We start from the raw sequence: 57,671 nt of genomic DNA on the forward strand, positions 1-57,671 counted from the left end.
GGTGGGGGGGGCGCGGGGGGGGGGGGGGGGGGGGGGGGGGGGGGGGGGGGGGCGGGGGGGGGGGGGGGGGGGGGGGGGGGGGGGGGGGGGGGGGGGGGGCCCCCCCCCCCCCCCCCCCGGCCGGGACCTCTAGTGGAACTGCTCCTCCTCCGTCGACCCCGTCAGCGCCGTGGTCGAGGAGGCGGGGTTGATGGCGGTGGAGACCTGGTCGAAGTAGCCGGTGCCGACCTCGCGCTGGTGCTTGACGGCGGTGAAGCCCTGCGCCTGGGCGGCGAACTCCCGCTCCTGGAGGTCGACGTAGGCGGTCATGCCCTGCTCGGCGTAGCCGCGCGCCAGGTCGAACATGGCGTGGTTGAGGGAGTGGAAGCCGGCCAGGGTGATGAACTGGAAGCGGTAGCCCATCGCGCCCAGCTCGCGCTGGAACTTGGCGATCTGGTCGTCGTCCAGCGCGGCTCGCCAGTTGAAGGACGGCGAGCAGTTGTACGCGAGCATCTGATCCGGGTGCTCGGCGTGGATGGCCTCGGCGAACTCGCGGGCCTGCGCGAGGTCCGGGGTGCCGGTCTCGACCCAGATGAGGTCGGCGTACGGAGCGTAGGCGAGGCCGCGCGAGATGACCGGCGCCATGCCGTTCCGGACACGGTGGAAGCCTTCGGCGGTCCGCTCGCCCGTGACGAACTGGGCGTCGCGCTCGTCCACGTCGCTGGTGATGAGGTTGGCGGCGAGCGCGTCGGTGCGGGCCACGATCAGGGTCGGGACGTCCGCGATGTCGGCGGCGAGGCGGGCCGCGTTGAGGGTGCGGACGTGCTGGGCGGTGGGGACGAGGACCTTGCCGCCGAGGTGGCCGCACTTCTTCTCGGAGGCGAGCTGGTCCTCGTAGTGGATACCGGCCGCACCGGCCTCGATCATCGCCTTGGTCAGCTCGAAGGCGTTCAGCGGTCCGCCGAAGCCGGCTTCGGCGTCGGCGACGATCGGGGCCAGGTAGTCGGTGGTGTCGCCGACGTCCTCCGCGGTGGCGATCTGGTCGGCGCGCAGCAGGGCGTTGTTGATCCGGCGGACCACGCTCGGCACCGAGTTGGCCGGGTAGAGGCTCTGGTCGGGGTAGGTGTGGCCGGCCAGGTTGGCGTCGGCGGCGACCTGCCAGCCGGAGAGGTAGATGGCCTGGAGGCCGGCCTTGACCTGCTGGACGGCCTGGCCGCCGGTCAGGGCGCCGAGCGCGTGGATGTAGTCCTGCTCGTGCAACTGGCGCCAGAGCCGCTCGGCGCCGCGCCGGGCGAGGGTGTGCTCCTCGCGGACGCTGCCGGAGAGCCGGACCACGTCCTCGGCGCTGTAGGTGCGCTCGATGCCCTTCCAGCGGGGGTCGCTCGCCCACCGCCGCGCCAGCTCTTCCGCCGTCGTCCTTGCCTGCGCCATGGCGTTACTCCCGAAGTCGTGTGGGTCGATCGTGTGGGTCGATTGTGTGAAGGGTGCGAAGCCCGCGTCACCGAGTGACGCGACTTCTGGATGCGGCCCACCGGACCTCCGAGGTGGAACGGTAAGCAATGCGCCCGGCGGATCGGTCCGGGATGCCGAGGAGTACGACGTCAGGGCGTGAAATCGCGCTCGGTACCCCGGTCCGGAGCCGGTGTCCGGTGGGCCGCAGGAACAACTCTGACAGTGGCACTGAGTGCCATCAACCGGGGACGTATGCCAAGTTCTGCGAATCTTCCCGCGCACTTTGCCAAGGTTGCGAAGGTCCCCGGCAGCATCATCGCGGCTAGGGTTGTCGACATGTGGACCATGGCGGGAAGGGCTCCGAGGTGAGCAAGACGTATGCGGGCGCGCGGCTGCGCAGGCTGCGTGAGGAGCGCGGGCTGAGCCAGGCGGAGCTGGCCCGGATGCTGGCGATCTCGCCCAGCTATCTCAACCAGATGGAGCACGATTCGCGCCCCCTCACGGTCCCGGTGCTGCTGCGGCTGACCGAGGCGTTCGGGGTGGACCCCGGCTTCTTCTCGGAGCGGGATACCACCCGGGTCCTGGCGGACCTGCGGGAGGCGCTCGCCGACGAGGTCGGCGCGGCGCGCGTCTCGGCCACCGAGCTGGCCGAGCTCGCCTCCCGGCTCCCGGGGGTCGCCTCCGTCCTCCTCGACCTGGGGCGGCGCAACCAGGCGCTGGCGGGACGGCTCGCGGAGGCCGCCGAGCTGCGGGGCGGCGGCGGGCCCGACCTGCCGCGCTCCCCGCACGAGGAGATCCGCGAGTTCTTCTACCGGCGGCAGAACTACCTGCACGACGCGGACCTGGCGGCGGAAGGGCTGGCGGCGGAGATCGGGGTGCGCCCCGGCGAGGTCGTCACCGCGCTCTCGGCCCGGCTCACCGAACGGCACGGCATCCGGCTCGCCACCGCCGACGACCGGCGGGGCCGGGCCGCAGGCGCGTCGGGCGGTACGTCGGGGGGCCGCCGTCCGGCGCGGCACGGCGGCGACGAGAGCAGCAGGGAGACGGACACCGGCCGGCTGCACCACTACGACCCGGACGCGCGGGTGCTGTACCTCTCCAGCCGGCTCCGGCCCGGCCAGCAGGCGTTCCGGATGGCGACCCAACTCGCCCTGCTCGAATACGGCGGCGAGATCGCGCGGCTGGCCTCCGAGGACTACGACGAGGGGTCGGCGGTCTGGCCGCTGGCCCGCATCGGGGTCGCCAACTACGTGGCGGGCGCGCTGATCCTCCCGTACCGCGCCTTCCACACGGCGGCGGAGGAGGTCCGGTACGACATCGAGCGCCTCACCGACCACTTCGGGCTCGGCTACGAGACGGTCTGCCACCGGCTCTCCACGCTCCAGCGGCCCCGGCTCCGCGGGGTCCCGTTCTCCTTCGTCCGGGTCGACCGGGCCGGGAACATGTCGAAGCGGCAGTCCGCGACCGGGTTCCACTTCTCCCGCGCGGGCGGCACCTGCCCGCTGTGGAACGTGTACGAGGCGTTCGCCGCCCCGGGCCGCATCCACGTACAGATCGCGTCCATGCCCGACGGGCAGCGCTATCTGTGGACCGCGCGGGCCGTGACGCGCCACCGGGGCGGCTGGGGCGAGCCGGGCAAGACGTTCGCGATCGGTCTCGGCTGCGAGATCCGGCACGCGGGACGGCTCGTCTACTCCGACGGCCTCGACCTGGACAACGCCTCGGCGGCGACACCGATCGGGATGGGGTGCCGGATCTGCGAGCGGCTGGACTGCCCGCAGCGGGCGGTGCCGCCGCTGGGGCAGCCGCTGGCCATCGACGAGAACAGCAGCACGTTCGTGCCGTACCCGGTGAAGGGGGCGCCGCCCGCGTAGGCGGCAGGCGGTAGGTGCCCCCTTCACCGGACCGGGTCAGGAGTAGCGCAGCGCGATCGTGTCGCCGACGCCGATCACCTTGTTACGGGTGGCCCCGGCGAACGCCGAGCCGTCGGTGGACACCTTCCACGTCGCCGAGCCGGTGTTGGCCTTGCCGTTGACGGACGTGATGGTGCCCGTCCCGGAGGCGGGGACCACGGAGGTGACGCAGCCGGCCGGGGTGGAGGCGGTCGACGCGGCGGCCAGGACGGTGCCGAGGTCGGTCGTGGTGCCCGTGGGGGTGAAGGCGACGTTGCAGACCTTCAGGGTGCCGGTGCCGTCGTCCACGGTGAGCGCCAGCTTCGTCGCCGTACCGGAGGTGAAGCCGGCCGCCGCGACCCACTTGGGCGCGCCCACGGTGACCGGGGTGGGCGGTGCGGCGGTGAAGCCGCCCCCGGCGACGGCGCGCAGGGCGTCGGTGGAGGAGTAGGCGGACGGGGAGGTGTCCGAGGGCTGGTACTTGAAGCCGCCGGCCGGGTTGAACTGGTTGGCGATCAGGAAGTCGATCGGCGTCTTGCCCGCCGGGGTGAGGAAGTCGCCGGTCTGCGGGTTGATGCCGCAGGCGTTGAGGCCGGAGACCGCCCAGCCGTTGGAGCTGGTGTTGATGCCGTACAGGGCGTTGAACGCGCCGGAGCCGTTGACGAGCTTGCTCTTGAGGAACGCCTTGGCCTGGACGATGTCGGGGTCGGTGTTGGGCACGCCGGAGGCGCAGAGCGCGGCCATCGAGGCGCCCGTCATGTCGATGTCGCCCGGCTTGGCCAGCTCGGTCGCGTTGCCCTCGGCCTTGGCGTAGGTCCAGCCGCCGTCGTTGTGCTGGTTGGCCCGGACCCGGGTGACGATCTTGTCGACGAGCGCCTGCGGTACGCGCTGGGCGCCCGCCTGGGTTCTGGCGCCGCCCAGCGCGAGGGCGGCGAAGACCGTGCCGTTGTAGTTGGCGGACGGGCCGAAGTAGCCGGCCTCGGCGTTCTGCCAGTAGCCGTAGATGTCGGCGATCAGGTTGCGCGAGGCGGAGACCCGGGCGGGGTCGATCCCGGCGGCGTACGCGTTGAGCGTGCCGCGCTGGTAGTCGGTGACGACGGGGGTGGCGGAGGGCCAGCCGGGGGTGGAGAGCAGATTGCGGTAGACGGTCCGGGCGTTCTTCGTCGCGTCGCCGCCGGGCGTCACGTCCACGGCGGCCGTTCCGGCGGCGGCGAACGCGCTGAAGGCCCACTCGTTGGAGAGCCCGGAGCCCGCGTACGAACCGTCCGCGGCCTGGAGGGTCTTGAGATACGCCACACCGTTGGTCTTCGAGGTGGCGATCTGGGCGGGGGTGGAGGTCGCGGCGGCGGGCAGCGCCGTGAGGACGAACGCCCCGAGCGCGGCGGGCACCACGAGGGCGACGCGGCGAGGCGTACGAGAGGAACGTGAGGTGTGGGACGTACGGGACGTGGCAGAACGGGGCATGTGCCTGCTCCTGGAATGAGGGGCGCACGGCACCGCACGCCCCCGGATTCGCCCGGGGCAGAGGTGGGTGGCCGGCGCCCGGACGCGTGGGTACGGCTTGGCTGGTACGGCTGCCAGCAGGGCATTCGGGCTCGGGACCGGCCCCCTGCCGTCCCACACCGCTGCGCGTCAGCCCCGGATTCGCACCGGGTTCCCCCTTGTGGCAGGCCAGGACGCTACCCGAGGCGGCAGGGGCGCGCCAGGGACGGCCGGGGGCGCACGGGAGGCGCGAAAGCAACGAGACGTAGACCACCTTGACGGTCTCTTCGAGAGCGTGTTCCAATCCGCCTGATAAGCACTCAGCCTCAGGGGAAGCCGGTCGGAATCCGGCGCTGACCCGCAACCGTAGGCCCGCCACCGCGCGGGCGAGCCGGAATGCCTGGGGCCTGGAATTTCAGCGAGAAGCGCCGTCGCGGACTACGGCGTGGTTCGAACAGCTCCCTGCGCGCGGCCCCTTCACGGCCGTGTCTCCGGGGAGCCGTCTGCCACGCATGACCCGCTCGGACGACACGAGGGGCCGTGGTGAGGACCGCACAGCAAGATGACCGGCGCACAGCCGGCAGGAGACTCCTCTCGCTGTTCTCGGCAGCAGTGGTGACCTTCGCGGCGGGCGTGGCCTTCGTCACCGGCGCCGCTCCGGCGGCCGCCGATCCGATCGAGCGGTGCACGTCCACCGTCGGCGCCGTCGTGGCCGTGGACTTCGGCCCGTTCGGCGGCGGTGTGGTGCGCGGCTGCGACACCACCCCGACCACCGGGTTCGAGCTCCTCCGCGACGGCGGGTTCACCACCGAGGGCACCCAGCACGACGGGCCCGGCTTCATCTGCCGCATCGGCAACAGTGCCTTCAACGCCGGTAAGCAGTACCCGACCCCGGCCAAGGAAGCCTGCGTGCTCACCCCGCAGGCAAGCGCCTACTGGTCGTACTGGATCGCCTCGCCCGGCCAGGCGAGCTGGTCCTACAGCCCGCTCGGTGCCATGAGCCGCACGCCGAAGGCGGGCGACGTGGACGCCTGGGTGTTCGGCGCCACGAGCGACGGCGGCGCCACTGGCCGGCCCACCTTCACCCCCGACGACGTCCGCGCGAAGGGGGGCACGGACCCGACGGAGACCCCGACGGACGGCCCGAGCGTGCCGGTCGGGAAGATCGACGTACCGGCCGCCGCCCGCTGGGTGACCCAGCGGCTGCACGACGGCAGCCATGTGGTGGACGAGGGCGCCGAGACCCCGAACTACTTCCTGACCACCGAGGCCGCGTACGCGCTCGCCGCAGCAGGCGGCAAGAGCCCCACGCTGGACAAGGTGGTGGCCCGCCTCGCCGCCGGAACCACGGAGTACGCCTACGCGGCGGGCCCGAAGGAGGCGCCCGACGCCACGGCGGCGGCCCGGCTGGCGCTGGTCGCGGCAGTCACCGAGAGGGACCCGCGCGACTTCGGCGGGCACGACCTGCTCGGTGACCTGAAGAAGAACGTCTGCGCGTCGGGACCCGCCCCGGGGTGCACCGCCAAGGGCGACTTCACGGGTGTCTCGTACGGTGACGGCCAGGCGCTGGCCGTGCTGGCGCTGCTGCGCGGCGGGGTGGTACCGCCCGCCGACACCGTGACCCGGCTGACCCAACTGGTCTGCGAGAACGGCTCGGTGACCAGCATCCTCATCGGCCCCGGTGAGAACTGCGACGGCGACCCGATGACCACCGGCCTGGTGGCGCTGGTGCTGGACGAGGTGGGCGGCCACGACGCCACCGTCGCCAAGTCCGTCGCCTATCTGAAGAAGGCACAACTGCGGAGCGGTGCGTTCGCCGCGTTCAACGGGTCCACCGTCGGCTCCGTCCCGGCCACCGCCTACGCGGCGCAGGCGCTCCGCGCGCTGGGTGAGGTCCGTGCGGCCGATACGGCCATCTGGTGGCTGTCACGGGAGCAACTCGCCGACGGCGGCTTCGGTTCCGACGAGGGGGCCGAGGAGGCCGGGCTCTACGCGACGGCCCCCGCCGTGCTGGCGGGCAGCTCCACCGACCTGGTCACCCTGACCACGAAGGTGCCCGAGCCGACCAAGCCGCCGACCACTCCCCCGACGAAGCCGCCCACCACCACACCTCCTCCGGCCAGTGACGGCCCGGACCTCAGGAAGGGCGTCGCCTACATCACCAGCCCTGCCAACCTCCGCCAGGGCCGGTTCTATCTGGCGGACGGGTCCACCACCCGGGCCGACTTCGGCCTCACCATCGACGGCGCCTTCGCGCTGGCGGCGACCGGCCACGACAACAACGCGCTCCGTACGGTCGTCGACTTCCTGGACCGGGGCGGCAAGGACCTCGAAGCCCGTACGCTGCACGACTGGACCAACGCCGGCTCCGCGCACGCCATGGGCGGTTCGATGGGCAAGGCGGCGGTGCTCGCGCAGGTCATCGAGCGCGACCCGCGCGACTTCGGCGGCAAGGACCTGATCGCCGGTCTCGCCGAAGCGGTCTGCACCGCCAAGATCCCCCTGCCGGACCGCAGTTGTGCGGCCAAGGGTTCTTATGCCTACGCGATGTCCGTCTTCGGCCAGTCCCTCGGCGTCATCGCCCAGGTGCGGGCGGGCGAGACGAAGGCCGCCGAGGCCCCGATCGGCTATCTGGCCGGTCTCCAGCACCCCTCGTCGGGCGCCTGGCCGAGCCTGATCCCGCCGACGGGGGACGCGGACGTCGACTCCACCGCGATGGCGGCGATGGCCCTGGACCTGGTCCCCGGCGACGCCCACGCGGCGGCCGTGGACAAGGCGCTGGCCTGGATCGCCTCGCAGCAGCTCAAGGGCGGCGGTTTCCCCGGCGCGTCGGGCACCTCGGTGAACTCGGCGGCGCTCGCCGTGCAGGGCCTCTCCCTGGACGCCGGGAAGTACGGCGAGCAGATCGCGAAGGCCCGGAAGTTCCTCGCCTCGCAGCAGAACGCGGACGGCGGCTTCAACGTGGCCGAGAAGGGGCAGCGGGGCTCCAATGTGCGCGCCTCGACGCAGGCGGTGGGCGGCGCGACGGGCATCTCGTTCGGCGTGCTGACCCGCAGTCTGGACGGTACGACACCGAACCCGCTGCCGTCCTCCTCCACCGCCCCGGTCATCGTCACCCCCGGGGACACCACGGGCGGCGTGGGCGGCGGGGGCATCGTGAACGCGGACGGTCCGGGCGGCGGGGGCAGCCTCGCCTCGACCGGCAGCCAGGCGCTCGGCCTCGCGGGAGCGGCCGCCGCGCTCGTCCTGGCGGGCTGGGGCGCGGTCGTGGCCGCCCGCCACCGGCGTACGGCCGTGGGCGGTGACCTGTGAGATCCCGTCTCCGCCGGGCCGTCGGCCACGCCCTGGCCGTACTCGGCCTGACGGGCGCGGCGCTCCTCGCGCCCGCCTCCCCGGCGGCGGCCGGCCCGCAGCCGATCGGCCGGTGCACGACCTCGTCGGGCGTCGTCCTGGCCGTCGACTTCAGCCACTGGGGCGGCCCCGTCTACCGCTCGTGCGGTACGACGCCGACCACGGGCTACGAGCTGCTCAACCAGGGTGGCTGGCAGACCACCGGCACCGGGCACGACGGGCCGGCGTTCATCTGCCGGATCGGCTACAGCGGCCACCAGGGCGGCAGGCAGTACCCGACGCCCCAGCAGGAGGACTGCGTCCTCACCCCGCCCGCCTCCGCCTACTGGTCGTACTGGCACGCGAACCCCGGGGAGAACACCTGGGAGTACAGCCAGCTCGGCGCCATGAGCTACCGGCCCCGGCCGGGCAGCGTGGACCTGTGGATCTTCGGCGGAACGGACATCGGGGGCACGAAGGGCCGTCCGACGATCACGCCGAACCAGCTTCGCGCCCACAACTCCCGCCCCACGGGCGGTGATCCGGCGCCCAGGCCGAAGCCGAAGCCCGATCCCGTACGGACGGATCCGCAGCAGCCGGGCGGCGGCGTCCCGGCCCCGCCACCGCCCGCCGCCGCCCCGTCGGAGAAGGCGGCGTCCCCTTCACCGTCTCCCTCCGCGAGCGCGTCCCCGTCCGTCTCTCCGTCCCCCTCCCCCAGCGCGTCCGCCTCCGCATCCGCCTCGCCGGGTGCGGTGGCGGCGGCACCGAGCGGCGCGGCGAAGGTGGTGGACGCGGCCCCGGCTGCGGAGGCGGAACATGACTCCGGCTCGATGGTGCCCATCGCGGCGACGGCCGGTCTCGTGGCGCTGATCGGCGGCGCGGCCGTGTTCGCCGCGAAGCGCCGCCGCCGTGCGGAGTAGCGCCCGCGTGACCCGTACCGCTGTCGCGCGACCTGGTACGCCGGTGTCCGCCGCCCCCGGGGCGGGCACCGGCGGACGACGGCTCCCGCGCACCCTGCATCCGCTCGCCTGGTGGATCTGGGCGCTCGCGCTGGCCACCGCCGTGAGCCGGACCAACAACCCGCTGCTGCTCTTCCTGGTGCTGGCGGTGCTCGGTTACGTCATCACGATGCGGCGCACCGAGGCCCCGTGGGCGCGCGGCTTCAAGTACTACCTCTATCTGGCGCTGACGGTCGTGGCGATCAGGGTGGTCTTCCGGGCGGTCTTCGCCACCGGGATGCGGCCGACCGACCACCACCTCTTCTCGCTCCCGCACATCCCGACCCCCGACTGGTACGCGGGCATCCAGCTCGGCGGCCCGGTCTCCCTGGAGGCGCTGCTGTCGGCCGCCACGGACGGGCTCCGGCTGGCCTGCATGCTGTGCTGCATCGGCGCGGCGAACACCCTCGCCAACCCGAAGCGGGCGCTGCGCGTGCTGCCGGGCGCGCTGTACGAACTCGGCGTCGCCGTAACGGTGTCGATCAGCGTGGCCCCGCAACTGGTGCAGAGCGTCCAGCGGGTGGCGCGCGCCCGCCGTCTGCGGGCCGGGCGCAACAAGGGGTTGAAGGCGCTGCGGGGCATCGTCGTGCCGGTACTGGAGGACGCGTTGGAGCGGTCGCTGCGGCTGGCCGCGGCGATGGATTCGCGCGGTTACGGTCGGGCGGGTTCGGCGACGCGTGGCTCGCGCCGTCTGACCGGGGCGCTGATGCTCCTTGGCATGTGCGGTCTCTGCGCCGGGGCGTACGGGCTCCTCGACCCGACCGCGCCCACGCTGCTCGGGCTGCCCGCGCTGGCGGCCGGTTCGGTGCTCTGCCTGGCCGGGCTGCGGCTCGGCGGGCGCCGGGTGACGCGGACGACGTACCGGCCCGATCCGTGGCGGTTCGCCGAGTGGGCGGTGGCGTCGTGCGGGGTGCTGTCGGCGGTGCTGCTGTTCGTCAACGTGGGGTACGACCCAGCGGCGTTGAACCCGTCCATCTATCCGCTGACCTGGCCGACGCTGCCGCTCGTCCCGGCCGCCGCCATCCTGCTCGCCGGGGCGGCCGGGTTCCTGGCCCCGCCGCCGAGCGCGCCCGCCCCGTACGTCTCCGCACCGCACGCAAGCACAAGCTCACGCACCGAGGAAGCCGCATGATCACCTTCGACCAGGTCACCGTCGAGTACGACGGGGCCGCCGAGCCGGTCCTGCGGGAGGTGAACCTGGAGGTCGAGGAGGGCGAGCTCTGCCTCGTGGTGGGCCATACGGGTGTCGGCAAGTCGACACTGCTGGGCGCGGTCAACGGGCTCGTGCCGCACTTCACCGGCGGCACGCTGTACGGCACGGTCACGGTGGACGGGCGCTCCACCGCCGACCACCCGCCCCGCGAACTCGCCGATGTCGTCGGCGTGGTCGGCCAGGACCCGCTCGACGGTTTCGTCACGGACACGGTCGAGGAGGAACTCGCTTACGCGATGGAGCAGTTGGCGATCTCCCCGGCGGTGATGCGCAAGCGGGTGGAGGAGACCCTCGATCTGCTCGGGCTCGCCGATCTCCGTCACCGGGCGCTGTACGAACTCTCCGGCGGCCAGCAGCAGCGGGTGGCCATCGGCTCCGTCCTCACCGCGCACCCGCGCGTCCTGGTGCTGGACGAGCCGACCTCCGCGCTCGACCCGACGGCGGCGGAGGAGGTCCTGGCCGCGGTGACCCGCCTGGTCCACGACCTGGGGGTCACGGTGCTGCTGGCCGAGCACCGTCTGGAGCGGGTGGTGCAGTACGCGGACCGGGTCATCCACCTTCCGGGCGACGGCCGCGTGGTCTCGGGCGCACCGGCGGACATCTTCAGCACGTCGTCGATCGCGCCGCCGATCGTGGAGCTGGGCCGCGCCGCGCGCTGGTCACCGCTGCCGCTGTCGGTCCGGGACGCCCGCCGGGCCGCCGCCCCGCTGCGCACCGCCCTGGCGGCCACCCCGCCCCCGCCGGTCCGCCCGGTGCCCAAGGAGCCGGGCCCGGCCCTGCTCACGGCGCGCGGGGTCACGGTGGCGTACCGGGGGGTCGCGGCGGTCCGCGAGGTGGACCTCGACCTGCGGGGCGGCGAGACCATCGCGCTGATGGGCCGCAACGGCTCCGGCAAGTCGTCGCTCCTGTGGGCGCTCCAGGGCTCGGGCCCGCGCAAGTCCGGTACCGTACGCGTCGATCGGGGACCGGCAGAGAGCCGGCGCGACCCCAAGTCGCTCTCCGCCGCCGAGGCCCGACAGCTCGTCGGTCTCGTCCCGCAGACCCCGACCGACCTCCTCTACCTGGAGAGCGTCAAGCAGGAACTCGACCAGGCGGACACCGAGTCGGCGGTACGGGAGGGCCACGGGCTCTCCGCCCGCGCCATCCTGGACCGGTTGGCCCCCGGCATCGACGGCGCCACCCACCCGCGCGACCTCTCCGAGGGCCAGAAGCTGGCGCTGGTCCTCGCCATCCAACTGACGGCGGCGCCCGGAGCCCTGCTGCTGGACGAGCCCACGCGCGGCCTGGACTACCGGGCGAAGACCCAGCTCATCGCCATGGTCGACGAACTGGCCGCCGAGGGGAGGTCGGTGGTGATCTCGACTCACGACGTCGAGTTCGCGGCCCGCGCGGCGGACCGGGTGGTCGTGATGGCCGAAGGCGACATCGTCGCGGACGGCCCGACCACCGAAGTGATCGTCGCCTCACCGGTCTTCGCCCCGCAGGTGGCGAAGATCCTGTCGCCACTGCCGTACCTGACGGTCGGTCAAGTGGCTGCCGTACTCCCGGCCGGGGAGGCGGACGCATGACGGAACTTCCGCCGCTCACCGACCGCTCGGCCGGCGCCATCCGCATCGGCCCGCGCGCCGGAATCGTCATCGCGCTGGCCGCCTTCCTCGGCCTGGCCGCCTTCTTCTGGCCGTTCCTGGTCGCACCGGGGCGCCTGGGGGCAAACTACGCCCCGCCGCTGATCTTCGGCGTCCTGCTGGTCCTCGTCCTGTGCGTGGTGATCTCCGAGATCGCCGAGGGCGGGATCAACTCCAAGGCGCTGGCGATGCTCGGGGTGCTCTCCGCCGTCAACGCGGCGCTGCGGCCGCTCGGGGCGGGTACGGCGGGCATCGAGACGGTGTTCTTCGTCCTGGTCCTGGCCGGCCGGGTCTACGGTCCCGGCTTCGGCTTCACCCTGGGCTGCACGTCCCTCTTCGCCTCCGCGCTGATCACCGGCGGGGTCGGCCCGTGGATGCCGTACCAGATGTTCGGCTGCGCGTTCGTCGGCATGCTCGCGGGCCTGCTGCCCCGCGCCACGGGCCGCCGCGAGGTGATGATGCTCGCGGTCTACGGATCGCTCTCCGGCTATCTCTTCGGCTTTCTGCTGAACCTGTCCTTCTGGCCGTTCTCGGTGGACCCGAACAGCTCCATCGCCTACCTGCCCGGCCTGCCCTTCACCGAACAGTGGCAGCGTTACCTCGCCTTCGACGTGGCGACGTCGCTGGGCTGGGACACCGGACGGGCGGTCACGAACTTCCTCTGCATCACCCTGGCCGGTCCCGCGGTCCTCACCACGTTCCGCCGGGCGGCCCGCAAGGCCCGCTTCCGCGCGCCTGTGCGGTTCGCGGGGCCGAAGGGCTGAGGAGCCGCGGTGGCGGCGGCGGGCCCGGCCGCTGAGCCCCTCAGCCCCTCAGCCCCTTGTGGTGGTCAGCTCGTGCGGTTGTAGATGGCTGTGCCGGGGCAGGCCGTGACGCCGAGCCGGGTGCCGCAGCCGGAGTACTGGCCGGAACCGTTCCACCAGGCCCAGCCGCCGATCGTGCGACCGTTCAGCCAGGTGTACTGGCCGTTGTAGTTGGCGTCGTAGGTGCGCAGGCTCCAGTGCACATGCGCACCGGTCGCGGCGCCGCCGGCGCAGGTATCGGTGCCGATGGTGCCGAGCAGCGCGCTCCGGGCGATCGACGTCCCGTTGTAGTAGGTCGTATTGCGCATGTGGTAGTAGTCCGTGGAGAAACCTCCCGGGTGGATGACCCGGGTCCAGCCGCCCCCGGCACCGCACATCGAGGTCGCCGTGCCCTCGCGGGAGGACCGGACCAGTCCGCTCGCGTTACCCCCGGCGAAGTCGAGGGCGCTCCAGTAGCCGGACCCGCCGTCGTGGGCGTGCGGGCCGCCGGTGAGAGTCATGTAGTGGTCGGGCATCCAGGGCAGCAGCAGGCCGTTGGTGTTGGCCAGGGCTCCCACCTCACCCGCCCCGGCCTGCGGCTCGGTCCTGCGCTCCGCGTACGCCGTCATGTTCCGCCGTTCCGCCTTACCGACCAGCGGGGACCGGGCCACGTACGCGGCGAACTCGCGGTCGCCCTCCAGGCCCGCGATCCAGCGCCCGTTCTGCCGGTGCGCGATGTACAGCCAGCCTTCCGGCTCACCGTGGTGCGCGCGGGACGCCTCGACATAGGCGACGCCCCGAGCCCAGCCGTCCGCGGCGGTCCGTACGTCCACGACAACTTTGCGGCCCTCGTCGGCCATTTCGGCGACGGCCGCATCGGAGGCGAGGCCGCCGCTGTCCTGGGACCGTGCGAGGACGTCCGCCGAGACGGCGTCGACCAGATTCCCGCGGTCGGTGCCGAGACGGCCCTCGACGGCGGCAGGCACCTTCACGACGATGTCGGCGGCGGAGGTCGTGGAGGCGGCCGCCGGGAGCGCTGCGGAGCCGTGGGACGTCGCGGGCGCCGACGGGGCGACAGCGAGCAGCCCGGTGACGGCGAGAACGACGGCGGCGGTTCTCAGGGACAGTCGGGAGAACACGGGCGGTATTCCTTTCGCGTGGGAGGAGCCTGCCCGGCCGGGATGGTGAGGCGGAGGCCGGATGAGGACGGCTGCAGGTGGCACCGGGCTTTGACCCCTTCTCCGATTTGACGTGCCCCTGTCAAGATGGCGCCCCGGTCAACGCGCGTCAACCACGGAGAACAGGCCACCACCGGGCGATCCGGCCAGGTCGGTCGCACAGGCGGCCGGACCGGCCCCGGGGCCGGTCCGGCCGGGATCCCTCGCAGACCGCCCCGAAGCCCACACGGCGCCCGCCCCGAAGCCGATCAGCCGACGGCCCCACCGCTCACCCGCTACCCGGCTCCGACCGGGGAACCGTCGCGTCCCCGGCGTGGAAGGTCAGTCCGGAGATGTCGTGCCCCTGGATCACCTGGCCGTAATAGGTGCCCCCGTTGGTGGTGTTGTTGACCGTGACGGTGGGTCCTGGCGCCTGGTGGGGGGCCAGTTCCTCCAGCAGGTCCCTGAGCTCCCCCGCTGCCTCCGGGTTGTCGCGCAGGGCCCTGCGGAGCCTGACCCGCCAGGCGGCCGCGATGTCCTCGGCGCTGTCCTCGTCGCCGCTGCGGCGGGCCGCGACCAGTTCCTCGCGGGACTCCTCCAGCTCGGCGTCGATCGCCTCGCTTTCCTCGCCCCGCCCCAGGAACCGGGCCAGCCGCCCGCGCACCTGCGACCAGGCCTCGGTCGCCATCAGCCCCACGAACGTCGTCGCACCCGATGCCGCCAGTGCCGTCAACTCGGCTTCCATCGGCCCCCTCCGTTTCACCGGTCACCGTACGGGCACGTAACCCGCCACTGGTGCAACCGTAGAGAGCGAACACTCCCATCGGAAGCGGAATCAGGGGCGCGGCGCGGTGCAGTTCCAGCCATGTCCGGTTGCTCTGTCATTCCGTGAACACAGGGAGTGACCGCTTGCTCCGTCGATGAAACCGATGAACCCGCCCCGATGCCTGGCGCAACCATGAACCGGCCGGACGCGTGATGATGGATGAGGGGCAGCGACGCGGCAGCGCTCCGCCGGGACGGCCGGACGGTGCCCCGGAAGGGCGGTCGCCATGTCCGTAGCCCGAACGAAGGCATCAGCCCGCTCGAAAACGTCCGTCGCAGCGCTGCTCACCGCGCTCCTCCTGGTCCTCCTCGCGGCCGGCTGCACGGGCGGCGACGGTTCGGCGCCCGAGAGCCGGAGCAGCAGCCCGTCCGGCACGGGGGCGGACGCGCAAGTGCTCGCCGTGAAGATCGACAACGTGGCGCCGGCCCGGCCGCAGACCGGTCTGGAGCAGGCGGACATCGTCTACGTCGAGCAGGTGGAGGCCGGGCTCAGCCGTCTCCTCGCGGTCTACTCCTCCGACGTGCCGCCGGTCGTCGGCCCGGTCCGCAGCGCCCGGGAGACCGATCTGGAGCTGCTGCGCCAGTTCGACCGGCCGGTGCTCGCCTTCTCCGGGGCGCAGAGCAGGCTCCTGCCGGTCATCGACCGGGCGCCGCTCGACGCCGTACCGCCGTCGGACGCGCCCGGGGCGTACTTCCGGGGTGCTGAGCGGCCGGCGCCGCACAATCTGTATCTGCGGCCGGAGCGGATCCCGTACAGCGCTTCCGGGACCGAGGCAGTCGAGGCGCTGGGGCTGAGGTTCGGCCCGGCGCCGCCCGGCGGGAGCGCCGAGGACAGCCGTACGGTCCGCTTCCCGTCCGCGCGGACCACTTTCACCTGGTCCGCCGAGCGCGAGCGGTGGCTGGTCGCCATGGACGGCGCCCCGGCCCGGATGAGCGAGGGGGAGCAGCTCGGAGCCGCCACGGTGATCGTGCAGGAGGTGACCGTACGTCCGTCGTCGTTCGGCGACCGGTCCGGGAACAACACCCCGTTCACCGAGACCGTGGGCTCGGGCACCGCGCACGTCCTGCGGGACGGCAAGGCGTACGAGGCCCGGTGGGCGCGGACCGCGGCGGACGCGGACACCCGGTTCACGACGCCGGACGGTGAGCGGATCGACCTGGCCGAGGGGCCGCTCTGGATCGTGTACGAAGCTCGCTGAGGGTCCGACGAGGGACGGGCCGAGGCTCCGGCGGGGGACGGACCAGGCCGTCCCCCGCCGGAGTGGGGGTTACTGCCAGACCTTGACGTAGTCGACGCTCAACTTCTGCGGGAAGCGGCTGGTGCTGTCCGGCGGACCCGGCCAGTCACCCCCGACCGCGTTGTTGAGGATCAGGAAGAAGTCGTGGTCGAACACCCAGGGTCCGCGGGTGCGCTCCAGCTCCTCCCGGTCGACCCGGAACGAGACCTGGCCGTCGACCCGGAACGTCATGCCCTTGCTGTTCCAGTCCACCGAGAAGGTGTGGAAGTCGTCGGCGTAGTTCGCGCCGCCGGGCAGGGAGTGGGGGCCTCCGTAGCCGGCCGCGCCGTTGTAGGCGGGTGCGTGCAGGGTGGAGTAGGCGGTCTTCGGCTCCTTGCCGACGTGCTCCATGATGTCGATCTCACCGGTGTAGGGCCACGGGCGCCCCTTGTCGAAGTAGTCCGCGCCCAGCATCCAGAACGCGGGCCAGAGGCCTTGCGTGCCGGAGACCTTGATGCGTGCCTCGACCCGGCCGTAGGTGAACTTGAACTTCCCGTAGGTGTTGAGCCGCGCCGAGGTGTACTGGCAGGTGGTGCTGCCGCTCAGCGGGTCGCGCGGGCAGGACGAGCCGGGCGTCGCCTCGCGGCGGGCCTCCAGGACGAGGCTGCCGTTGCCGTCCTGGGCGGCGTTCTTGTTGTTCGTGTAGTACTCCAGCTCGTTGTTGGGCCCGGTGCCCGTCTCCGGTACCCACTTGGCCGGGTCGGGTGCGGCGCCGGCGGGGCCGTTGAACTCGTCGCTGAAGACCAGGCGGTCGTAGGCGGGCTCCGGCGGCAGCGGCGGCGCGGGGATCGGCGCGCCACCCGTGCCCCAGACCTGGAACTCCCAGAGCGAGTAGCCGTACTGGCCGCTGCGCTGGGTGGCGTACAGGCGTACGTGACGGCCGGTGCCGGTGACGTTCAGGGTCTCCTTGAAGCCGGTGCCGGTGGTGGTCTGGTGGATGGTGCGCCAGTCGGTTCCGTTGTCGGAGACCTCGATGCGGTAGGCGCGGGCGTAGGCCGGGTCCCACTGGAGGACCACCCGGCGGATCTCGGCGCGGGCGCCGAGGTCGACCGCGATCCAGCCGGGGTCGGTCCAGCCGCCCTCGGGGCTGGTGGCCCAGCGGCTCGCGGGGTCGCGGTCGAAGGCCTTGTCCGGGCCGCACTCCCAGCAGGTGCCGTCGTGCTGGGAGGTGGAGGCGGAGCCGGTCCTGCCGTACGAGAGCAGGACGTCGCCGCCGGGTTCGTTGCCGCCGGTGGTGGAGTAGACCTGGAACTCGTGGAGGGAGTAGCCCCACGGGGTGGCGCGCTGGGTGCCGACGAGCCGGACGTAGCGGCCGGTGCCCGCGACGGTGAGGGTCTCGACGCCTCCGGCGCCGGTGGTGGTGGAGTGGACCGTCGTCCAGTCGGTGCCGTTGGCGGAGAGCTCGATCCGGTAGCCCTTGGCGTACGCGGCCTCCCAGTCGAGAACGACCTGGCCGACCGCTGTGCTCGTCCCCAGGTCGATGCGGATCCACTGGTTGTCGCTGAACTCGCTGGACCAGCGGGTACCGCGGTTGCCGTCCACGGCGTTGGGGGCGGCGAAGGGCCCCTCGGCGCTGGAGGCGGTGGCCGGTTTCCCCTGGGAGACGAGGACGGGGGCGGCGACGGCCCGTTCGGGGGCGAGGGCCACCGAGAGGGTGAACAGGAGCGCCACCGCGGCCATGACGGCCAGAGCGCCTCGAAGCCGTGGTGTTCCACGGGCATTCATGTGAACTCCTTGCTCTGTAGCGGGTTTGGGCCGAGAGAGCGCTCCCCCCGCAGTGCGGAGCGTGGCGGCAGCGGCGCCAACCGTCAAGGGCCTGCGGGGCAGTTGACGCAATCGCCGACGGAACCCCACCGGACGTGTCACCCCACTCCCCCACCAACTCCCGTTGCGCTTTCAGGAGATGAAACATCAGGCGCCCCTGGAGGCCGATCACGGCGATCCTGTGCACAACTCTTGACGTGGCCGAAACGCGGGAGAATCATTCGCGTACCGAGAGAGCGCTCTCTCCCTTCGGAGGGAGCCTGTGCCCGCCCCCGCCTCCACCCCCGCGCACATGACACTCAGGAGCTCAGGACATGTCTGTTGCCCTCGTCAGACCCTCGCGGCCCCCGCTGGCCGCACTCCACCGATGGCGCGCCCTCGGCTTCGCGCTGGTGACCGCCCTGGTCGCGACCCTGCTCGGCGTGGTGCAGGCCGCTCCGGCGCAGGCCGCGCCCGTCCTGCTCTCCCAGGGCAGCCCGGCGACGGCCTCCAGCACCGAAGGCCCCTTCGCCGCCTCCGGCGCGGTGGACGGCAACCCCGGCACCCGCTGGTCCAGCGCGTTCTCGGACCCGCAGTGGATACGGATCGACCTCGGCTCCCCGGCCGCCCTCAGCCGGGTCGAGCTCGCCTGGGAGGCCGCGTACGCGAAGAGCTACCGGATCGAGCTCTCCACCAACGGCACCACCTGGACCAACGCGTACAGCACCACCACCGGCCAGGGCGGCAACGAGACGCTCACCGTCTCCGGTGAGGCCCGCTACGTACGCCTCACCGGCACTCAGCGTGCCACCGGATACGGCTACTCCCTCTGGGAGTTCAAGGTCTTCGGTACGCGGGACGGGGGCGGCGGCCCGCAGATTCCCGGCGGCGGTGACCTCGGCCCGAACGTCCACGTCTTCGACCCGTCCACGCCGAACATCCAGGGCAAGGTCGACGAGATCTTCCGGCAGCAGGAGTCCGCGCAGTTCGGCTCCGGCCGGCACGCGCTGCTCTTCAAGCCCGGTACGTACAACAACATCAACGCGCAGATCGGTTTCTACACCCAGATCGCCGGTCTCGGCCTCAACCCCAACTCCACCACCTTCAACGGTGATGTGACCGTGGACGCGGGCTGGTTCAACGGGAACGCCACCCAGAACTTCTGGCGCTCGGCGGAGAACCTCACCCTCAACCCGGTCAACGGCACCAACCGGTGGGCGGTCTCCCAGGCCGCGCCGTTCCGCCGCATGCACATCAAGGGCGGACTCAACCTGGCACCCGACGGGTACGGCTGGGCCAGCGGCGGCTACATCGCCGACAGCAAGATCGACGGCACCGTGGGCCCGTACTCCCAGCAGCAGTGGTACACCCGCGACAGCTCGGTCGGCGGCTGGACCAACGCGGTCTGGAACATGACCTTCTCCGGTGTGCAGGGCGCGCCCGCGTCCAGCTACCCGAACCCGCCGTACACCACGCTGGACACGACCCCGATCTCGCGCGAGAAGCCGTTCCTGTACCTCGACGGCAACGAGTACAAGGTGTTCGTCCCCGCGAAGCGGGTCAACGCGCGCGGCGTCTCGTGGGACGGCGGGAACCAGCAGGGTGAGTCCATCCCGCTGAACCGCTTCTACGTCGTCAAGCAGGGCGCCACCGCGGCGACCATCAACGCGGCGCTCGCCCAGGGCCTCAACCTGCTCTTCACGCCCGGGGTTTACCACATCGACCAGACCATCAACGTGAACCGCGCCAACACCGTCGTCCTCGGTCTCGGCCTCGCCACGATCATTCCGGACAACGGGGTGACCGCGATGAAGGTCGCCGATGTCGACGGCGTGAAGCTGGCCGGCTTCCTCATCGACGCCGGTCCGGTCAACTCGCCCACGCTGCTGGAGGTCGGTCCGCAGGGCGCCTCCGCCGACCACTCGGTCAACCCCACCACCGTGCAGGACGTGTTCATCCGCATCGGTGGCGCGGGCCCCGGCAAGGCGACCACCAGCATGGTGGTCAACAGCGACGACGTGATCATCGACCACACCTGGGTGTGGCGCGCCGACCACGGCGAGGGCTGGGGCTGGGAGACCAACCGGGCCGACTACGGCGTCCGCGTCAACGGCGACGACGTGCTGGCGACCGGCCTGTTCGTCGAACACTTCAACAAGTACGACGTCGAGTGGTACGGCGAACGCGGCCGCACGATCTTCTTCCAGAACGAGAAGGCGTACGACGCCCCCAACCAGGCGGCCATCCAGAACGGCACCACCAAGGGCTACGCGGCCTACCGGGTCGACGACTCGGTGAACCAGCACGAGGGCTGGGGACTGGGCAGCTACTGCTACTACAACGTCGACCCGACGATCATCCAGGAGCACGGCTTCAAGGCACCGGTCAAGCCGGGCGTGAAGTTCCACAACCTGCTGGTCGTCTCCCTCGGCGGCAACGGGCAGTACCAGCACGTGATCAACAACATCGGCTCCCCGACCTCGGGAACGTCGACGATCCCTTCGACGGTCGTCAACTTCCCCTGATCCGCACGGTGTGAGGCCGGTGAGCCGGTCCGGTGTCCGGGCAGCCCGGACCGGCTCGCCCTGCGACCGTGAGCGCCCTCCGGCGGACGTGACCGTCCGCCGGAGGGCTTTCCCCCGCGCTCCTTTCGCGCGCGGCCGCGAACGTTCGGCCGGGATGCGAAGTTGAGGGAATCATGATCACAGGAGTGGACCACGTCGTCCTCGCGCAAGGACCGGCCGCCGCCGTGGTGGACCGGTGTCTCACGTCATGGCTCAGCCGCTGGCCCGAGCTCCGGTGCGCCTCAGGCGAAGACGACTCAGACGGCGCCTCCTCACCGTGGGTTCCCGGTGGAACCGGGACGTGCAACGGTCGCGGGGCCCTCCTCATCGCTCGCGACGAGGAGATGGAGGCGAGCTGGGACACGTCCGGCTACGCCCTGGACGAGCACGGGGACGGTCCGCTGGCCCTCTTCTACGAAGCGGCGGGCCGGCGATCGCTCTCGATGACTCCGCAGCGGGATCCGTACGACCGCGCAGGCTTCCCCTACGAGCCGTACGACATCACGGTCGCGGGGGCGGGGCTGCATCTCTTCACCCTGGTCACCCCCGACGACAGCACCTTCATCCGCGCCGCACTGGACACACTTCTGCTCGCCGCCGACACTTCCCTGGCTGGCTGCTGACCGGAAGTCCCACCGACCGGGGGCCGTCCCTCGCACCCCGCGCGCTACGGCTGCACCACGATCTTCCGTCCCACCCCCGCCTTGAACTGGTCGATCGCCTCCGGGTACCGCTCCAGCGGCAGCCGGTCGCTGATGAAGACGGCCGGGTCCAGCACTCCGCTCGCGAAGAGCGCGGCGGCCCGTTCGTAGCTGTGCAGGACCGCCATCGAGCCGGTGATGGTGATCTCCTGGTTGTAGATCCGGTAGGGCTCGATGACCGCCGTGGTGGCGTAGTCGGCCACTCCGAACTGGAGGAAGGTGCCGCCCTTGGCGACCCGGCCGAGGCCGTCCTGGATGGCTCCCGCGTTGCCGGTGGCGTCGATGACCACGTCCCAGCCGCCGGGCCGGTCCAGCTCCTCGGCGCGGGCGGTCGCGCCCGTGCAGCCGAGGAGCTTCGCCGTCTCCAGGCGCTGGGCGTTGATGTCCAGGACCTCCACCGACGCGGCGCCCGTGCGCTTGGCCAGCTCCAGCATCATCAGGCCCATCGTCCCGGAGCCGTAGATGAGGACCTCGGCGCCGAGGTTGCCCTTGAGGACGTCGTAGCCGCGGACCGCGCAGGAGAGCGGTTCGATCAGGGCCGCGTCGGCGACGTCGACGTGTTCGGGGAGTTTCACGCAGTTGGCGACCGGGGCGACGGCGAACTCGGCCGCCCCGCCGGGAACCGTGACGCCGATGGCGGCCCAGTTGTCACAGAGGTTGCCGCGGCCGGAGCGGCAGTAGCGGCACTCGTGGCAGTGCAGCGAGGGATCGACGGCCACCTTGTCGCCGACGGCCAGCTCGGTGACGTCGGTGCCGACGGCGACGATCTCGCCGGCGAACTCATGGCCGGGGACGATCGGCAGGGTGGGAGCGAACTCCCCCTGGAGGATGTGCAGATCGGTGCCGCAGAGCCCGCAGGACGCCACCTTCACGACCACGTCACGCCTGCCGGGGGTGGGGTCGTCGACCGTGGTGACGGACACCTTGCCGGGGGCCTCGACGATGGCTGCCCTCATTTGACTGCTCCCAGAGAAAGGCCCTGGACGAGTTTGTCCTGGGCGGCGTAGCCGGCGATGAGCACCGGCAGGGACACGACCACGGACGCCGCGCACAGTTGGGCGAGGAAGAGCCCCTGGCTGGTGACGAAGGTAGTCAGGTGGACGGGCGCAGTCCCGGCGACCACGCCGGTCAGCACCCGGGCGAACAACAGCTCGTTCCAGCTGAAGATGAAGCAGATCAGGGCCGTGGCGGCGATGCCGGGGGCGGCCACGGGGGCGACGACCCGCCCCAGCACGGTCGGCAGCCTCGCCCCGTCCACCTGGGCCGCCTCGATGATGGAGACGGGGACGTCGGCGAGGAAGGACTGCATCATCCACACCGCGATCGGCAGGTTCATCGAGGTGTAGAGCAGGACGAGCAGCCAGATGTTGTCCAGGAGCCCGGTGTTCTTGGCGAACAGGTAGATGGGCAGCAGACCGGCGACCACCGGCAGCATCTTGGTGGAGAGGAAGAAGAACATCACGTCGGTCCACTTGCGCACCCGACGGATGGAGAGCGCGTACGCGGCGGGCAGCGCCAGCAGGAGCACCAGGAGGGTCGAGAACAGCGACGCCGTCAAGGAGTTGACCAGCGGGGGCCAGGGGGTCGGGCCCCCTCCGCCGCCGAAGAAGGTCCGGTAGCCGTCGAGCGTCAGCGAGGCTGCCAGGGAGGGCGGGTTGGTCGCCGCGTCGGCCTCCGAGTGGAAGGAGGTCAGCACCATCCACAGGGCGGGCAGGCAGAAGACCAGGCCCACGGCCCAGGCGGTCAGGCCGAGGACGGTGGAGCGCCTGCGGGCGCGGGCCGTCGGCGCGGCGGCCTTCGCGGTGGCTCGGGTGCGGGTCGGTGCTGTGGTCGAGGCGCTCATGCGCGGCTCGCCTCCTCACGGAAGAGGGAGGAGACCACCCGGAGCGCGAAGGTCGCGATGATCACGGTGCCGATCACCACGACCACGCCCACGGCGGACGCCAGTCCGTACTCGTGGGCCCGGTAGAAGGTCTCGTAGACGGTGTACGGGAGGTTGGCGGTGCCGAGGCCGCCCGCGGTGATGGTGAACACGGCGTCGAAGTTCTGCACGATGTACACCGAGCCCAGCAGGACGCCGAGTTCGAGGTAGCGGCGCAGGTGCGGCAGGGTCAGGAAGCGGAACATCTGCCAGGGACCGGCGCCGTCGAGGCGGGCGGCCTCCATCATCTCGGCGGGGCGGCTCTGCAGCCCGGCCAGCAGGATCAGCATCATGAACGGGGTCCACTGCCAGACGAGCGCCGCGGCGACGGCCATCAGCGGCATCTCGGAGGTCCACTCGGGCTGCGCGATCGACTCGATGCCGAAGAGGTTGCCGAACCAGGTCAGCACACCGTTGAAGAGCCCGTACTCCGGGTTGTAGAGCGCGTGCTTCCACAGCAGCGCCGCCGAGACCGGCACGATGAGGAACGGCGTGATGAGGAGAGTACGGACGAAGCCCCGGCCGAAGAACGTGCGGTCCAGGAGCAGGGCGAAGGCGAGGCCGAGGACGACGCTGACGATCACGACCGTCGCGGTGAGCAGGACGGTGGTGAGGACCGATTCGCGCAGGGCCGGATCGGTGAAGACGGAGCCGTAGTTGGCGAATCCGGTGAAGTGGCGCTGGTCCGGCTTGAGCGAGTTCCAGTCGAAGAAGGAGATCACCAGGGTTGCCACGAACGGCAGTTGGGTGACCACGATCAGGAAGACGAGGGCGGGCAGAAGCGGTGCGCGCGTCGCCCAGGCGCGGGCTCTGCTACCGGTGGGGCGTTTGCCGGGCGGGGCCGGCGGGGGCGGGGTAGGCCGTACGGCGGTGGTCGTGGTCATCGGTACTCCTCCGCTACCTTCTCGGCCAGCTTCTGAGAGGTGGCGAGTGCGGCGTCCACCGACTGGCGGCCCGCGATGGCGGCGCTGATCTCCTGCGCGACCTTGGTGCCCAGGTCGGTGAACTCCGGTACGCCGACGAACTGGATGCCCGCCGTGGGGCGCGGCTGGGTGCCGGGGTTGTTGGGGTCGGCATCGGAGATAGCCTGCTGGGTGACGTCGGCGAACGCCCCTGCTTCCTTGCGGTAGTCGGGGTGGGCGTAGGTCGAAGCGCGTTTGCCCGCCGGGACGTTGGACCAGCCACTGGTGGCGCCGACGAGTTCCTCGTACTCCTTGCCGGAGGCCCAGGAGATGAACTTCCAGGCGTCGTCGGCCTTCTTGGAGGCGTTCTGCATGCCCCAGGCCCAGGTGTAGAGCCAGCCGGAGCTCTTGGTCTGCTCGACGGGGGCCGGTACGTACCCGATCTTGCCCTTGACGGGTGAGTTCTTGGCCTCCAGCGAACCGGCGCCGGCGGTGGCGTCGTACCACATGGCGGTCTTGCCCTGGGTCATGTTGTTGAGGCATTCGGCGTACCCGGACTGCGGGGCGCCGAGCTCTCCGTGTTCGCGCACCAGGTCGACGTAGAACTGGGTGGCCTTCTTGAACTCCGCTGAATTCAGGCGTGGTTGCCAGTCCTCGGTGAACCAGGTGCCGCCCATGGTGTTGACGACGGTGGTGAGCGGGGCGATGACCTCGCCCCAGCCGGGCAGGCCGCGCAGACAGATGCCCTTCATCCCGCGCTGCGATCCGTCGGTCTTCGCGGCGAGTTCGGCGACCTCCTTCCAGGTCGGCTTGGCGGGCATGTCGAGCCCTTCCTTCTCGAAGACGTCCTTGCGGTACATCAGGAAGGAGGACTCGCCGTAGAAGGGCTGGGCGTAGAGCTTGCCGTCCTTGTGGGTCAGCGACTCGCGCAGCGGCGGGAGGATGTCCTGCTGGTCGAAGCCCGGGTCGGCGTCGACGTATGCGTCCAGCGGGCGCAGCCAGCCGTTCTCGGCGAAGAACGGCAGCTCGAAGTTGGAGATGGTGGCGATGTCGTACTGGCCGGCCTGGTTGGAGTAGTCCTGGCTGATCTTGTCGCGGACGTCGTTCTCGGGCAGCACCGTGAAGTGGACGGTGATGCCGGTCTCCTTGGTGAAGTGCTCCTTGGTCAGCTTCTGCAGTTCGACCATCTGCGGGTTGTTCACCATCAGGACGTTGAGGGCGTCACCTCCCCCGAAGGAGGTCCCGCCGGCCCCGGCGCAGCCGGTGGCGAGGAGGGCGAGTGCCGCGGCCGCGGCTGCCGTACGCGGCAGGCGGCGGCGTGGTCCGTGTCGTCGGCGGGGGTGCGGGCTCATGGGGACTCCTGATCAGTCGTAGCGGCTCGGTGATCGGGTCGTACGGGGGTGGCGCGGGTGGCGCGGGCAGAACGAACCGCGCCCCGACGGGGGGCGGGGCGCGGTGGTCTCAGGGGTGGTGCGGCCGGCACGGGAGCGGGACCGGGACCGGGGACGGTCGGTCAGACGCGGATGACCTGGGGGCCCATGAGGGAGTAGCGCTGGGCCTCGGCCGAGGAGAGCCCCGCGTCGGTGACGATCGCCTCGAAGTCGCCGACACCGGCGAACCGGCAGAAGCTCACGGCGCCGAACTTGGCGTGGATCCCGGCGAAGACCCGGCGCCGGGAGCTGCGCATGGCCTGGGCCTTGACCTCGCTGACGGCCGGGTCGGGGGTGGTGAGGCCGTACTCGCGGGAGATGCCGTTGGCACCGACGTACGCCAGGTCGATGACGAAGCCGGCGAGCATCTTGGAGGCCCAGTGGTCGACGGTGGCCATCGTGGAGCCGCGCACCCGGCCGCCGAGCAGCAGGACGGAGATCTTCTCGGCGTCGGCGAGGACGGTGGCGACGGCCAGGGACGCCGTGACCACGGTCAGCGGCCGGTCCCGGGGGAACGCCTCGGCGACGAGCTGGGGGGTGAAGCCCTCGTCGACGAAGACGGTCTCGGCGTCCCCGAGCAGATCGGCGGCGGCAGCAGCGATCCGCGACTTCTGCGGGACGTTGCGGGTGGTGCGGACCGCGAGCGTGGTCTCGTACCCCGCCGACTCCACGGGGTAGGCGCCGCCGTGGGTCCGGCGGAGGAGACCGTGCTCCTCCAGTACGTGCAGATCGCGGCGGACGGTCTCCTTGGCCACCTTGAACACCACCGCCAGGGCGTTCACCTCGACCGATCCGTCCCGTCGGGCGGTGTCGAGAATTCCTCTGCGGCGTTCGTCGGTGTCCACGACACACATCCCTGGCTCTTGCGGTGGCACTGTTCAGGCGGCGACCCGGTCCGTTCGGGCCCATGTGACGTTTTTACAAGCAGGGTCACCCGCTCGACCAGGCTCTTCGCCGGATTCCCTCTGCCCGTTCCTGCCCGTTTCCCCCGGCGTACCGCCGCTGGTCACACCCGTACCACCGGGCTTTCCGGGCGCTCGCGGTGTCCGCTCCGCCGGGTGTCGTGCCCGATCCGTGCCCGATCGCGGGGAACGGTGCCCGTTCCCCGCGGAGCGGGTCAGGCGACGGGCTCCTCCTCCAGGCCTTCGAGGCTGTCCATGAAGGAGCTGACCGAGAAGACCGCGCGGCCGGGTCCGGCGGGGCCGTAGCCGGGCGGGGAGTTGAGGCCGAACTCCTCCAGCGTCGCCCGGTAGGCCTGGAGCAGGCGGATGTGGTATTCCAGCGGCGCGCCCAGCGGGTTGGCCTTGCCGAGCGGGGTGGTGGGCTCGGGGCACCACGTGGTGAAGCGCGGCACGACCCCGTTCGACATGAAGAACCGCAGCCCCTCGGTGGTCGAGTCGATGGCCTCGCTCACCTTGGTGAAGCCGAAGGGCTCGGCCATCTCGATGCCGGCCACGAAGTTGGGGATGACGTTGCGCGGCCCGAACACCTCGGCGGACTCCAGGATCCGGCGGTGCCACTCGTCGCGGCCGACGTACCGCTCCTTGCCGGGGCAGTGGAGCTGGAAGAGGCGGCGGTCCCACACCTCGAAGTTGGGGTGGTAGATACGGATGCCGTAGTCGTGGAAGCGCTGCACGTCCTCGCGGGGCAGCGCCTGGGCCACCACCTTGCCGGTCCAGCGGCCGGGGAAGCGCTCCTCGATGGCCTTGGCGTAGTGCCCGTAGAAGTCGGCCTCGTCGCGTCCGGCGACCTGGGAGGTGATGGAGCCGCCGGTGAGGGTGTAGGCGCGGGAGACGCCGGCGGTGTCGTACCGGTCGATGATCTCCAGCGCCTCCAGCACCTCCTCGACCGGCTTGACCCCGGTGTACGGGCGGCCGGCCGCCTTGTGCTGGCGCCAGTTGTGGTTGATGTCGCAGAACTGGCACTCCTCCTTGGCGCCGAAGTACTGGCAGACCCGGAAGACCGTCAGGTAGATGAGGTAGCCCCACTGGATGGTCGGGGCGACCTCCATGACGGACTTGCCGTTGGAGAGCTGGTGGCGGTAGTACTCCGGCATCGGCGGCAGCCCGACGTCCGCGATCCGCGCCCCGTCCAGGTAGAGGCCGAGCGTGCCGTCCTCGCCGCCGCGCACGACGTACGGGGAGTCGGGGTTGACCCGCACCGACACCACCGTGCGGCGCAGGTCGTAAGGACCACCGGTGAGGACGACCTCCTCCGGCGGCCGGTTGAGCGCGGCGGCGCCGAGCTCGGGCAGGGTGCGGTGGTCGAAGGAGAAGATGAAGTACGACTTCGGCTTCACGTCACCGGTGGCGCCGCCGATGGAGCCGCTGAGCGCGGACTCGTCGAAGGCCATGCCGCCGCGCAGCAGGTCCTCCTTGATGACGGCTTCCCGGGGCACCTCGGGGAAACGCCCCATCAGGTCCTCGACCAGTGCCGTACGACTGCTGCTCGGCATGTACGCGAACCTCCGTAGTCACCCCACCGCAACGGCGCGCGCACGGGTGGGCAGGTCTTGTCCAGTCAGCTGGCAAGCCTACGCCAACGCCTTCGGCCACCCGCATTGACCAGCGGAGAACGGATCCAGGGGGCCCTTCGGCGACGACCCTGGGACAATACGGGGAGAACGGGGCCGCCGAGGCCCGACCCCGTCGAAAGCCCTGGCCGAACGCCCGACGAGCCGACCACCGGGGGCCGCACATGTCCGGAACGCCGACCGCCGCAGCCGGAGACCCGATCCGGGTCTTCCTGCTGGACGACCACGAGGTCGTACGCCGCGGGCTGCACGATCTCCTGGGGGCCGAGCCGGGCCTGGAGGTCGTCGGAGAGGCGTCCACGGCCGCCCAGGCGCTGGCCCGCGGCCCCGCGCTGCGGCCCGATGTGGCGGTCCTCGACGTCCGGCTGCCCGACGGGGACGGCATCACGGTCTGCCGGGAGCTGCGCTCGCGGATGCCGGAGCTGGCCTGTCTGATGCTGACGTCCTTCGACGACGAGGACGCCCTGCTGGACGCGATCATGGCCGGTGCGGCCGGATACGTACTCAAGCAGATCAACGGGTCGGACCTGGTCTCGGCCGTACGGACGGTGGCGACGGGTCAGTCGATGCTGGACCCGGCGACGACGGCCCGGCTCATGCGCACCCTGCGCGCCCCCGAGCCGTCCGGTCCGGTGGAGGACGAGCGGCTGTCGGTCCTGTCGGAGCGGGAGCGGTCCGTGCTCGACCTCATCGGCGAAGGGCTGACCAACCGGCAGATCGCGGGGCGGCTCTACCTCTCCGAGAAGACCGTGAAGAACCACATCTCCCGGCTGCTCGGGAAGCTCGGGGTGGAGCGCCGGGTCCAGGCGGCCGTCATCGCGACGGAGGTACGGGAGCACGGGCAGCGGGAGGGGTGAGGTGGGGGGTGAGGTGGGGGCGCTCCAGGGGCGGGGGTCGCGGTCACCCGGGTGTCCCGTACGCCCCTCCCCCGCGTCCCGTGGGCAGCGGGACCCGCCACTCCAGTACGGTGCCGCCGCGCGGGGCCGGGCCCCGCTCGACGGACAGGGTGCCGCCCAGCCGCTCGGCCCGTTCGGTCAGGTTCCGCAGGCCGCTGCCCCGGGCACCCTCCGGGAGGCCGGTGCCGTCGTCGGTCGCGGTCACCGTCAGCACGCCGTCCTCGGCGGCGACCGACACCTCCGCCGCCGTGGCCCCCGCATGCCGGGCGATGTTGCTCAGGGCCTCCACGATCACCGCGACCACCTGGTCCGCCACGTCCTGGGGCACGTCAGTGTCGATCAGCCCCTCCATCCGCAGCGCGGGAGCGAACGCGAGGGCGGGCGCGGCGGTGTCCACCGCCTGGACGACCCGGGTCCTGAGCCCCGGGGCGTCTCCGGTCGGCCCGTGCTCGCGGAGCCCGAAGATGGTGGAGCGGATGATCTTGATGGTGGTGTCGAGGTCGTCGATGGCGCGGCCGAGCCGCTCGGCCGCTTCCGGGTGTTCGACGAACGGGCGGGCGCTCTGCAGGGTCATCCCGGTGGCGAACAGCCGCTGAATCGCGAGGTCGTGCAGGTCACGGGCGATCCGGTCCCGGTCCTCCAGGAGGCTCACCTGCTCGGCGGCGCGGCGGCGCTCGGCCAGTTCGAGCGCCAGCGCGGCCTGTCCGGCGAAGCCCGGCAGCGAGGCGATCTCCGGTCCGGCGAACGGCGGGCCGCCCCGGAGCCGGGCGAGGATGAGGACGCCGCTCAGCTTCTCCTTGGTCCCCACGACGACGGCCACCGCGGGCCCGAATCCGTCCCAGCGCTCCGGCCGTACGGTGATCCGGGGATCGTTCCCCACATCGGGGACGGTGATGAGCGCGTCGGCGGAGAGCGTGGCCCCGGCGAGGGTGCCCCGGGTGGTCGGCAGCACCAGGCCGCGATGGGCCCCGGCCTTCTCCCCGTGGGCGAGCGAACCGCTCAGTTCGCCGTCCGGCTCCACGAGGTGGAAGACGCCCAGGTCGGCACCGGCGATGTCCACGGCCCGGGCCAGCATTCCCTCCAGGACCTCCGACTCCGCCGAGCCGGAGAGCAGCGCGCTGGTGAAGTCGGAGCTCGCGGCGAGCCACCGCTCCCGCAGCCGCCCCTCCTCGTAGAGGCGGGCGTTCTCGATGGCGATGCCCGCCGCGACCGCCAGGGTGGAGACGACGGCCTCGTCCTCCGCGTCGAAGTCGGCCCCACCGCGCTTCTCGGTGAGGTAGAGGTTGCCGAACACCTCCTCGCGGACCCTGATGGGCACACCGAGGAAGGTGCGCATCGGCGGGTGGTGGGGCGGGAAGCCGTACGAGGTCGGGTGGTCCGAGAGCTCAGCCAGCCGCAGCGGCTCCGGGTGCCGGATCAGCTCGCCGAGGAGCCCGTGGCCGGAGGGGAGGCCGCCGATCCGTTCCCGTACCTCGTCGCTGATGCCGATGGGGAGGAACTCGGCGAGCTTCTGGTCGTCGCCGATCACGCCCAGCGCCCCGTACTCGGCGTCGACCAGCACGACCGCCGCCTCGATGATCCCCCGGAGCACCTGGGGCAGGGCGAGCTCCTGGCCCACGGACATGACGGCCTCCAGCAGGCCGTTGAGCCGGTCGCGGGTGCCCCGGGCCTCGTCGATACGGCCCTGGAGCTCATCGAGCAGCTCGTCGAGTCTCAGGCGCGGGAGCCTGGCCCGTGGGGCCTCGCGGTCATCCCCGCCCATGGATACCTCCGACGGCGTCGAGGGTCGGACCGCTCGCGTCCGCGTCCTCCCAACGTAGCCGCCGCACCGCACCGCCTCATGTCGAGCCGTGCGTGCTCGGCGTGGTCCCTGGGTGCTCAAAGGGGCCCCGTTCGGACCGTGGGCAGGGCCGTTCGGCCCCTGCTGCGCGGTGCCTGCCCGGCGGGACGCTGGAGCCGAGGGAGCACCGGAGAGGAAGCCATGCCCACCACCGACCATCTCGTGGAGACCGTGACCTCGCTGGTCGAGGACGCCGTCACCGCCCCGTCCATGCACAACGCCCAGCCCTGGAGGTTCGTCCATCGCACGGGCACCTGGGTTCTCGCCCTGTACGGCGACCCGTCGCGCTCGCTGCCGGCCGGTGACCCGGACGGGCGCGGGCTGCACCTGGGATGCGGGGCCGCCCTGTTCAATCTGCGGGTGTCCGCCGCCCACCACGGGTGGGACACCGCCATCGAGCTGCTGCCCGATCCCCGCGACCCCTGGCACCTGGCCGATGTCGTACTCCAGGAGCCCGATCCGGCGGGCCCGGGCCCGGACCCGGCGGACCTGTTCCCCGCCCTGCGGCAGCGGCACACCAGCCGCTTCCCCTTCTCCGACGAGCGGATCCCGGGGGAGATCGTCGACGGGCTCCGCGGTGCCGCCCTCCTGGAGGGGTGCCGGCTGATCGTGCCGGGGTCCTGGCACTCGGACGCCGTCCTGGACCTGGTGCGCGACGCCGCGCTCTTCGAGTCGGCCGACGCCGCGCTGCGCGAGGAGATCGCCTCCTGGACCCGTACGGGCAAGGCCGGGGAGGGGCCGGCCACCGAGGGCATACCGTCGTACGCCCTCGGCCCCCGGCAGTACGGGGTGAGCGCCCCCGCCCGGGACTTCGACGCACCGCGCGACCTGCCCGGCCGGGCCGTCGCCGCCTTCGAGACGCGGCCGCAGATCGCGCTCCTGGGCACGATGGACGACTCCCCGGCCGACTGGCTGCGGGCGGGGCAGGCCATGGAGCGCGTACTCCTGCAGGCCACCCTCGACGGGCTGTCGACCTCGCTGATGTCGCAGCCCCTGGAATGGCCCGAACTCCGCGCGCTGACCCGCGAGCCCGGCTCCCTGACCGGCTTCGTCCACATGGTGTTCCGGTTCGGCTACGGCCCGCGGGGAGTGGCCACGCCACGGCGGCCGGTCGGTGAGGTTCTGACCGTGGAATGAAGCGTGGAACGAAATGAAGCGTGGAGTGAGCCGTGGAGCAGGGCTTCGTTCAGCCGCCGTCGCTTCGTTCAGCCGCCGTCGCCGTCCGTCGCCGCGTAGCCGGGCGGGACGATCTGGACGGGGCAGTGCCCGTGGTGCAGCAGGGCGTGGGCCACCCGGCCCAGCGCGGAACCGTCCCCGATCACCCGGTGCCTGGCGCCCATGACCAGCAGGTCGGTGATGGACGTGGCCTCGACGAGGATTCCGGGCACGCTGGTCCCGGTCTCGACGTCGTGGGTGACGGTGAGGCCGGGGTAGCTCGTGCGTATCCGGTCGGCCATGGCGGCCGTCTCGTGCACCTTCTCCTCGGTGATCTCCCCGATGCTGTCGAGCATGGTGGTGAACCGGCCGACGTAGGTCAGCACATTGCTGACGCTCAGCAGCCGCAGCGACGCGTTGCGGACGCGCGCCTCGGCGGCGGCGGTCAGCAGCCAGTCGAGGTCGGACGTGCCGTGCACGGCCGCCGTGACCACCCCGGTCGCCGCCCGGTCGGGCTCGCCCCGTACGACGATCACCGGCACCTCGGTGCGCGCGGCCACGCCCAGTCCGACGGAACCGAGCGTCAGTGAGGCGAAGCCGCCGAGCCCCCTGCTACCCACCACGATCGTGCCCCGGTCGCCGGCCGCCGCGTGCAGTGAGGCCACCGCGTCGCCACGGCTGAGCTCCTTCGTCACGACGAGGTCCGGGTACGCCTCCCGTACGGCGTCGGCGGTCTCGGCCAGCACGTCGCTCGCCGCGTCCCACAGGGCCTGGAGGGTCTCGGCCGACGTGAGGACGGAGCGCCCCTCGAGGTCGGCGGCGTGGACGATCGTGAGCGGCTGCCCACGGAGGTCCGCCTCGGCGGCTGCCCACAGGGCGGCTGTCCTGGCCGGCGGGGACGCGTCGACTCCGACGACGACGGCGTCGAGTTCCGCGGGGTCGGGAAGGTCGCTGGTCATGGCTCCTCCTCGGGGGTGGCCGGGGGGTCGGGGTGGCCGGGGGGGGCGGGGTGGCCCCGGAGGGGCGGGGTGGTCTGAGGGATCAGGGTGGCCCCGGGGGCTCAGGGGCTGCCCCTCCACGGTCGCACCGGAGCACCACCCCGGTGCATGGGCCCTTCGGCCCCGATCCGGCCCTCTCGGACCCTCGCCCGGCGGGCGCCGCCCCGGGGAGGCTGGACGCGGGGTTCCGCACCCGGAGCCCCGCGCACCGAGGAGGCCCTGGCCATGACCCCCCACGTCACCGTCGGAATGGACGAGTCCCCCGAGAGCCTGGCGGCCGCGCTGTGGGCCGCGGAGGAGGCCTCCCTGCTCGACGTCCCGCTCCACCTCATCCATGTGGAGGAGTGGCCGGTCACCGCGGAGGTGCCGGTGCTCTCCGCCGAATCACTGGTCGAGCGGTACGGGACCCTGCTGCACGCCACCGCCGACCGGGTCAGGGACGACCGGCCCGGCCTCGACGTGACCACCGAGATGGCCCGCGGCCGTGCCCCCGCCGAACTGACCGACGCCGCGAACGAGGCCGAGGTGACCGTGCTGGGGTCGCGCGGGCTCGGCGGTGTCGTCGGCTTCCTGATCGGCTCGGTCTCGCTCGCCGTCGTCGGCCGGGCGCGGCGGCCGGTGGTACTCGTACGGTCGGGTGCGTCCTCGTCCGGGGCGGGCTCCGACGACGCCGGCTCAGAAGACGCCGGCCCCGGAGCCGCCGACTCCGGAAACGTCGGCTCCGGCATCGTCCTGGGCGTCGACATCGAGCAGCCGTGCGACCCGCTGCTCGCCTTCGCCTTCGGTGAGGCCGCGCGCAGGGACGAGGAACTGCGGATCCTCCACAGCTGGTCCCCGTCCCCGGCCTACGGGCACACCGCGATCCTCGACCCGGCCGTCGGCAGCGGCCTCGGCCGGAAGGCCACCGAGGGGCTGGCCGGGATGGTGCGGCCCTGGCGGTCCAAGTTCCCGGCCGTCCGGGTGACGGAGCAGGCGGTGGTCGGGCCGGCGGCGGCCGCGCTCGTCGACGCGTCCCGGAGCGCCGGTCTGCTGGTCGTAGGGCGGCGCAGCCGGCGCTCCCCGGTGGGCCCGCACCTCGGCCATGTCGCGCACGCCGTGATCCACCACAGCCCGGCGCCGGTCGCCGTCGTCCCCTTCGAGTGACCCGCGCCCGCCGTCCCACCCGTCGCGGCCGCCCCGCCCGGTGTCACCGGGTTCAGCCGGCGTCCCCCGGGGCGTCGTCCACGACGATCCTGCGCCCGGTGATGCGGCGGGGCACGAGGACCATGACGTGCTCACGCCCTTCCCCCGCCCAGGGGGCCGAGTACGCCGTCTCCCTGAGCCGACGCGCCTCGTCCTCGTCCTCCACGACGCGTACGGTTCCCACCAGCAGGACGCTCCAGCCCTTGCTGAAGGCGTCGTCGATGTGGTCGGTCTCGAACGCGATCCGCGTGCCGGCCGCTCCGGCGAGCGGGGAGCTGTCCCCCGTACTGAACATGACCTCGCCGTCGACCACCTGGTAGTTCACCGGCAGGACGACCGGCCCGTCGCCGTCGTTCAGCGCCACCCGCCCCACGCCGTGGTCACCGAGCAGGGCCCGGCATTCGGTCTCGTCGAGTTCGGCCATCCGGGCCCCCCGGGCCGCCCGGCCGAGCCCGGCCGGCAGGTCCACCGTCCCGCCGGTCAGCTCCTGGACGGTTGTCTCCAGGGCGTCGGCGAGCCGGAGCAGGAAGCCGATGGTGGGGGTCGCGGACTGCTCCTCCACGTACTGGATGTAGCCGGGTGCGGCGCCCGCCCTCAGCGCCACGTCCTGCCGGGACAGGTCGAGCTGGAGGCGACGCGCCGCGACGCGTCGGCCGATGTCGCCTCTCGCCGTGTGCGGTGGTCGGTCCATCGTGAGGCCCTTCTGCTCGTCTGCTCGTCTGCTTGTGGGGGCGGGGCTCCGCACGCCCACGCTAGCGAGAGCCCGTACGGCTCGCAGCGCGGAACGCCCCAGGGCCGGAGCGCCCCTGGAGTGGAGAGGATCTCCGGGTTAGGCTCGCCTTACCCAGAGCGAACCCCCTCCCTTCTCACCAGGAGACGTTCATGCGCCTGCTCACCCGGCTCCCGGCCCACGGCCTCCCCGGCCTCCCCGGTCGGCCATGACCGCCCCCGAAGCAGCCGACGCCGAGAGCCCCTTCGCCGCCTTCGGGCTTCCCGGCAAGCCCGGCACCGACGCGTTCTGGACCGCGGCGCGGGCGCCCTGCTCGGTCCCCGCCGACGACGGCTGGCTGACGCTGTTCCTCTGGCGGGGGTCTCCCGCCGACCTCGACTTCGAGAGCTGGTCGGGGCCCCTCCCCCTGCGGCGGTGGGCCGCCACGGACTGCTGGTACGCCGAGGTGCCCATGCCCGCCCGGCTGCGGGTGACCTACCGGTTCCTCGTGGGCGGCGAGGGCCACGCCGATCCGCTCAACCCGGCCGGGGCGGGCGGCGACCGCTCCATCGCCGCGACCCCGGACGCCCCGCCCCAGCCGCACTGGCCCGCCCTCGGCCCGGACGACATCCTGCCCCTCCCCGACACCCGGCTGCGGTGGAGCAGCGAGCGGCTCGGCGGGCGGCGGACCGTGCGCGTCCACCCGGTCGCGGGCGGCGGGCCGGTGGTCCTGCTGCTCGACGGGGACGACTGGCTGTACCTGCACCCGGCGATGACCGCGTTCGACTCCGCCGTGGCCGCCGGCGAGCTGGAACCCGTCACGCTGGTCTTCCTCCCGGCCAAGGACCGGGAGGCCGAGTTCGCCTGCCGCCCCGAGCTGTGGGAGGCGGTCCGGGACGAACTGCTGCCGCTGGTGGCCGGATCCGGGGTACGGGCCGACCTGGACCGGCTGGTGGTCGCGGGGCAGAGCCTGGGCGGGCTGAGCGCGCTGTACGCGGCGCTGGAGTTCCCGGAGCTGGTCTCCCGTATCGCCTGCCAGTCGGGGTCGTTCTGGTGGGCGCCCGGCGCCGAGGGGTCGGCGGACCCGCTGGGCGGTCCCGTCGGCGGGAGTATGGCCGAACTCCTGCTCCGGGGGCCGGACTTGTCCTCGCTACGCTGTGCGTTCGACGTGGGGGAGCACGAGAGAAGGATGCTGCCCCACTGCGAGCTGGCCGAGTCGCTCACCGAGCGGGCCGGGGCGACGGTGCGGGTCTCGCGGTCCGCGTCGGACCACGACCGGGCGGGCTGGCGGCAGGCCCTGCTGAGGGATGTCGCCTGGGCGCTGGGCTGAGCACCGGCGGGAGGGCGAGGACCGGCGGGGCGAGGACCGGCGGGGGCGGCGACCGCCCCCGCCGGTGGCTCACCGGGCCACGGCCAGGCAGTACGCCTCGTCGCCCGCGAGCAGGTTGCGGTGGGTGTCCTCGGCGGTGATGACCCCGTCGTCCAGGACGAGCACGCGGTCCGCCGCGTCCAGGAGCGCCGGGCTGCTGGTGATCACGAGCGTGGTGCGGCCCCGGCGCAGTTTGGCGATGTTGCGGGCGATGAGCTGCTCGGTGACCGCGTCGACGGCGGTGGTCGGGTTGTGCAGGACCAGGACGTCGGTGTCGGCGGCCAGCGCACGGGCCAGGGAGAGCCGCTGGCGCTGCCCGCCGGAGAGGTTCGCCCCCCGGTCGCGGACCGCGTAGTCGAGCCCGTCGCGGTGGAGGGCGACGACATCGGTCAGCATGGACGCCTCGACGGCCTCGGGGAGCGTACGGCTGCTGCCCGAAGGGTCGATGTTCGTCCGGAGGGTGCCGCCGAAGATCTCCGCGTCGTACGGGTTGACCAGCAGGGTTTCACGGACGGCCTCGACCGACAGGTCCGCGAGCTCCTGCCCGCCGAGCCGGACCACTCCCTCGTACGCGGGTGGCGCGGCGTTCACGGCGAGTACGGCGACGAGGTCGGCCGCCGCGCGCGGCTGGTAGGGGGCGATCGCCACGAACTCCCCGGCGGCCACGGTGAACTTCAGCCCGCGCAGGGTGCCGTGGCGGACGCCGTCGACCTCCAGGTCACCGCCCGGTGCCGGCCGTTCGGGGCCCGGGACCGTCACCGGCGGGGCGGAGAGCACCAGCGCCATGCGCTCGGCGGAGGCGCGGGCGATCATCACGTACTTGGGCATCTCCGAGAACATCTTCAGCGGTTCCATGATGAACTGCGCGAGGCCCACGGCCATGACCAGTTCACCGATGGAGATCCGGCCCTCGAACGCCAGCCAGCCCGCCGTCAGCGAGACGGCGGCGGCGAGGACCGCGTTGAGGGCCAGCGCGGTGCCCGCGTACGCGCCGTTCACCTTGGCGACGGTGATCGCCTGCCGCTTGGCGTCGGTGCTGACCCTGCGGTAGGAGCCGAACGCCGCGTGGTTGCCGCCGAAGCCGTGGAGCGGGCGCAGGCCGATGATGAGGTCGGCGACCTTGGCCCCGGCCCGCGCCACCTTGGCCTGCTGCTCCTGGGTGCTGGAGCCGATCCGCTGGGACATCACCGCGAGGATCGACAGGATGCCGACGGTCCCCACGATCACCAGCAGGCCGAGCCGTATGTCGGCCAGGCTCAGCGCGACCGCGGCGACGACCACCGCGACCAGGGAGCTGACCAGCAGCGGCACCACCTCGATGATGTCGGCGGTCTGGTCGGCGTCCTCGGTGGCGATGGTGAGGATCTCGCCGGACTTCAGCCCGTCCACATCGTCCCTGGCCACCGGCTGGAGCCCGCAGGCGGCCACCTGGACCCGCCAGCGGTGCGCCTCGGTCGTGTTGGCCTTCTGGAGCACCCGCATACCGAACCGCCACGACAGCGAGACCGTCGTGATGATCACGGCGAGCGAGCCGATCGACAGCCCGAGCGAGCCGAGGCTCCGGTCCTGCATCGTGTGCTCGACGATCAGCCCGAGCGCGATGGGGAACGCGGTCTCCGCCGCCTGGTACAGGCCCATGAGGACCGTACCCGCGATCATGGCGCCGATGTTGCGGCGCAGAGCGGTCCGCAGGATGGCGGCCCCCGGGCGGGACCGCTGCGTGTCAGTTGTCATCAGGCGTGTCAGTTTTCATCAGCCTTGTCAGTTCCATCAGGCGTGTCATTCTTCATCGAGGTGGCGGGCGATCGCTTCCGGGGTTCGCAGGGTGAACAGATCACGGATCGTGATCACTGGACCGTACTCGCGGCGGAGCAGCCCGATCAGCCGCACCGCCAGCATGGAGTGCCCTCCGAGGGACACGAAGTCGCTCACCGCGCTCACCTCGTCGTCGTCCAGGTCCAGTGCCTCGGCGAAGAACTCGCAGACCACGGTCTCGGTCTCGCTCGAAGGTCCGCGCTCCCCCGCCGTGGTCAGCGCGCCGAGCGGCCGCGCCTCGGGCAGCGCCTTGGTGTCAGCCTTCCCGTTCACGGTGAGCGGGATGCTGTCGACCTGGGCGAAGTGGGTCGGGCGCAGGAAGTCCGGCATCCCGGAGCCGACTTCACCGGCTACCGCCGCCAACTCGGCTCCCTCCAGCACCAGATAGGCGGCCAGCCGGTAGGCGCCGTCGACCTGCGGGTCGGGCTGGGCGACCGCGGCGACGAACCGCACCGCCGGATGGGCGGCGAACACGGCCTCCACCTCGCCCAGTTCGACCCGGTGTCCGCGGATCTTGACCTGCTGGTCGGTACGGCCCAGATAGACGATGTTCCCGTCCGGCCGGCGGATCACCAGGTCCCCCGTCCGGTACATGCGCTCGCCGGGCGCGCCGAACGGGCAGGCGACGAAGCGGTGCGCGGTCTGGGCGCTCTGCCCCAGGTAGCCGCGGGCGATGCCGACGCCCGCCACGTACAGCTCACCGGGGGCCCCGTCGGGCAGCGGCCGTAGCCAGGGGTCGAGGACGTACACCTCGGTGTTGTCGATCGCCACGCCCACCACCGGGTCGAGGCATTCGAAGGTGCCGACGCCGAGGGTGTTGATGGTGTACTCGGTGGGCCCGTACAGGTTGTAGCCGACCGTGCCCTCGGTCTCGGCGAGCCGCTGCCACAGCGTCGGGGTGACGGCCTCACCGCCCAGCAGCACGAGCGGGGGCCGCTGGTGCGGGTGGTCCAGCAGCCCTTCGGCGATGAGCTGCTGGGCGTAGGTCGGGGTCACGTTGATGACGTCGATCGCGTGCTCACCGCAGTACTCGACGAGCCGGGGTGCGTCGCGGCGCAACTCCTCGTCGCAGATGTGGACTTCGTGGCCGTCGGCGAGCCAGAGCAGCTCCTCCCACGACATGTCGAAGGCGAACGACACGGTGTGCGCGATCCGGAAGGTCCGGTGGCCGTGCTCGGCGAGGACCGGCTCGAAGATGCGGCGCTGGTGGTTGATCAGCATGTTGGTGAGGCCGGCGTACTCGGTCACCACGCCCTTGGGCTTCCCGGTCGATCCTGAGGTGTAGATCGTGTACGCGGGGTGGCGCAGCCGGTCCGGATCGTCGGGGGCGAACGTCACGTACGGCTCGGCGGCCGGCAGCGGGCGGTCCAGTTCGATCAGCTCGCCGGTCAGCCGGGGCGACACGCTGCTCACGGTGAGGGTCACCTCGGGCCGCGAGTCCTCGATGATGGTCGCGATCCGCTCGTCCGGGTGGTCCAGTTCCAGCGGGACGTACGCGGCACCGACCCGCAGGACGGCGAACAGCGCCGCGATCCAGTCGGGCGAACGCGGGATCGCCAGGGCCACGGCCGTCTCCGGACCGATCCCCCGCTGCGCGAGCACACCCGCCACGGCCCGGCTGCGGTCGCGGAGTTGGGCGAAGGTCATCGTCGCGCCGTCGGCGACGAGGGCGATCCGCTCCGGATGGCGGTCGGCCGCCAGGTCGAAGCGGTCGACGACGGTGTCCGTACCGATGTCCGTGCGTTCGGCGGGCTCGGGGTCCGGTCCCAGTCCCCGCAGAGCGCCCATCCGCCCCGTCGTCGAGCGCGCCACGTCCTCCAGCACCCGCAGGTAGTCGTCCAGCAACAGGCGGGCGGAGCCGGGGTCGCCGTGGCGGTGCTCCAGCTTGACGGTGAGCCGTTCACCCGGCGTGACGACCCAGGTGTACGGGTAGTGCGTGGAGTCGTCCGCCCGGACGGAGGTGATGCCGTGGCGGGCGTTCATCGCGGCGAAGGCGTCCAGGTCCAGGAAGTTCTGGAGCACGAAGAGGTTGTCGAACAGGGTGTCGTGCCCGCTGGCCCGCTGGATCTCGCCGAGCCCGAGGTGCTCGTGGTCCATGGCCGCCACCCGGGCCGCCTGCACACCGGACAGATACGCGCCGACCGTCTCCTCGGGCCGGGCCCGGGTCCACATCGGCACGGTGTTCAGCAGGACGCCGACGATGTCACCGTGGCCCTCGCCCTCCCGGCCCGAGACGGTGACGCCGAAAACGGCGTCGCCGCGCCCGGTACGGGCCCCGAGCAGGAGGCCGAAGGCACCGGCCAGCACCGAGTTGAGGGTGACGCCGTGGACGCGGGCGGCCTCCTTCAGCAGGTCCGTCAGCTCGGCGGAGAGCGTCCTTACGAGCGGCTCGGGCAGCTCCGCGCTGAGGGCCGGGGCCGGTCCGGCGAGCAGCGTCGGTCCGGACAGGCCGGTCAGGTGGTCCGCCCAGAAGCGTTCCGATACGGCGGAGTCCTTGGCGGCGAGCGCCCGGGCGTACTCCTCGAAGCCCGGCACCGCCGGGGCCGCGTCCCACGGCTCGCCGGCGACGACGGCCTCGTACGCGTCGAACAGGTCGCGCAGCACGATCTCGCGGGACCAGCCGTCCCAGAGCAGCAGGTGGTAGCTGAGCAGCAGCCCGTCCCGGCCGTCCGGCAGCCGCACGACGGTCACCCGGATGAGCGGCGGCTCCCCGGGGTCGAAGCCGCGCTCGCGGTCGCGGGTGCGCAGGTCGTCCACCTCGGCGTCCGTGGTCAGTTCGACCGTGCGGACATCGACCCGGCGGCCCGCCTTGAGGAGCTGGACCGGGTTGCCGTCGTCGTCGGTGGTGAAGCCCGCGCCGACGACCGGGTGGCGACCGATGACGTATGCCATCGCCTCGGCCAAGGCGTCCGTGTCGAGGCGCCGGTCGAAGGTGAACCAGCTCTGCGCGACGTAGTGTCCGGCCGCGCCCGCCATCTGGGCCTGGAAGAAGAGGCCGCGCTGGAGGGGGGTGACCGGTGCGGTGCGTTCGGCGGTGGCGGAGGCGTTCCCGAGCTGCGTCAGGGCGGTGAGCCAGTGCTCGGTGAGCGTGTCGGGGATGGACCCGGCGAGGGTGAAGGCGGCGTGCAGGCTGCCGGTGGCGCCGTCGGTCCAGGCGTTGACCTCGACGGCGTACGGGCTGGGATGCTCGCCGCCGGTGACGTGGAGGACCTGCGACTCGCCGCCCCGGCCGAGGTAGTTGAAGAGGACCTGGGGGTGGGCGGTGAGGAGGGGGGCCGTCTGCGGGTTGAGATAGCGGAGTCGGCCGTACGCGACGTGCCCCTCCTCGTCCGGCTGGCGGTCGGCGATCTCGCGGGCGGCGGCCACCGGGTCGGTGTGCGGGGTGAGCCGTACGGGGGCGATGGAGGTGAACCAGCCGACGGTGCGGGTGTAGTCGTGGTGCTCCCGCGCCGGGACCCGGCCGTGGCGCTCCAGGTCGATCACCAGGTCGGAGGGGGTGGGCTGGATGTGGGTCAGCGCGGTGCGCAGGGCGCCGCAGAGCAGCTCGGTGAGGCCGACGCCCAGGGCCGCGGGGGCGGTGCGCGTCACGAGGTCGCTGACGTCGGGCGGGAGGACGGCGGTGATCTCGCGCAGCTCCGTGGGCCTGGTCGTGTCCGTGGGCGCCGCCAGCAGGGGTGGCGCCTGGAGGGTGGTGAGCCAGTGGCCGAGGCCGTCGGCGGACTCGGCCGACCGTACGGCGAGGGCTTCGGCGTACTCGGCGTACGGCGTGGTCGGCGGCGGGAGGACGGAGCCGCTCAGGGCGGTGGTCAGGTCGTCCAGAAGGATCAGCCAGGACACCGCGTCGACGGCGAGGTGGTGCACGGTGACGGCCAGGGTGCGGCTCGCCGCCAGCCAGGAGAACGCGATGAGGTCTCCGGCCTCCGGGTCGAGCCGCCCGGCCGCCTCGTTCGCGGCGGCCGTCGCGTCGGCGGTGTCGGGTGAGGTGACCGTGGCCTCGCGGGCGGGTTCGGTGCGCAGGGCCCATACGCCGTGCTCGACGCGCAGCCGCAGCCGGAGGGCCGGATGGGCGGCCACGACCGCGTTCGCGGCCCGCCGGATGTCCGCGAGGCCGGTGCCGTCGGCCACCACCAGTGTCCTGGCCTGGGCGAACCGGGTCAGCGAGCCGCCCAGCTCCCGTTGGCGCAGGATGATCGGCGTGAGCGGCAGCGGGCCGTCCTCGCGCCGGGTGGGCGGTGTCGGCGCGGCCTCGGGGGTGCGGGTGGCCAGGTGGGCGGCGAGGGCGCGCGGGGTCTTGAGGAGGAAGACGTCCCGGGGTGCGATCGGGAGGCCGAGGGCGCGGGCCCGGTTGATCAGGGTGATGGCGACGATGCTGTCGCCTCCGGCGCCGAAGAAGTCGGTGTCGGCGTCCACGGCGGCGTCGGGCAGCGTCTCGGCGAAGATACCGACCAAAGAAGCGAGTTGGGAGCCGCTCGGGGCTGTCGGTCCGTCCTGTCGCGTGGCGGCGGCCGCGCGCTCGGTGAGGGCCTTGCGGTCCAGCTTGCCGTTGACCGTCAGCGGCAGCGCGTCGAGCGGCAGGACGCGGCCCGGAACCATGTGGACGGGCAGCCTGGCGGAGAGCAGGGCGGTGAGGTCGGCGGGCGCCTCTCCCACGAGGTGCGCCACGAGGTGGTCGCCGCTGTCCGCCACGGTGACGGCCACATCGACGACACCGGCCAGCCCCCTGATCGCTCCCTCGACTTCGCCGAGCTCGACCCGGAACCCCTTCAACTGCACCTGGTCGTCGGCGCGGCCCGCGAACTCCAGCTCGCCGTCGAGCGTCCGGCGGGCGAGGTCCCCGGTGTGGTACATCCGGGAGCCGTCGCCGGCGAACGGGTTCGCGACGAAGCGGCCGGCGGTGAGTCCGGGGCGCCCCAGGTAACCGAGGGACACCTGATCGCCCGCCACATAGATGGCACCCACCCGGCCCGGCGGCACCGGCCGGAGCCGGTCGTCGAGCAGATAGGTGGCCAGACCGGGAATCGGGCCGCCTATCGGGCTGATGTCGGTGGAGCGGGCGAAGTCCTCGTCCGTCAGCACCCGGTGGGTGACATGGACGGTGGTCTCGGTGATGCCGTACATGTTGACCAGCTCGGGCGAGCCGGTCCCGTGCCGCTCGACCCAGCCGCGCAGCCGGCCGAGGTCCAGCGCCTCACCGCCGAAGATGACGCGCCGCAGCGCCGGGACCGGTTCACCGGCGTGCAGGTCGGCCTCGATGAACTGGTGGAAGGCGGACGGGGTCTGGTTGAGCACGGTCACGCCGCGCTCGCGGACCAGCCGGTGGAAGTCGACGGGCGAACGCGTCAACGCGTAATCGGGGACGAGCAGTTCGCCGCCGTGCGCGAGGGCGCCCCACAGCTCCCAGACGGCGAAGTCGAAGGAGAAGGAGTGGAACTGGACCCAGACGTCGTGCGGCCCGAAGCCCATGTCCGGCCGGGTGTTGGCGAGGAGCGTCGCGACCGCGGAGTGCGGGACGACGACGCCCTTGGGCCGGCCGGTGGAGCCGGAGGTGTAGATGACGTACGCCGGGTCCTGCGGGCTCACCACGGGTGCGGCGGTACGGTCGGCGGGCGGGTCCTCCTCCCCCTGGACGAGCACCCGCGCAGCCACGCCCGCCTTCTCCAGGAGCCGGGTGAAGCGGTCGCGCTGGTCCCGGTCCACGAGGACGACCTGCGGGGCGGAGTCGGCGAGGATGTACTCCAGCCGCTCGTCCGGGTAGGCGAGGTCGAGCGGTACGTACGCGCCTCCGGCGGTGACGACGGCGACCAGGGCGACGACCTGCTCCAGGGAGCGCGGGACGGCGACGGCGACCCGCTGCCCGGGGCCCACTCCGGCCGCGCGCAGGACGGCGGCCGACGCGTCCTTGGCGGCGGCCAGCTCGCCGTAGGTAAGGGACCGGTCGGCGCCGTCCAGGGCGCACTGGGTCACGGCCCTGGCCGACGGGTCGCGGTGGGCGGCGGCGTCGAACAGCTCGCCCAGGGTCGTCGGCGCGACCCGCTCCGGGACCCGGTCCGCCGCCCGGGCCAGCTCGTCGACCCGGGCGTCGGGGCGGCTCAGCAGCTCGGTGAGGGTCCGGGTGAACGTGTGCAGGATCGCCTCGGCGCTCTCCCGGCGCAGCAACTCCCCGTCGTAGATCAGGTTGAAGCGCGGGCGGCCGTCGCCGGCCCGCTCGACGACGAGCGTCAACGGGTAGTGCGGGGCACCCTCGTTGACGATCCCGGTGATGGCGAGGGTGTCGGTGGGGCCGCGCAGGGCGTCCACGTCGGTCGCGACGTCGAACACCACCAGGGTGTCGAAGAGCGAGCCCGCGCCGGCCTGCCGGCCGATCCTGGCCAGCGACACGTGCTGGTGTGCCAGCACCGCGCTCTGGTGGTCCTTCACCGCGGTGAGCAGGTCGTACGCGGTGTCGGTGGCGGCCCAACGGGCCCGTACGGGAATGGTGTTGATGAACAGGCCCACCATGTCCCGGATGCCCGGGACCTCGGCGTCGCGCCCGGAGACGGTGGAGCCGAAGACGACGTCCCGGCCGTGCAGGAGGCCGCCCAGGGTCACCGCCCACGCGCTGTGTACGGCCACGCTCACGGGTACGCCGGCCGACCGGGCGGCGATGTCGATGTCGTCGGCGGGCTCGGCCGCGATGTCGGCGAACCGCTCGGAGGGGGTGTGCCCTTCGGCGACCAGGGAGGGGCCGGGCAGCTCCGCGAGCTCGTCGCGCCACACCCGGTCGCTCTCGTCCTGGTCCTGCCCGGCCAGCCAGCCGACGTAGTCGCGGTAGCCGCCGAGCGGGTACACGGAGCCCGGTGCGTGGTATTCGGCCAGCAGGGCGCGGAGCATCGGCGGGACGGACCAGCCGTCGGCGATGATGTGGTGCACGGTCTGCACCAGGACGGTGCGGCCGGCTCCGGCGCGGATGAGGGTGTAGCGCATCAGGGGGCCGGTGGCGAGGTCGAACCCGGAGCGGCGGTCCTGCTCGGCCAGGTCGCGGATCTCGTCGTCGGTGATGCCGGGGCGGTCCAGGGTGGTGAAGGGCGCCCGGGTGCCGCTCTCGACGACGGAGACGACCCGGCCGTCGGCGAGGGCCGTGAAGCGGGCGGCCAGGTTGGGGTAGAGCGTGAGCAGCCGGGTGGCGGCAGTCGCGAGCCGGGCGGCGTCCACCTCGCCCTCCAGCGTGAGCAGTTGCTGCTCGACGTAGCTGCCGGTGGCGTCGTCGTCGAAGACCGAGTGGAAGTAGAGGCCCTCCTGCAACGGCGTCAGCGGCAGGATGTCCCGGAGCTCCGCGCTGTCCAGGTCGTCGACGTCGGCCTGGGTGAGCTCCACCAGCGGGAAGTCGCTGGGGGTGCGGCCGCCCTCCTCCAGCGCGGCGAGGGCCGCCAGGGCCGAGCCGAAGTACGCGCCGAGGGTGGCGATGTCCGCGTCGGTGAACACGCCCTCGGGCCAGGAGAGGGTGGTGACCAGCTCGTACGCGCCGTCGGCGCCGGGTTCGGCGATCGCGTTGAACTCCAGGGCACGCGGCAGGCGCATTCTGGGGTCGCGCTTCTCGCCCAACTGTCCGGTGGCGCCCGCGAGCTGCCAGTGTCCGGCGGCGCCGGCGTCGAACCGGCCCAGGTAGTTGAAGAGCACCTGGGGTGCGGGCGCGCTGAGTTCGGTGTCGGTGAGGTAGCGCAGGGCGCCGTAGGAGAGGCCGTTGCTGGGGACCCGGGCGAGGTCTTCCTTGACCGCCTTGAGGGCGGCGGTGAGGTAAGCGGGGTCGGTGAGGTCGGGGGCGGCGCCGGGGTCCACGGTCACCGGGAAGAGGGTGGTGAACCAGCCGACCGTACGCGACAGTTCGGGTTCAAAGCCGACCGCGTCGGCCACGAACCGCCCCTCGCGGCCGTGCCCTTCCAGCTCGATGTGGGCGAAGGTCTGCTCCTGCCCCCGGTCGCGGCGCCACCGGGCGAGGGCGACGGCCAGGGCGGTGAGCAGGACGTCGTTGACGCCCGCGTGGAACTTGGCGGGGATCTCCCCCAGCAGGGCGGCCGTCTCCCCGGGGCCGATGGAGAAGGTCCGGGTCCGCTCCCGGGCCACGGTGTCGGCCCCGGTGAGGGCGCGCCTGCCGATCGGTGCGTCCTCCCCGGGCAGGGCGCGCTGGAAGTACGTGCGGTCCGCGTCGAAGGGGGCGCGCCCGAGCAACTGGGTCCAGCGCCTGAACGACGTACCGGCGGGCGGGAGTTCGACGGGGGCGCCGGTGGAGTGCTGCCGCCAGGCCGTGGCCAGGTCGTCCATGAGGATCCGCCAGGACACGCCGTCGATCACCACATGGTGGGCGACCAGGACGAGTTGGTGTTCCGTACGGCGCCAGACTGCGCGGAGCATGACCCCGTTGTCCGGGTCGAGCCCTTCGGTGGCGCGTTCGACGCACTCCTCCAGCGGCCCGTCGCTCTCATCCCACCCGACGACGGACTGCCCGACGATGGACTGCCCGGCGACGGACTGCCCGGCCTGCAGGATGTCGAAGCTCCAGCGCTCGCCGCGCACCAGCCGGGCGCGGAGCATGTCGTGGCGGTCGAGCACGGCGGTGAGGACGGCGTCGAGCGCATCGGGGGTCAGCTCCGGCGGGGTGTTCAGGACGACCGACTGGACGAAGCCGTCGATCGCGTCGGTGGTCTCGCCGAGCCACTGCACGATGGGCGACCCTACGACGGAGCCGGTCGGGGTGTCGGCGTGGTCCACGGTGGAGACGTCGTCGCGGCTCGCCACCGCCGCCAGTGCCCCGACGGTGCTGCGGGTGAAGATCTGGCGTGCCGTCACATGGAGGCCCGCGTCCCGCAATGTGCTGAGCAGGGAGATCGCCAGGATGCTGTCGCCGCCGAGCTGGAAGAAGTCCTGGTCGACGCCGACCTCGTCCACCCGCAGCACGGCCGCGACCGCCGCGCAGACCAGGCGCTCGTTCTCGGTGGCGGGTGCCGCGAGGCCGCCGGTGGGCCGGGAGGGTTCCGGCAGGGCGGCTCGGTCGATCTTTCCGTTGGCGGTGAGCGGGAACTCGGTGAGGACGACGAGGTGGGCGGGGACCATGTACTCGACCATGTGGGCGGTGGCCCAGGCCGTGACCTCGTCGGCCGTGAGCTCCTCACCGCCGGTGGCGGGGATGACGTAGCCCAGGAGGTAGGTGCCGCCCGCGCTGTTCTTCCGGGCGACGACGCAGGTGTGCCGGACGCGGGGGTGCTCGGCGAGGGATGCCTCGACGTCCTCGATCTCCAGCCGCATCCCGCGGATCTTGATCTGGTTGTCGGCCCGGCCGAGGAAGTCCAGCGACCCGTCCGGGGCGTACCGGGCCAGGTCGCCGGTCCGGTACAGCCGGGAGCCGTCGGAGGCGAAGGGGTTGGCGACGAACCGGGAGGCGGTGAGGCCGGGGGCCCCGACGTATCCGCGTCCCAGGAGGAGCCCGCCCACGTACAGTTCGCCGCCGACGCCGAACGGGACCGGACGCAGTTCGTCGTCCAGCACGTAGAGCTGGGTGTTGGGGTTGGCCCGGCCGATCGAGGTCGACAGGCGCTCGGCCTCGCCCCGGTAGATGACGTGGGAGACCCCGATGGTCGTCTCGGCGGGGCCGTAGCCGTGGTACATGGGGATGTCGAGCCGGGTGCGGAACCGCTCGTACAGCTCCGGGGTCAGCACCTCGCCGCCGCACCAGACGTGGCGCAGGCTGTCGAGGCGGCCGGAGCCGGCCTCGATCTCCAGGAGGACGTCGAGCATGGAGGAGACCAGGTAGGTGAAGGTGACGCGCTGCTCGGCGATGACGCTGAGCAGGTGGTGCGGGTCGCGTTCGCCGCCGGGCCGCAGGATCACCAGCCGGCCGCCGGAGACGAGCGGCAGGAAGATCTCGTTGATGGAGATGTCGAAGGAGAGGGGCGCCTTGAACAGCGACGCGTCGTCGTGGCCGAACCGCAGGATCTCCTCCCGCTGCCACAGCAGGCGCTCGCTGATCGCCTCGTGGCGGATCATCGCGCCCTTGGGCCGACCGGTCGAACCGGAGGTGAAGATGACGTACGCCAGTGAGGTGGCGGGGACGGCCGCCTCGGGCGCCTCGGCGGGGTAGGAGCCGAAGCCCCAGTCGCCGAGGTCGACGGCGACGGCGTCCGGCTCGGCTCCGTCGGACGCGCCCGAGCTGTTGAGCTGGAGCACGACCCCCGCGTCCTCGATGACGACGGCCCTGCGGGCGGCGGGCCACTGCGGATCGAGCGGGACGAACGCGCACCCGGCCTGGAGTACGGCGAGGAGGCCGATGACCATGTCGGCGGAGCGGCCGAGGGAGATCCCGACGACCTGTTCGGCACCGAGACCGCGTTCGGTCAGGTGGTGGGCCAACTGGGCCGACAGCTCAGCCGATTGATGGTACGTCAGGGTTCGGTGCTCGTCGACGATCGCGACGGCGTCCGGCCGGGCGCGGGCCTGCTCGCGGAACAGCTCCATGACGGTCGGGCGGACGCGGTCGGCCCGGTTGTCGTTCCACCGGGCCAGGGTCTCGATCCGTGCCGCGATGCTGGAGGGGCCGATGGTGCCGACGGGCCGGTCCGGGAAGCCGGCCAGGTCGTCCAGGGCGAGCTGCGCTTCGTCCGGCCGGACGCCGTCGGGGAGTGTGATGCTCAGGCCGTCCGCTCCGACCTCCCAACCCGGGCTTCCGCCCCCGCCGTTGTCGACCCAGCCGAGGACATCGGCGAACGAGGTGCCGGGGGTGAGGTCGATGCCGTCGGGCCCGGCCCCGGTCGCCCAGTACGCCAGAGCGATGGCGGACGCTTCGGCGATGGTCCGGTCGCCGTAGTCGCCGATGCGCCGGCGTACATCGGTGAAGTGGGCGGGAGAGAGCAGTACACGCGGAGCGGTTGGTTCCGTCATCGAGAACTCAGCACCCTTCCAAGGCGATCAAGTCAGCCTAACCTTACTGAGGTTGCCCTAACTACCCTCGCGCCAAGCGCGCCACAAGCGTGCGTACATGCCCCCCAGGGCCACCAGTTCCTCGTGTGTCCCCTCCTCCACCACACGCCCCGCGTCGAGCACGGCGATCCGGTCCGCCGCCATCGCCTGGGTCAGTCGGTGGGCCACGAAGAGCGTGGTACGGCCCGCACAGGCGGCCAGGACGGCACGCTCCAGCTCGGCGGCGCCCTCACTGCCCGCCTCGGCGGTCGACTCGTCGAGGACGACCACCGGGGAGCGGCTCAACACCATACGGGCCAGGGCGACTTGTGCGACCTTCGTCACATCGAGGCGCTCGCCGCCCTCGCCGACCGGGGCGTGCAGTCCGCCGGGCAGCAGCTCGACCCACCCGTCGGCGCCGACGGTCCGCAGCGCGTCCGTCAACTGCTCGTCGCTCGCCTCGGGAGCGGCGAGGCGCAGGTCGTCGGCGAGCGGCCCGGAGAACACGTGCGTCTCCTGGGTCAGGATGCTCACCAGGGAGCGTGCCGCGGCCTCGTCGAGTCCGGCGAGGTCCCAGGAGCCGATGCGTACGGTTCCGGTCTGCGGGGTCCCTATGCCGGCGATCAGCGCGGCCAGGGTCGACTTTCCGGCACCGGTCGCGCCCACCAGCGCCAGCGAACCGCCGGCCGGGATAGCCAGGTTCACGTTCCGCAGGACGGGTTCCTCGGTGTCCGGATAGCTGAACGTCAGCTCCTCCACGGTCACCGCGTACGGTACGGCCTCGGCGCGGGCGACGGACGCGTCGCCCACCAGCCGCTCCTCGGCCGGCTCCCCCAGGACCCCGACCAGGCGCGTGAGGCTGGCGCCGGACTTCTGCGCCTCGTCGAAGGTGAACATGATGGCGCCCAGCGGGGTGAACAGCCGGTGGAACATCAGCGGGGCGGCCGACACCTCGCCGAGCGTGGCGGCATCCGCCTCCAGCAGGGCGTATCCCACCACCAGGATCAGGACGAGGCCGATGAACTCGGCCCGGTTCTCCCGGCCGACGAACCGGCCGAAGAACCGGAAGACCTCGACGCCGAGGTTGCGCACCCGCCACGACTCGGCGGTGACCTTCTCCCGGACGTCGCCCTCCAGGCGGTACGCCCGTACGGTGTCGATCCCGTTGAGGCCGCTGATCAGCGCCTGCGCGCGGTCGGCCTGGGCGATGCGCTGCTTGCGGTAGAGGGGGGCGGACCGGGGCAGGTACCAGCGCAGCGCGAGGGCGTACGCGGGCAGGGCGCAGGCACCGGCCAGGCCGAGCCGCCAGTCCAGGCCGAACATGCCGAGCGTGGCGATGGCCACCAGCACCCCGGCCGAGAACACCGTCGGGATGGCCTGCCGGATGCCCTTGGAGAGGACGGCCACGTCGTCACCGACCCGGGAGAGCACATCGCCCCGGCCGACCTGTTCGACGCGCGTGCTCGGCATCCCGAGCACGGCCCGTACGGCGCTCTCCCGCAACTGCGCCAGCAGCTCCGCCCCCAGCCGCCCGATCAGGTACGTGGAGGCCGCGGTGGCCGCCGCGCCGAGCAGCGCGGCGGCCCCCATCAGCACCCCGACGGTGACGAGCACCGAGCGCGACTCGCCATCGACCACCCCGTCGACCACCCGGCCCAGCAGGAGCACGGGGACCACTTGGAGTGCCGCGCCGGCCACGGTGGTGAGCACGGTGGAGAAGGTCAGCCACGGGGCTCGGCGGCAGTGTTCCGCCACCCAGCCGGTGGCCTCCCTCCCCGTCGCCGTACGCAGCTTCGTCGGGGGCGGAGGGATGTCGGTGACAGTCACGCGATCGCCAGTTCTCGGTGGGGGGAGGGCTGCCCGGCCGTCATCGCTACTTGGCCGCCTTGACCAGCTCGTCGATCGCGTACGGCAGGGAGAGCAGCGTGCCCTGGGACATGGCGGCACCGATGGCCGGGCCCTCGCTGTCCAGGAGGTAGGAGACCTTGCCGTCCTTGACGGCGGGCAGGTTGGCGAAGAGCTCGAACTTCTTGAGCGCCTCCGTGTCCGCCTTGTCGTTGATGACGAAGATGCGGTCGACGTCGATCAGGTCGATGCGCTCGGGCGAGAGCTCGGTGGAGAACTTGCCGTCGGCGATCTTGTCGATCTCGGTCTGGTAGCCGAAGCCGGAACCGGTGAGCAGCTGACCGCGCACATCGGTCGAGGTGAACGGGTACACCGCGCCCTTGTACCAGGAGAGCGCGACGGCCTTCTGCCCGGCGAAGGCGGGGTTGTCCTTCTTGGCCGTGTCGAGCTTGTCCTGGATGCCCTTCACCAGCTCCTTGCCCTCGGACTCCTTGCCGAGCGCCTTGGCGATGTGGACCGCGTTGTCCTGCCACGGAGCGCTGAAGGGCTCCTTCTCGGCCTTGGTGCGGCCGACGGTGGGCGCGATCTTGGAGAGCTTGTCGTAGGCGGCCTGGTCGACCTCGGAGTAGACCGCGATGATCAGGTCCGGCCGCAGGGAGGCGATCTTCTCGTAGTTGGGGCCCGCGTCACCGTTGTTCATGATGACCTCGGGACGGGTCTCGCCCCACTTGTCCTTCACCCAGGGCCACTGGGTGTTGATGTCGGGGGTCTGGCCGACCGGGTTCGGGTACTGGTCGACCATGCCGACCGGCTTGATGCCGAAGGCCAGGATGGCCTGGTCGTCCGTGTAGCCCACGGAGACGACCCGCTTGGGGGCCTTCTCGACCTTCGTGGATCCGAACGCGTGCTCCACCGTGACCGGGAACGCGCCGGCTTCGGCGGCCGGGGCGTCGTCGCTCTTCTTCGGCTCCGTGTCGGAACCGCATCCGGCGAGGGGGCCGACGCCGAGGGTCGCGACGGAGAGTGCCGCGGCCAGCCGCCGCCACGGCTGAGCGAGCGTCGTTCGATGGAGAAGCATCCGGAATCCCTTGCTTTCGCGCTGTCCACTGCGCCCCTGAATGAGGGCGAGCAAACCTTATCCCGCCCAAGTGAGGTGAGCCTAGCCTTACTTAGAACTTTCCCACGCTTGGATCATGTATCAGACAGCCGCCAAGTACCTCTGGAACAGGCCTACTTCACCAGGGTGTCGCTCACCGGTTCGAGGTGGACGTGCGTACGTCCGATCGGGACGATGAGCGGACGGTCGCCCACCGGATCGTCGATCACCTTGGCCCGCAGCCCGAAGGCCTCGTGCAGCAGCTCGGCGGTGATCACGTCACGCGGGTGCCCCTGCGCCAGGATCGAGCCCGCCCGCATCACGATGAGGTTGTCGCTGTAGCGCGTGGCGAGGTTGAGGTCGTGCAGCACCATGACCACGGTGCACCCCGACTCGTGCAGGTCGTCCACCAGGTCGAGTACGTCGATCGCGTGCGCGAGGTCCAGATAGGTGGTCGGCTCGTCCAGGAGCAGCAGGTCGGTGCCCTGGGCCAGGGTCATCGAGATCCAGACCCGCTGGCGCTGGCCGCCGGAGAGCGAGTCGACGGGACGGTCGGCCAGGTCGGCCACCCCGGTCATGGCCAGCGCGCGCTCCACGACCTCGGCGTCGTCCGAGGACCACTGCCGCAGCCAGCTCTGGTGCGGATGGCGCCCCCGGGCGACCAGGTCCCCCACCGTCAGGCCCTCGGGCGCCACGGGCGCCTGCGGCAGCAGGCCGAGCTTCTTCGCCACGTCCCGGGTCCTGAGCTTGGCGATGTCCTCGCCGTCCAGCGCGACCGTCCCGCCGGCCGGCTTGAGCAGACGGGTCAGGGTGCGCAGCAGTGTCGACTTCCCACAGCCGTTGGGACCGATGATCGTGGTGACCACCCCCGAGGGGATCGCCACGTCCAGGTCGTCGATGACCGCCCGGCCGCCGTAGCCGACAGTGACGCCCCGCGCCGCCAGACGCGGCACGTCACCGGCCTCGGACCGGGTCTCGGTGATGAACTGCGCGACCACAACCACCCCTTGAGTTTAGGCTCACCTAACCTTATTACGTCCGGAGGGAGTTCGCCCACGCCCTAAGGGCCGGTCCGGCGGAGGTTCGCCCGTACCAGCAGGTAGACGAGGAACGGGCCGCCGATCGCGGCGGTGACCACGCCGACCGGAAGGGTGACCGGCAGCGCAGTCCGCGCGATGAGATCCGAACCGATCAGCAGCAGCGCACCCAGCACACCGGAGGCCGCCATCGGCGGCGTCGGACACCTCGCCAGCCGCATCGCCACCTGGGGCGCCACCAGCGCGACGAACGGGACGGGGCCCGCGGCGCTCACCGCGACGGCGGCCAGCAGCACCGCGCACAGCAGGAGGACGGCCCGCACCCTGGTGTAGCGGACGCCCAGGCCGGCGGCCACGTCGTCACCTAGGTGCATCGGCTTGAACGAGAACGCGGCGGCGGCCACCACCACGAGCAGGACCAGCGACCCCCAGAACGCGATCTGCACCTCGTCCCACGACCGACCGTCCAGCGAACCGACCAGCCACGCCTGGGCCCGGGCCACGTCCCTGATGTCGGCGGACACCAGCAGCCAGGTCGTGAGCGCCTGCATCACCGCGCTCACCGAGATGCCGATGAGGATGAGCCGGAAGCCGTCGATCCCGCGCCGCCACGCCAGGAAGTAGACCAGCAGCCCCGTACCGAGGCCGCCCAGGAGCGCCGCCGCCGACAGCCCCACCGACCCGACGACCGCCGCGGCGGCCCCGCCGGACACCGTCACCAGGAAGACCGCGACCGCGCTGGCCCCGCTGGTGATCCCGAGGATGTCGGGGCTGGCGAGCGGATTGCGGGCGACGGACTGGGTGATCGCCCCGGACACCCCCAGGGCGATGCCCACGACGAGTCCGGCCAGGGCGCGCGGCATCCGCAGGTCCATCACGACGAACTCGTCGACCTGTTCGCCCTGGCCCAGCAGCGTGGCGATCACCCGGGACAGGCCGATGGGGAAGTCCCCGACGGCGATGGAGAGGCAGAACACCAGGAAGGCGGAGGCCGCCAGCACCAGCGTGACGAGGACGAGCCAGGGCCGCCAGACGAACGACACCTGACCGAACCGCACACCCGGCGAGAGGGACGGGTTCGTGCCGGCCGGGTTCAGGTCTGTCCTACTCATGCTCTCTTGTCTGTTCATGCGCTCTTGAACTTCCCTCGCCACACCAGGACCGCGAAGAACGGTGCGCCGATGAGGGCGACCAAGACCCCCGGTTCCAGCTCACCGGGCCGCACCACCAGGCGCCCGACGATGTCGCAGGCCAGCAGGATGACGGCCCCGAGCAGACCCGCGTACGGCACCAGCCAGCGGTAGTCGGGCCCCGTCATGTACCGGGCCACATGGGCGACCATGAGCCCGAGAAAGGCGATGGGGCCGCACGCCGCCGTGGCCGCGCCCGCCAGCAGGGTGATGGCGACGATGCCGACGGCCCGGCTGAGCACGATGTTCACGCCGAGCCCGCGCGCCACGTCGTCGCCCAGGTTGAGCAGGTTGAGGGAGGGCAGCATGCTGAGGGCCAGGACGAGCCCGACGGCGATGAACCCGGTCACCGGCCAGATGACGTCGAACCCCACCCCGGCCACCGAGCCCGCGCTGAAGAACCGCAGCGCGTTCAGCGACTTCTGGTCGGTCAGCGCGACCGCGGTGGTCATCGCCATGAGGAAGACCGTGATCCCCTGCCCGGCCAGGGCGAGCGTCAGCGGGTTGCCCGCCCCCCTGCCGATGCTCGCCAGGCCGAAGACGACGACGCCGGCCACCGCAGCTCCCACGAAGGCGAACCAGACGTAGTGGAACGGGTCGGTGAGGCCGAACACGGCGATCGCCGACACCACGGCGAACGAGGCACCGCTGTTCACGCCCAACAGGCCCGTGTCCGCGATGGGGTTACGTGTGTACCCCTGGATCAGCGCACCGCCGACGCCCAGGGCGATGCCCGCCACGATCGCGAGGACGGTCCGGGGCACTCGGACGGTCTGCACGATGAGGCGGATCTCGGTGAGCCGTTGGTCGGAGTCCGGTGCCGCGAACAGCCCGTGCCAGACCTCGGCGGGGCTGAGCGCACGGGCTCCCACGGCCAACGACAGGGCCGCGACGAGCGCGAGGAGCGCCACCAGCGTCCCCAACCCCACAACCCGCCCGCGGCGGACCTCTGTCGCGCCCCTGGGCGCGGGGCGCTCAACTGCAGTCGTGCTCATATGGACGTACGTTATCCCCACTGATCAACCGGACGTTCTGGGACGGCGCGGAGGGCGCACCCGCGTCCGGGTGCGCCCGTACGGCGGCTACGCGACGGCGCTGCCGGTGCCGTCGGTGACCGGGCCGGCCTCGTCGGAGGTGGACTTGACGCTCCGGTCCAGCAGCGAGTCCAGGATCTCGCCGACGCGTATCGCGGTGTTGGAGAGCAGGGACGTGGTGATGCCGTGCGTGTGCTCCGTACCGCCCTGCAGGTAGATTCCGCAGTTCAGGGCGGGGTCGGTGGCGATGCGGTAGTCGCGCTCGACCCGGACGCGGCCCTCGTCGTCGAGCAGGCAGCGGTCGGCGACCTCACCGAGGAGGCCGAGCGGGTCGGCGGGGCTGTAGCCGGTGGCGAAGACAACGATATCGGCGTCCAGAGGTGTCTCCTCGCCGGTGACGAGGGACTTCACGGTGGTACGTACGCTGTCGGGCCGCTCCTCGACGTCGGTGACGCGGGAGACGTTGAGGAAGCGGAGGCGCTCGGTGCCGAGGACCTTCTCCCGGTACATCTGCCGGTACAGGTCTTCGATCAGGTCGATGTCCACCACGGAGTAGTTGGTGTTCCCGTGATAGTCCATCAGCTTGCTCTTGACGCTGTCGGGCGCGGCGAAGAACTCGTCGACCGCGCCGGGGTCGAAGATCCGGTTGGCGAAGCTGCTGTCGTCGGCGGGGCTGTAGCCGTAGCGGGAGAAGACCGCGCAGACCTCGGCCTCGGGGAAGCGGCGGTGCAGGTAGGCGACGTTCTCGGCGGCGCTCTGCCCGGCTCCCACGACGACGAACCGCGCGGGCGAGGTGCCCTCCAGACCGTCGACCTTGCGCAGCAGATCCGAGTTGTGCCAGACGCGGTCGCCGCGCCGCACACCTTCCGGCAGGATCGGGCGCAGCCCGGTGCCGATGACGAGGTTGCGGGCCCGGTGCATTTCGAGGCCGCCCCCGGACCGGACGGTGACATCCAGGTACTCCACGGTGCCGTCGTGGACGAAGGGCGTCACGGAGACGACCTCGTGTCCGTAGGAGACCATGTCGTCGACCTTGGCCGCGGCCCACTCGAAGTAGTCGTGGAACTCGACGCGCAGCGGGAAGAGGTTCTTGTGGTTGATGAAGTCGATCAGCCGGTTCTTGCTCTGCAGGTAGCAGAGGAAGCTGTACTCGCTGGCCGGGTTACGGAGTGTCACCAGGTCCTTGAGGAACGACACTTGCATCGTGGCGTCGTCGATCAGCATGCCGCGGTGCCAGCCGAAGCTCTGCTGCTGCTCGAAGAAGTGAGCGGTGACCGGCTCCTGCCCGCCGACGCGTGTGTTGTGCTCTCTGAGCGCGATCGCCATGGCCACGTTGGAGGGGCCGAAGCCGATTCCGATGAGGTCATGGATCAGTGGTGCGTCGCCAGGATGAACCTGTGACATGTCACTCCCATCGTGCGGGAAAGCCGCCTGTCAGGCGCCGGGGAAGGTACGCGAGATGGGCGCGCCGACAGAGCAGCCCAGCCCGACTTAGGTGAGCCTAAGCTAATCGGAACGAGACTGTCGATAGGGCAAAGCGGATATCGATCGACTGACGTCTCGTCAATTAGCGTGCCAAAATGTCCTGTTGACAGCGGCGGTGAGTTATGCGTCACGTGGTGTGACCACGGTGGCGCCGCTGTGGCCTAGAGTGCGGACGTGCCTTCGTACAGCATTGGCCAGGCCGCAGAGCTGCTGGCCGTGAGCCCGGAGACCGTTCGCCGATGGGCGGACGGCGGTCACCTCGCGATGGACCGGGGCAGCTCGGGGAACCGGCTGATCGACGGCGTCAGCCTGGCGTCCTTCGCCACCGAGCGCGCCGCCGGCCTTCATCCGGTGCCCGATGGCGGGGCTCTGACGTCGGTACGGAACGCGTTCGCCGGAATCGTCACCGCCGTCACGATGGACGACATCGTGGCCCAGGTGGAGATCCAGTCAGGCCCGCACCGGCTGGTGTCGCTGATCAGCCGCGAGTCCGTGGAGGAACTCGGCCTCGAAGTGGGCGTCCTGGCGACGGCCCGGGTGAAGTCGACCAACGTGCACATCGACCGCCCGGGAAGCCAGCCCCGGGAGCGCTGACGCGACCGCCCGCTCACCGGCGGATGTGAACACGAACTCCGGGGCGGGTTCACAGAAGCGAGGCGGGAGGCGGACGCAGCCTCGCAGGCACGGTTCGGTGGGCCGGTTGCTGGGCATACCTTCCTGGCAGCCGCCACGCGGGCCGTCCGGATGGGGGACCACCATGAGCCGACTCGGTACGCCGGACCGCGCCTCCGCCACCCAGCTCGCGTCGCTGGCCCTGCTCGGCGATGTCGGCCGCCCCGCCACCCTGACGGTGCGTGACCTGCGCGACGGATGGGAGCAGCACCGGGCGGAGGTCGTCTTCGACTGCGCCACCAGCGGGCCGCAGCGCCATGTGTTCGAGGGCCCGCTGCTGCGCGAGGTCGCCCTCGCCTCGCAGCCGCTCTTCGACGCCCTGCGCCGCAAGGACCGGTCCCGGTTCGCCCTGGCGGTCTCCGGCGGCGACGGGCACCACACCGTGCTGGCCTGGGCGGAGATCGACGCCGATTTCGGCGACGCCCCCGTCCTCCTGGCGACCCGGCTGGACGGTGCGGACCTGGACCCGGCCGGCAGCCAACTGGTGGTGCCCGTGGACCGGTGCGGGGCGCGCTACATCAGCGCCATCACCCGGGTCTGGGTCGGCGCCTGGCCGGGGACGCGGTAGCCGGCGACGTACAGGACGGGAACGGGATCATGGGCCTCACCGCCGGGC

The 57,671-nt window shown here is 72.0% G+C and carries 37 protein-coding genes and 1 riboswitch; of the genes, 15 read left to right on the plus strand and 22 right to left on the minus strand.

Translation table 11 applies throughout. The features are described from left to right. Positions 1–129 precede the first annotated feature (129 nt). Positions 130–1,410, minus strand: coding sequence for an isocitrate lyase (aceA, locus tag ACFWRT_RS28495; RefSeq protein WP_380953345.1), 1,281 nt, complete (start codon positions 1,408–1,410; stop codon positions 130–132). Positions 1,411–1,796: 386 nt separating this feature from the next. Between aceA and ACFWRT_RS28500 the strand changes: the two genes are divergently transcribed. Beyond that, positions 1,797–3,305 carry a short-chain fatty acyl-CoA regulator family protein gene (locus ACFWRT_RS28500; RefSeq protein WP_380953344.1) on the plus strand — a complete coding sequence of 503 codons (1,509 nt, stop codon included), beginning with the start codon at positions 1,797–1,799 and terminating at the stop codon, positions 3,303–3,305. Positions 3,306–3,341: 36 nt separating this feature from the next. On the opposite strand, the gene ACFWRT_RS28505 is transcribed toward ACFWRT_RS28500, so the two are convergent. Next, positions 3,342–4,787: a prenyltransferase/squalene oxidase repeat-containing protein gene (locus ACFWRT_RS28505; protein ID WP_380953343.1), complete on the minus strand. Its 1,446-nt coding sequence runs from the start codon at positions 4,785–4,787 to the stop codon at positions 3,342–3,344. Positions 4,788–4,906: 119 nt separating this feature from the next. Further along, positions 4,907–4,983, minus strand: a riboswitch (cobalamin riboswitch). Between the two features lie 365 nt (positions 4,984–5,348). Here ACFWRT_RS28505 and ACFWRT_RS28510 point away from each other — a divergent pair. Genes ACFWRT_RS28510 through ACFWRT_RS28530 form a run of 5 tightly spaced genes read left to right on the plus strand, consistent with a single transcriptional unit; the run spans position 5,349 to position 12,735 of the window. After that, positions 5,349–8,117, plus strand: a complete 2,769-nt coding sequence (locus ACFWRT_RS28510; RefSeq protein WP_380953342.1) for a prenyltransferase/squalene oxidase repeat-containing protein — start codon at positions 5,349–5,351, stop codon at positions 8,115–8,117. Next, complete coding sequence (locus ACFWRT_RS28515) at positions 8,114–9,055, plus strand: hypothetical protein (protein ID WP_380953341.1); 942 nt, start codon at positions 8,114–8,116, stop codon at positions 9,053–9,055. The genes ACFWRT_RS28510 and ACFWRT_RS28515 overlap by 4 nt, the downstream gene beginning before the upstream one ends. A gap of 7 nt (positions 9,056–9,062) precedes the next feature. Next, complete coding sequence (locus tag ACFWRT_RS28520) at positions 9,063–10,265, plus strand: energy-coupling factor transporter transmembrane component T (protein WP_380953340.1); 1,203 nt, start codon at positions 9,063–9,065, stop codon at positions 10,263–10,265. Further along, positions 10,262–11,914: an ABC transporter ATP-binding protein gene (locus ACFWRT_RS28525; protein ID WP_380953339.1), complete on the plus strand. Its 1,653-nt coding sequence runs from the start codon at positions 10,262–10,264 to the stop codon at positions 11,912–11,914. Before ACFWRT_RS28520 ends, ACFWRT_RS28525 begins: the two co-directional genes overlap by 4 nt. Continuing rightward, the gene (locus ACFWRT_RS28530) at positions 11,911–12,735 is read left to right on the plus strand and encodes an ECF transporter S component (RefSeq protein ID WP_380953338.1); all 825 of its coding nucleotides are present in this window, start codon (positions 11,911–11,913) and stop codon (positions 12,733–12,735) included. The genes ACFWRT_RS28525 and ACFWRT_RS28530 overlap by 4 nt, the downstream gene beginning before the upstream one ends. Positions 12,736–12,800: 65 nt before the next feature. Here ACFWRT_RS28530 and ACFWRT_RS28535 read toward each other — a convergent pair whose 3' ends face one another. Both ACFWRT_RS28535 and ACFWRT_RS28540 read right to left on the minus strand, forming a co-directional pair. After that, entirely contained in the window at positions 12,801–13,892 is a 1,092-nt protein-coding gene (locus ACFWRT_RS28535) for a M23 family metallopeptidase (protein WP_380953337.1), read from the minus strand. 307 nt (positions 13,893–14,199) lie between these two features. Further along, positions 14,200–14,655 (minus strand): hypothetical protein, encoded by a 456-nt coding sequence (locus tag ACFWRT_RS28540; protein ID WP_380953336.1) that lies wholly within the window; start codon positions 14,653–14,655, stop codon positions 14,200–14,202. A 307-nt stretch (positions 14,656–14,962) separates the two neighbouring features. On the opposite strand from ACFWRT_RS28540, the gene ACFWRT_RS28545 reads away from it, so the two are divergent. Next, positions 14,963–15,934: a DUF3048 domain-containing protein gene (locus tag ACFWRT_RS28545; protein ID WP_380953335.1), complete on the plus strand. Its 972-nt coding sequence runs from the start codon at positions 14,963–14,965 to the stop codon at positions 15,932–15,934. 69 nt (positions 15,935–16,003) lie between these two features. Here ACFWRT_RS28545 and ACFWRT_RS28550 read toward each other — a convergent pair whose 3' ends face one another. Next, positions 16,004–17,737: a discoidin domain-containing protein gene (locus tag ACFWRT_RS28550; protein ID WP_380953334.1), complete on the minus strand. Its 1,734-nt coding sequence runs from the start codon at positions 17,735–17,737 to the stop codon at positions 16,004–16,006. Positions 17,738–18,090: 353 nt separating this feature from the next. Between ACFWRT_RS28550 and ACFWRT_RS28555 the strand changes: the two genes are divergently transcribed. Continuing rightward, positions 18,091–20,280 (plus strand): discoidin domain-containing protein, encoded by a 2,190-nt coding sequence (locus ACFWRT_RS28555; protein WP_380953333.1) that lies wholly within the window; start codon positions 18,091–18,093, stop codon positions 20,278–20,280. Positions 20,281–20,663: 383 nt separating this feature from the next. After that, complete coding sequence (locus tag ACFWRT_RS28560) at positions 20,664–20,942, plus strand: hypothetical protein (RefSeq protein ID WP_380953332.1); 279 nt, start codon at positions 20,664–20,666, stop codon at positions 20,940–20,942. Positions 20,943–20,986: 44 nt separating this feature from the next. Here ACFWRT_RS28560 and ACFWRT_RS28565 read toward each other — a convergent pair whose 3' ends face one another. The 6 genes from ACFWRT_RS28565 to ACFWRT_RS28590 form a co-directional block, all read right to left on the minus strand. Beyond that, positions 20,987–21,976, minus strand: a complete 990-nt coding sequence (locus tag ACFWRT_RS28565; RefSeq protein ID WP_380953331.1) for a zinc-dependent alcohol dehydrogenase family protein — start codon at positions 21,974–21,976, stop codon at positions 20,987–20,989. Continuing rightward, on the minus strand, positions 21,973–22,863 hold the full coding sequence (locus tag ACFWRT_RS28570; RefSeq protein ID WP_380953330.1) for a carbohydrate ABC transporter permease: 891 nt from the start codon (positions 22,861–22,863) through the stop codon (positions 21,973–21,975). The genes ACFWRT_RS28565 and ACFWRT_RS28570 overlap by 4 nt, the downstream gene beginning before the upstream one ends. Continuing rightward, positions 22,860–23,825 carry a carbohydrate ABC transporter permease gene (locus tag ACFWRT_RS28575; RefSeq protein WP_380953329.1) on the minus strand — a complete coding sequence of 322 codons (966 nt, stop codon included), beginning with the start codon at positions 23,823–23,825 and terminating at the stop codon, positions 22,860–22,862. Before ACFWRT_RS28575 ends, ACFWRT_RS28570 begins: the two co-directional genes overlap by 4 nt. Further along, entirely contained in the window at positions 23,822–25,195 is a 1,374-nt protein-coding gene (locus ACFWRT_RS28580; RefSeq protein ID WP_380953328.1) for an ABC transporter substrate-binding protein, read from the minus strand. Before ACFWRT_RS28580 ends, ACFWRT_RS28575 begins: the two co-directional genes overlap by 4 nt. A gap of 161 nt (positions 25,196–25,356) precedes the next feature. Further along, on the minus strand, positions 25,357–26,118 hold the full coding sequence (locus tag ACFWRT_RS28585) for a DeoR/GlpR family DNA-binding transcription regulator (protein WP_380953327.1): 762 nt from the start codon (positions 26,116–26,118) through the stop codon (positions 25,357–25,359). A 272-nt stretch (positions 26,119–26,390) separates the two neighbouring features. Next, positions 26,391–27,728 (minus strand): radical SAM protein, encoded by a 1,338-nt coding sequence (locus tag ACFWRT_RS28590; protein ID WP_380953326.1) that lies wholly within the window; start codon positions 27,726–27,728, stop codon positions 26,391–26,393. A 242-nt stretch (positions 27,729–27,970) separates the two neighbouring features. Between ACFWRT_RS28590 and ACFWRT_RS28595 the strand changes: the two genes are divergently transcribed. Beyond that, positions 27,971–28,663, plus strand: a complete 693-nt coding sequence (locus ACFWRT_RS28595; RefSeq protein ID WP_380953325.1) for a response regulator — start codon at positions 27,971–27,973, stop codon at positions 28,661–28,663. A 43-nt stretch (positions 28,664–28,706) separates the two neighbouring features. Here the strand turns inward: ACFWRT_RS28595 and ACFWRT_RS28600 are convergent, their stop codons facing one another. Further along, positions 28,707–30,464 carry a sensor histidine kinase gene (locus ACFWRT_RS28600; protein WP_380953324.1) on the minus strand — a complete coding sequence of 586 codons (1,758 nt, stop codon included), beginning with the start codon at positions 30,462–30,464 and terminating at the stop codon, positions 28,707–28,709. A gap of 219 nt (positions 30,465–30,683) precedes the next feature. Here ACFWRT_RS28600 and ACFWRT_RS28605 point away from each other — a divergent pair, with 219 nt between their 5' ends. Continuing rightward, the gene (locus tag ACFWRT_RS28605; protein WP_380953323.1) at positions 30,684–31,679 is read left to right on the plus strand and encodes an Acg family FMN-binding oxidoreductase; all 996 of its coding nucleotides are present in this window, start codon (positions 30,684–30,686) and stop codon (positions 31,677–31,679) included. A 68-nt stretch (positions 31,680–31,747) separates the two neighbouring features. On the opposite strand, the gene ACFWRT_RS28610 is transcribed toward ACFWRT_RS28605, so the two are convergent. After that, on the minus strand, positions 31,748–32,656 hold the full coding sequence (locus ACFWRT_RS28610) for a universal stress protein (RefSeq protein WP_380953322.1): 909 nt from the start codon (positions 32,654–32,656) through the stop codon (positions 31,748–31,750). A 264-nt stretch (positions 32,657–32,920) separates the two neighbouring features. Between ACFWRT_RS28610 and ACFWRT_RS28615 the strand changes: the two genes are divergently transcribed. Then, on the plus strand, positions 32,921–33,838 hold the full coding sequence (locus ACFWRT_RS28615) for a universal stress protein (RefSeq protein WP_380953321.1): 918 nt from the start codon (positions 32,921–32,923) through the stop codon (positions 33,836–33,838). Between the two features lie 52 nt (positions 33,839–33,890). Here the strand turns inward: ACFWRT_RS28615 and ACFWRT_RS28620 are convergent, their stop codons facing one another. Then, positions 33,891–34,568, minus strand: coding sequence for a helix-turn-helix domain-containing protein (locus ACFWRT_RS28620; protein WP_380953320.1), 678 nt, complete (start codon positions 34,566–34,568; stop codon positions 33,891–33,893). Positions 34,569–34,815: 247 nt separating this feature from the next. Here ACFWRT_RS28620 and ACFWRT_RS28625 point away from each other — a divergent pair, with 247 nt between their 5' ends. After that, complete coding sequence (locus ACFWRT_RS28625; protein ID WP_380953319.1) at positions 34,816–35,916, plus strand: alpha/beta hydrolase-fold protein; 1,101 nt, start codon at positions 34,816–34,818, stop codon at positions 35,914–35,916. Positions 35,917–35,985: 69 nt separating this feature from the next. On the opposite strand, the gene ACFWRT_RS28630 is transcribed toward ACFWRT_RS28625, so the two are convergent. The 8 genes from ACFWRT_RS28630 to ACFWRT_RS28665 all read right to left on the minus strand — a co-directional run bounded on the left by ACFWRT_RS28630 (position 35,986) and on the right by ACFWRT_RS28665 (position 56,302). Beyond that, positions 35,986–37,692: an ABC transporter ATP-binding protein gene (locus ACFWRT_RS28630; RefSeq protein WP_380953359.1), complete on the minus strand. Its 1,707-nt coding sequence runs from the start codon at positions 37,690–37,692 to the stop codon at positions 35,986–35,988. A gap of 42 nt (positions 37,693–37,734) precedes the next feature. After that, positions 37,735–48,678: a non-ribosomal peptide synthetase gene (locus ACFWRT_RS28635; protein ID WP_380953318.1), complete on the minus strand. Its 10,944-nt coding sequence runs from the start codon at positions 48,676–48,678 to the stop codon at positions 37,735–37,737. 57 nt (positions 48,679–48,735) lie between these two features. Next, positions 48,736–50,523, minus strand: coding sequence for an ABC transporter ATP-binding protein (locus tag ACFWRT_RS28640; RefSeq protein WP_380953317.1), 1,788 nt, complete (start codon positions 50,521–50,523; stop codon positions 48,736–48,738). 46 nt (positions 50,524–50,569) lie between these two features. Further along, the gene (locus tag ACFWRT_RS28645; protein ID WP_380953316.1) at positions 50,570–51,619 is read right to left on the minus strand and encodes an ABC transporter substrate-binding protein; all 1,050 of its coding nucleotides are present in this window, start codon (positions 51,617–51,619) and stop codon (positions 50,570–50,572) included. Between the two features lie 152 nt (positions 51,620–51,771). Further along, positions 51,772–52,635 carry an ABC transporter ATP-binding protein gene (locus tag ACFWRT_RS28650; protein WP_380953358.1) on the minus strand — a complete coding sequence of 288 codons (864 nt, stop codon included), beginning with the start codon at positions 52,633–52,635 and terminating at the stop codon, positions 51,772–51,774. Positions 52,636–52,697: 62 nt separating this feature from the next. Next, a complete protein-coding gene (locus ACFWRT_RS28655) occupies positions 52,698–53,786 on the minus strand; it encodes a FecCD family ABC transporter permease (RefSeq protein WP_380953315.1) in 1,089 nt (362 codons plus the stop codon). 14 nt (positions 53,787–53,800) lie between these two features. Beyond that, positions 53,801–54,859 (minus strand): FecCD family ABC transporter permease, encoded by a 1,059-nt coding sequence (locus ACFWRT_RS28660; RefSeq protein WP_380953314.1) that lies wholly within the window; start codon positions 54,857–54,859, stop codon positions 53,801–53,803. Between the two features lie 87 nt (positions 54,860–54,946). Beyond that, on the minus strand, positions 54,947–56,302 hold the full coding sequence (locus ACFWRT_RS28665; protein ID WP_380953313.1) for a lysine N(6)-hydroxylase/L-ornithine N(5)-oxygenase family protein: 1,356 nt from the start codon (positions 56,300–56,302) through the stop codon (positions 54,947–54,949). 255 nt (positions 56,303–56,557) lie between these two features. Here ACFWRT_RS28665 and ACFWRT_RS28670 point away from each other — a divergent pair, with 255 nt between their 5' ends. Further along, positions 56,558–56,977 (plus strand): TOBE domain-containing protein, encoded by a 420-nt coding sequence (locus tag ACFWRT_RS28670; protein ID WP_380953312.1) that lies wholly within the window; start codon positions 56,558–56,560, stop codon positions 56,975–56,977. A 163-nt stretch (positions 56,978–57,140) separates the two neighbouring features. After that, a complete protein-coding gene (locus tag ACFWRT_RS28675) occupies positions 57,141–57,623 on the plus strand; it encodes a molybdopterin-binding protein (protein WP_380953311.1) in 483 nt (160 codons plus the stop codon). The last annotated feature ends 48 nt before the right edge of the window (positions 57,624–57,671 follow it).

The organism is Streptomyces cyaneofuscatus (genome assembly GCF_042718795.1).
GTDB lineage: Bacteria > Actinomycetota > Actinomycetes > Streptomycetales > Streptomycetaceae > Streptomyces > Streptomyces cyaneofuscatus_A.

Coding starts and splice junctions, on each gene's coding strand:
- aceA (WP_380953345.1), bottom strand. CDS start 1,410: ATGGCGCAGGCAAGGACGACGGCGGAAGAGCTGGCGCGGCGGTGGGCG.
- ACFWRT_RS28505 (WP_380953343.1), bottom strand. CDS start 4,787: ATGCCCCGTTCTGCCACGTCCCGTACGTCCCACACCTCACGTTCCTCT.
- ACFWRT_RS28525 (WP_380953339.1), top strand. CDS start 10,262: ATGATCACCTTCGACCAGGTCACCGTCGAGTACGACGGGGCCGCCGAG.
- ACFWRT_RS28530 (WP_380953338.1), top strand. CDS start 11,911: ATGACGGAACTTCCGCCGCTCACCGACCGCTCGGCCGGCGCCATCCGC.
- ACFWRT_RS28540 (WP_380953336.1), bottom strand. CDS start 14,655: ATGGAAGCCGAGTTGACGGCACTGGCGGCATCGGGTGCGACGACGTTC.
- ACFWRT_RS28545 (WP_380953335.1), top strand. CDS start 14,963: ATGTCCGTAGCCCGAACGAAGGCATCAGCCCGCTCGAAAACGTCCGTC.
- ACFWRT_RS28550 (WP_380953334.1), bottom strand. CDS start 17,737: ATGAATGCCCGTGGAACACCACGGCTTCGAGGCGCTCTGGCCGTCATG.
- ACFWRT_RS28555 (WP_380953333.1), top strand. CDS start 18,091: ATGTCTGTTGCCCTCGTCAGACCCTCGCGGCCCCCGCTGGCCGCACTC.
- ACFWRT_RS28560 (WP_380953332.1), top strand. CDS start 20,664: ATGGAGGCGAGCTGGGACACGTCCGGCTACGCCCTGGACGAGCACGGG.
- ACFWRT_RS28565 (WP_380953331.1), bottom strand. CDS start 21,976: ATGAGGGCAGCCATCGTCGAGGCCCCCGGCAAGGTGTCCGTCACCACG.
- ACFWRT_RS28570 (WP_380953330.1), bottom strand. CDS start 22,863: ATGAGCGCCTCGACCACAGCACCGACCCGCACCCGAGCCACCGCGAAG.
- ACFWRT_RS28575 (WP_380953329.1), bottom strand. CDS start 23,825: ATGACCACGACCACCGCCGTACGGCCTACCCCGCCCCCGCCGGCCCCG.
- ACFWRT_RS28580 (WP_380953328.1), bottom strand. CDS start 25,195: ATGAGCCCGCACCCCCGCCGACGACACGGACCACGCCGCCGCCTGCCG.
- ACFWRT_RS28590 (WP_380953326.1), bottom strand. CDS start 27,728: ATGCCGAGCAGCAGTCGTACGGCACTGGTCGAGGACCTGATGGGGCGT.
- ACFWRT_RS28595 (WP_380953325.1), top strand. CDS start 27,971: ATGTCCGGAACGCCGACCGCCGCAGCCGGAGACCCGATCCGGGTCTTC.
- ACFWRT_RS28600 (WP_380953324.1), bottom strand. CDS start 30,464: ATGGGCGGGGATGACCGCGAGGCCCCACGGGCCAGGCTCCCGCGCCTG.
- ACFWRT_RS28605 (WP_380953323.1), top strand. CDS start 30,684: ATGCCCACCACCGACCATCTCGTGGAGACCGTGACCTCGCTGGTCGAG.
- ACFWRT_RS28610 (WP_380953322.1), bottom strand. CDS start 32,656: ATGACCAGCGACCTTCCCGACCCCGCGGAACTCGACGCCGTCGTCGTC.
- ACFWRT_RS28615 (WP_380953321.1), top strand. CDS start 32,921: ATGACCCCCCACGTCACCGTCGGAATGGACGAGTCCCCCGAGAGCCTG.
- ACFWRT_RS28620 (WP_380953320.1), bottom strand. CDS start 34,568: ATGGACCGACCACCGCACACGGCGAGAGGCGACATCGGCCGACGCGTC.
- ACFWRT_RS28625 (WP_380953319.1), top strand. CDS start 34,816: ATGACCGCCCCCGAAGCAGCCGACGCCGAGAGCCCCTTCGCCGCCTTC.
- ACFWRT_RS28635 (WP_380953318.1), bottom strand. CDS start 48,678: ATGACGGAACCAACCGCTCCGCGTGTACTGCTCTCTCCCGCCCACTTC.
- ACFWRT_RS28645 (WP_380953316.1), bottom strand. CDS start 51,619: ATGCTTCTCCATCGAACGACGCTCGCTCAGCCGTGGCGGCGGCTGGCC.
- ACFWRT_RS28655 (WP_380953315.1), bottom strand. CDS start 53,786: ATGAGTAGGACAGACCTGAACCCGGCCGGCACGAACCCGTCCCTCTCG.
- ACFWRT_RS28660 (WP_380953314.1), bottom strand. CDS start 54,859: ATGAGCACGACTGCAGTTGAGCGCCCCGCGCCCAGGGGCGCGACAGAG.
- ACFWRT_RS28665 (WP_380953313.1), bottom strand. CDS start 56,302: ATGTCACAGGTTCATCCTGGCGACGCACCACTGATCCATGACCTCATC.
- ACFWRT_RS28675 (WP_380953311.1), top strand. CDS start 57,141: ATGAGCCGACTCGGTACGCCGGACCGCGCCTCCGCCACCCAGCTCGCG.